The sequence below is a fragment of the Bradyrhizobium sp. F1.13.3 genome (genome assembly GCF_040548265.1).
GTDB lineage: Bacteria > Pseudomonadota > Alphaproteobacteria > Rhizobiales > Xanthobacteraceae > Bradyrhizobium.
On the sequence record NZ_JBEPRI010000005.1, the window covers coordinates 388002 to 443268 of the forward strand.

Annotated in this window: 57 protein-coding genes, 1 tRNA gene and 1 pseudogene (2 of these 59 only partly in view); 34 read left to right on the forward strand and 25 right to left on the reverse strand. The window is 64.3% G+C overall.

Annotated features, from left to right (window positions below; translation table 11 throughout):
* Both ABIB66_RS17080 and ABIB66_RS17085 read right to left on the reverse strand, forming a co-directional pair.
* Window positions 1-255: the 5' portion of a CBS domain-containing protein gene (locus tag ABIB66_RS17080; RefSeq protein WP_007611784.1), read on the reverse strand. The gene continues 174 nt to the left of window position 1, outside the view; the window shows 255 of its 429 coding nt (coding positions 1-255); the start codon lies at window positions 253-255; the stop codon falls past the left edge of the window.
* 189 nt (window positions 256-444) lie between these two features.
* On the reverse strand, window positions 445-1281 hold the full coding sequence (locus tag ABIB66_RS17085) for a rhomboid family intramembrane serine protease (RefSeq protein WP_502916881.1): 837 nt from the start codon (window positions 1279-1281) through the stop codon (window positions 445-447).
* A gap of 465 nt (window positions 1282-1746) precedes the next feature.
* Between ABIB66_RS17085 and ABIB66_RS17090 the strand changes: the two genes are divergently transcribed.
* Window positions 1747-2301: a PAS domain-containing protein gene (locus tag ABIB66_RS17090; RefSeq protein ID WP_354208608.1), complete on the forward strand. Its 555-nt coding sequence runs from the start codon at window positions 1747-1749 to the stop codon at window positions 2299-2301.
* Window positions 2302-2314: 13 nt separating this feature from the next.
* Here the strand turns inward: ABIB66_RS17090 and ABIB66_RS17095 are convergent, their stop codons facing one another.
* A complete protein-coding gene (locus tag ABIB66_RS17095) occupies window positions 2315-2701 on the reverse strand; it encodes a COG4315 family predicted lipoprotein (protein WP_275168393.1) in 387 nt (128 codons plus the stop codon).
* Window positions 2702-2846: 145 nt separating this feature from the next.
* Here ABIB66_RS17095 and ABIB66_RS17100 point away from each other — a divergent pair, with 145 nt between their 5' ends.
* Both ABIB66_RS17100 and ABIB66_RS17105 read left to right on the forward strand, forming a co-directional pair.
* On the forward strand, window positions 2847-3353 hold the full coding sequence (locus ABIB66_RS17100; protein ID WP_354208606.1) for a GNAT family N-acetyltransferase: 507 nt from the start codon (window positions 2847-2849) through the stop codon (window positions 3351-3353).
* A gap of 126 nt (window positions 3354-3479) precedes the next feature.
* Entirely contained in the window at window positions 3480-3776 is a 297-nt protein-coding gene (locus ABIB66_RS17105; RefSeq protein ID WP_354208605.1) for a hypothetical protein, read from the forward strand.
* A 76-nt stretch (window positions 3777-3852) separates the two neighbouring features.
* On the opposite strand, the gene ABIB66_RS17110 is transcribed toward ABIB66_RS17105, so the two are convergent.
* The 4 genes from ABIB66_RS17110 to ABIB66_RS17125 all read right to left on the reverse strand — a co-directional run bounded on the left by ABIB66_RS17110 (window position 3853) and on the right by ABIB66_RS17125 (window position 8455).
* A complete protein-coding gene (locus ABIB66_RS17110) occupies window positions 3853-5823 on the reverse strand; it encodes a DEAD/DEAH box helicase (RefSeq protein WP_354208676.1) in 1971 nt (656 codons plus the stop codon).
* A 311-nt stretch (window positions 5824-6134) separates the two neighbouring features.
* Window positions 6135-6647, reverse strand: a complete 513-nt coding sequence (locus tag ABIB66_RS17115) for a hypothetical protein (protein ID WP_354208604.1) — start codon at window positions 6645-6647, stop codon at window positions 6135-6137.
* 114 nt (window positions 6648-6761) lie between these two features.
* A complete protein-coding gene (locus tag ABIB66_RS17120) occupies window positions 6762-7202 on the reverse strand; it encodes a VOC family protein (RefSeq protein ID WP_354255060.1) in 441 nt (146 codons plus the stop codon).
* Window positions 7203-7303: 101 nt separating this feature from the next.
* Window positions 7304-8455, reverse strand: a complete 1152-nt coding sequence (locus tag ABIB66_RS17125) for a zinc-binding dehydrogenase (RefSeq protein ID WP_354208602.1) — start codon at window positions 8453-8455, stop codon at window positions 7304-7306.
* Window positions 8456-8870: 415 nt separating this feature from the next.
* On the opposite strand from ABIB66_RS17125, the gene ABIB66_RS17130 reads away from it, so the two are divergent.
* The 4 genes from ABIB66_RS17130 to ABIB66_RS17145 all read left to right on the forward strand — a co-directional run bounded on the left by ABIB66_RS17130 (window position 8871) and on the right by ABIB66_RS17145 (window position 12975).
* Entirely contained in the window at window positions 8871-10118 is a 1248-nt protein-coding gene (locus ABIB66_RS17130; protein ID WP_354208600.1) for an MFS transporter, read from the forward strand.
* Between the two features lie 52 nt (window positions 10119-10170).
* Window positions 10171-11337 carry an MFS transporter gene (locus tag ABIB66_RS17135; protein WP_354255061.1) on the forward strand — a complete coding sequence of 389 codons (1167 nt, stop codon included), beginning with the start codon at window positions 10171-10173 and terminating at the stop codon, window positions 11335-11337.
* Between the two features lie 68 nt (window positions 11338-11405).
* A complete protein-coding gene (locus tag ABIB66_RS17140; protein WP_007602573.1) occupies window positions 11406-12017 on the forward strand; it encodes a PilZ domain-containing protein in 612 nt (203 codons plus the stop codon).
* Between the two features lie 331 nt (window positions 12018-12348).
* Complete coding sequence (locus tag ABIB66_RS17145; protein ID WP_027518711.1) at window positions 12349-12975, forward strand: transglutaminase-like cysteine peptidase; 627 nt, start codon at window positions 12349-12351, stop codon at window positions 12973-12975.
* 120 nt (window positions 12976-13095) lie between these two features.
* On the opposite strand, the gene ABIB66_RS17150 is transcribed toward ABIB66_RS17145, so the two are convergent.
* A complete protein-coding gene (locus ABIB66_RS17150; protein ID WP_354255062.1) occupies window positions 13096-14865 on the reverse strand; it encodes a CYTH and CHAD domain-containing protein in 1770 nt (589 codons plus the stop codon).
* Window positions 14866-14997: 132 nt separating this feature from the next.
* Between ABIB66_RS17150 and ABIB66_RS17155 the strand changes: the two genes are divergently transcribed.
* Both ABIB66_RS17155 and ABIB66_RS17160 read left to right on the forward strand, forming a co-directional pair.
* A complete protein-coding gene (locus tag ABIB66_RS17155) occupies window positions 14998-16002 on the forward strand; it encodes a helix-turn-helix domain-containing protein (RefSeq protein ID WP_354255063.1) in 1005 nt (334 codons plus the stop codon).
* A gap of 163 nt (window positions 16003-16165) precedes the next feature.
* A complete protein-coding gene (locus tag ABIB66_RS17160) occupies window positions 16166-17095 on the forward strand; it encodes a Bug family tripartite tricarboxylate transporter substrate binding protein (RefSeq protein ID WP_354255064.1) in 930 nt (309 codons plus the stop codon).
* 40 nt (window positions 17096-17135) lie between these two features.
* Here the strand turns inward: ABIB66_RS17160 and ABIB66_RS17165 are convergent, their stop codons facing one another.
* Window positions 17136-17843 carry a GntR family transcriptional regulator gene (locus tag ABIB66_RS17165; protein WP_354208596.1) on the reverse strand — a complete coding sequence of 236 codons (708 nt, stop codon included), beginning with the start codon at window positions 17841-17843 and terminating at the stop codon, window positions 17136-17138.
* Between the two features lie 265 nt (window positions 17844-18108).
* Here ABIB66_RS17165 and ABIB66_RS17170 point away from each other — a divergent pair, with 265 nt between their 5' ends.
* The 6 genes from ABIB66_RS17170 to ABIB66_RS17195 all read left to right on the forward strand — a co-directional run bounded on the left by ABIB66_RS17170 (window position 18109) and on the right by ABIB66_RS17195 (window position 23680).
* Window positions 18109-19095: an ABC transporter ATP-binding protein gene (locus ABIB66_RS17170; RefSeq protein ID WP_275174674.1), complete on the forward strand. Its 987-nt coding sequence runs from the start codon at window positions 18109-18111 to the stop codon at window positions 19093-19095.
* Window positions 19096-19137: 42 nt separating this feature from the next.
* The gene (locus ABIB66_RS17175; protein WP_275174673.1) at window positions 19138-20427 is read left to right on the forward strand and encodes an ABC transporter substrate-binding protein; all 1290 of its coding nucleotides are present in this window, start codon (window positions 19138-19140) and stop codon (window positions 20425-20427) included.
* A gap of 4 nt (window positions 20428-20431) precedes the next feature.
* Window positions 20432-21391 (forward strand): ABC transporter permease, encoded by a 960-nt coding sequence (locus ABIB66_RS17180; protein WP_275174672.1) that lies wholly within the window; start codon window positions 20432-20434, stop codon window positions 21389-21391.
* Window positions 21392-21394: 3 nt separating this feature from the next.
* On the forward strand, window positions 21395-22273 hold the full coding sequence (locus ABIB66_RS17185) for an ABC transporter permease (RefSeq protein ID WP_354208594.1): 879 nt from the start codon (window positions 21395-21397) through the stop codon (window positions 22271-22273).
* A 4-nt stretch (window positions 22274-22277) separates the two neighbouring features.
* A complete protein-coding gene (locus ABIB66_RS17190; protein ID WP_354208675.1) occupies window positions 22278-23009 on the forward strand; it encodes an aspartate/glutamate racemase family protein in 732 nt (243 codons plus the stop codon).
* Between the two features lie 176 nt (window positions 23010-23185).
* The gene (locus tag ABIB66_RS17195; RefSeq protein WP_354208593.1) at window positions 23186-23680 is read left to right on the forward strand and encodes a hypothetical protein; all 495 of its coding nucleotides are present in this window, start codon (window positions 23186-23188) and stop codon (window positions 23678-23680) included.
* Window positions 23681-23859: 179 nt separating this feature from the next.
* On the opposite strand, the gene ABIB66_RS17200 is transcribed toward ABIB66_RS17195, so the two are convergent.
* The 5 genes from ABIB66_RS17200 to ABIB66_RS17220 form a co-directional block, all read right to left on the reverse strand.
* Window positions 23860-24222: a hypothetical protein gene (locus tag ABIB66_RS17200; protein WP_354255065.1), complete on the reverse strand. Its 363-nt coding sequence runs from the start codon at window positions 24220-24222 to the stop codon at window positions 23860-23862.
* A 102-nt stretch (window positions 24223-24324) separates the two neighbouring features.
* On the reverse strand, window positions 24325-24624 hold the full coding sequence (locus ABIB66_RS17205; RefSeq protein ID WP_354208592.1) for a hypothetical protein: 300 nt from the start codon (window positions 24622-24624) through the stop codon (window positions 24325-24327).
* A 64-nt stretch (window positions 24625-24688) separates the two neighbouring features.
* Complete coding sequence (locus ABIB66_RS17210; RefSeq protein WP_354255084.1) at window positions 24689-24862, reverse strand: hypothetical protein; 174 nt, start codon at window positions 24860-24862, stop codon at window positions 24689-24691.
* Window positions 24863-24933: 71 nt separating this feature from the next.
* On the reverse strand, window positions 24934-25464 hold the full coding sequence (locus ABIB66_RS17215; RefSeq protein WP_354208590.1) for a gamma carbonic anhydrase family protein: 531 nt from the start codon (window positions 25462-25464) through the stop codon (window positions 24934-24936).
* Window positions 25465-25552: 88 nt separating this feature from the next.
* Window positions 25553-25882 (reverse strand): DUF6949 family protein, encoded by a 330-nt coding sequence (locus ABIB66_RS17220; protein WP_007611845.1) that lies wholly within the window; start codon window positions 25880-25882, stop codon window positions 25553-25555.
* A gap of 221 nt (window positions 25883-26103) precedes the next feature.
* Between ABIB66_RS17220 and ABIB66_RS17225 the strand changes: the two genes are divergently transcribed.
* Window positions 26104-26811 (forward strand): hypothetical protein, encoded by a 708-nt coding sequence (locus ABIB66_RS17225; RefSeq protein WP_354208589.1) that lies wholly within the window; start codon window positions 26104-26106, stop codon window positions 26809-26811.
* A 15-nt stretch (window positions 26812-26826) separates the two neighbouring features.
* On the opposite strand, the gene ABIB66_RS17230 is transcribed toward ABIB66_RS17225, so the two are convergent.
* Both ABIB66_RS17230 and cysE read right to left on the reverse strand, forming a co-directional pair.
* Complete coding sequence (locus tag ABIB66_RS17230; protein WP_007602550.1) at window positions 26827-27045, reverse strand: DUF3126 family protein; 219 nt, start codon at window positions 27043-27045, stop codon at window positions 26827-26829.
* 150 nt (window positions 27046-27195) lie between these two features.
* Entirely contained in the window at window positions 27196-28020 is an 825-nt protein-coding gene (gene cysE, locus ABIB66_RS17235) for a serine O-acetyltransferase (RefSeq protein ID WP_007602549.1), read from the reverse strand.
* Between the two features lie 274 nt (window positions 28021-28294).
* Here cysE and ABIB66_RS17240 point away from each other — a divergent pair, with 274 nt between their 5' ends.
* Complete coding sequence (locus ABIB66_RS17240; protein WP_354255066.1) at window positions 28295-29668, forward strand: hypothetical protein; 1374 nt, start codon at window positions 28295-28297, stop codon at window positions 29666-29668.
* Here the strand turns inward: ABIB66_RS17240 and ABIB66_RS17245 are convergent.
* Window positions 29654-30409, reverse strand: coding sequence for an alpha/beta fold hydrolase (locus ABIB66_RS17245; protein ID WP_354208587.1), 756 nt, complete (start codon window positions 30407-30409; stop codon window positions 29654-29656). The genes ABIB66_RS17240 and ABIB66_RS17245 overlap by 15 nt on opposite strands.
* Before the next feature lie 35 nt (window positions 30410-30444).
* Window positions 30445-31581 (reverse strand): hypothetical protein, encoded by a 1137-nt coding sequence (locus ABIB66_RS17250; protein ID WP_354208586.1) that lies wholly within the window; start codon window positions 31579-31581, stop codon window positions 30445-30447.
* A 304-nt stretch (window positions 31582-31885) separates the two neighbouring features.
* Between ABIB66_RS17250 and ABIB66_RS17255 the strand changes: the two genes are divergently transcribed.
* Entirely contained in the window at window positions 31886-32131 is a 246-nt protein-coding gene (locus tag ABIB66_RS17255) for a zinc-finger domain-containing protein (RefSeq protein WP_007602543.1), read from the forward strand.
* Between the two features lie 19 nt (window positions 32132-32150).
* A complete protein-coding gene (locus tag ABIB66_RS17260; RefSeq protein ID WP_354255067.1) occupies window positions 32151-33353 on the forward strand; it encodes an FAD-dependent monooxygenase in 1203 nt (400 codons plus the stop codon).
* Window positions 33354-33368: 15 nt separating this feature from the next.
* Here the strand turns inward: ABIB66_RS17260 and ABIB66_RS17265 are convergent, their stop codons facing one another.
* Window positions 33369-33797 (reverse strand): twin-arginine translocation pathway signal, encoded by a 429-nt coding sequence (locus ABIB66_RS17265; RefSeq protein ID WP_354255068.1) that lies wholly within the window; start codon window positions 33795-33797, stop codon window positions 33369-33371.
* A 172-nt stretch (window positions 33798-33969) separates the two neighbouring features.
* Between ABIB66_RS17265 and ABIB66_RS17270 the strand changes: the two genes are divergently transcribed.
* The 3 genes from ABIB66_RS17270 to ABIB66_RS17280 all read left to right on the forward strand — a co-directional run bounded on the left by ABIB66_RS17270 (window position 33970) and on the right by ABIB66_RS17280 (window position 35665).
* Window positions 33970-34058: transfer RNA gene (locus ABIB66_RS17270), tRNA-Leu, on the forward strand.
* Between the two features lie 159 nt (window positions 34059-34217).
* On the forward strand, window positions 34218-35468 hold the full coding sequence (locus ABIB66_RS17275; protein ID WP_354208584.1) for a multidrug effflux MFS transporter: 1251 nt from the start codon (window positions 34218-34220) through the stop codon (window positions 35466-35468).
* A 20-nt stretch (window positions 35469-35488) separates the two neighbouring features.
* Window positions 35489-35665: a hypothetical protein gene (locus tag ABIB66_RS17280; RefSeq protein ID WP_354208583.1), complete on the forward strand. Its 177-nt coding sequence runs from the start codon at window positions 35489-35491 to the stop codon at window positions 35663-35665.
* Between the two features lie 88 nt (window positions 35666-35753).
* Here the strand turns inward: ABIB66_RS17280 and ABIB66_RS17285 are convergent, their stop codons facing one another.
* Window positions 35754-37361, reverse strand: a complete 1608-nt coding sequence (locus ABIB66_RS17285) for an ABC transporter substrate-binding protein (protein WP_354058451.1) — start codon at window positions 37359-37361, stop codon at window positions 35754-35756.
* A 268-nt stretch (window positions 37362-37629) separates the two neighbouring features.
* On the opposite strand from ABIB66_RS17285, the gene ABIB66_RS17290 reads away from it, so the two are divergent.
* The 8 genes and pseudogenes from ABIB66_RS17290 to ABIB66_RS17325 all read left to right on the forward strand — a co-directional run bounded on the left by ABIB66_RS17290 (window position 37630) and on the right by ABIB66_RS17325 (window position 47593).
* Window positions 37630-38760, forward strand: coding sequence for a M20/M25/M40 family metallo-hydrolase (locus tag ABIB66_RS17290; RefSeq protein WP_354208582.1), 1131 nt, complete (start codon window positions 37630-37632; stop codon window positions 38758-38760).
* Window positions 38761-38928: 168 nt separating this feature from the next.
* A complete protein-coding gene (locus tag ABIB66_RS17295) occupies window positions 38929-39870 on the forward strand; it encodes an ABC transporter permease (RefSeq protein WP_275170173.1) in 942 nt (313 codons plus the stop codon).
* A gap of 20 nt (window positions 39871-39890) precedes the next feature.
* Window positions 39891-40778 carry an ABC transporter permease gene (locus ABIB66_RS17300; protein ID WP_247497687.1) on the forward strand — a complete coding sequence of 296 codons (888 nt, stop codon included), beginning with the start codon at window positions 39891-39893 and terminating at the stop codon, window positions 40776-40778.
* Window positions 40779-40792: 14 nt separating this feature from the next.
* On the forward strand, window positions 40793-42442 hold the full coding sequence (locus ABIB66_RS17305; protein WP_354255083.1) for an ABC transporter ATP-binding protein: 1650 nt from the start codon (window positions 40793-40795) through the stop codon (window positions 42440-42442).
* Window positions 42443-42740: 298 nt separating this feature from the next.
* A pseudogene (locus ABIB66_RS17310) lies at window positions 42741-44004 on the forward strand (M81 family metallopeptidase).
* Window positions 44005-44017: 13 nt separating this feature from the next.
* Entirely contained in the window at window positions 44018-45190 is a 1173-nt protein-coding gene (locus ABIB66_RS17315; RefSeq protein WP_354208580.1) for a M20 aminoacylase family protein, read from the forward strand.
* On the forward strand, window positions 45183-46604 hold the full coding sequence (locus ABIB66_RS17320; protein WP_354208579.1) for an amidase: 1422 nt from the start codon (window positions 45183-45185) through the stop codon (window positions 46602-46604). The genes ABIB66_RS17315 and ABIB66_RS17320 overlap by 8 nt, the downstream gene beginning before the upstream one ends.
* 98 nt (window positions 46605-46702) lie before the next feature.
* Entirely contained in the window at window positions 46703-47593 is an 891-nt protein-coding gene (locus tag ABIB66_RS17325) for a crotonase/enoyl-CoA hydratase family protein (RefSeq protein ID WP_354255069.1), read from the forward strand.
* 99 nt (window positions 47594-47692) lie between these two features.
* Here the strand turns inward: ABIB66_RS17325 and ABIB66_RS17330 are convergent, their stop codons facing one another.
* Window positions 47693-48670, reverse strand: a complete 978-nt coding sequence (locus tag ABIB66_RS17330; RefSeq protein ID WP_354208577.1) for an NADPH:quinone oxidoreductase family protein — start codon at window positions 48668-48670, stop codon at window positions 47693-47695.
* Window positions 48670-49278: a 2-hydroxychromene-2-carboxylate isomerase gene (locus ABIB66_RS17335; protein ID WP_354208576.1), complete on the reverse strand. Its 609-nt coding sequence runs from the start codon at window positions 49276-49278 to the stop codon at window positions 48670-48672. Before ABIB66_RS17335 ends, ABIB66_RS17330 begins: the two co-directional genes overlap by 1 nt.
* A 109-nt stretch (window positions 49279-49387) precedes the next feature.
* Here ABIB66_RS17335 and ABIB66_RS17340 point away from each other — a divergent pair, with 109 nt between their 5' ends.
* Together ABIB66_RS17340 and ABIB66_RS17345 are read left to right on the forward strand one after the other, a co-directional pair.
* Window positions 49388-50410 (forward strand): methionine synthase, encoded by a 1023-nt coding sequence (locus tag ABIB66_RS17340; protein WP_354255070.1) that lies wholly within the window; start codon window positions 49388-49390, stop codon window positions 50408-50410.
* A gap of 76 nt (window positions 50411-50486) precedes the next feature.
* A complete protein-coding gene (locus ABIB66_RS17345; RefSeq protein ID WP_354237398.1) occupies window positions 50487-50642 on the forward strand; it encodes a hypothetical protein in 156 nt (51 codons plus the stop codon).
* Here the strand turns inward: ABIB66_RS17345 and ABIB66_RS17350 are convergent.
* The 3 genes from ABIB66_RS17350 to ABIB66_RS17360 all read right to left on the reverse strand — a co-directional run bounded on the left by ABIB66_RS17350 (window position 50639) and on the right by ABIB66_RS17360 (window position 52659).
* Window positions 50639-51256 carry a hypothetical protein gene (locus ABIB66_RS17350; protein WP_354208573.1) on the reverse strand — a complete coding sequence of 206 codons (618 nt, stop codon included), beginning with the start codon at window positions 51254-51256 and terminating at the stop codon, window positions 50639-50641. The genes ABIB66_RS17345 and ABIB66_RS17350 overlap by 4 nt on opposite strands.
* Before the next feature lie 101 nt (window positions 51257-51357).
* Window positions 51358-51885 carry a xanthine phosphoribosyltransferase gene (gpt, locus tag ABIB66_RS17355; protein ID WP_007602504.1) on the reverse strand — a complete coding sequence of 176 codons (528 nt, stop codon included), beginning with the start codon at window positions 51883-51885 and terminating at the stop codon, window positions 51358-51360.
* Window positions 51886-51921: 36 nt separating this feature from the next.
* The gene (locus ABIB66_RS17360) at window positions 51922-52659 is read right to left on the reverse strand and encodes a competence/damage-inducible protein A (protein ID WP_354255071.1); all 738 of its coding nucleotides are present in this window, start codon (window positions 52657-52659) and stop codon (window positions 51922-51924) included.
* A 277-nt stretch (window positions 52660-52936) separates the two neighbouring features.
* Here ABIB66_RS17360 and ABIB66_RS17365 point away from each other — a divergent pair, with 277 nt between their 5' ends.
* Both ABIB66_RS17365 and ABIB66_RS17370 read left to right on the forward strand, forming a co-directional pair.
* Window positions 52937-54355: a circularly permuted type 2 ATP-grasp protein gene (locus ABIB66_RS17365; RefSeq protein ID WP_275170162.1), complete on the forward strand. Its 1419-nt coding sequence runs from the start codon at window positions 52937-52939 to the stop codon at window positions 54353-54355.
* A 4-nt stretch (window positions 54356-54359) separates the two neighbouring features.
* A protein-coding gene (locus ABIB66_RS17370) for an alpha-E domain-containing protein (protein ID WP_007611898.1) crosses the window boundary here: on the forward strand, window positions 54360-55267 show its 5' portion. Its footprint extends 37 nt past the window's final position; only the first 908 of its 945 coding nucleotides appear in the window; it begins with the start codon at window positions 54360-54362; its stop codon lies beyond the right edge, outside the window.

Consider the following 55267-nt stretch of genomic DNA (forward strand, 5'->3'; position numbering starts at 1 on the left):
GGTCTCCTTGCAGGTGACGACCTTCCGGGTCATGACCTGAGAGACCGGCTCCTCCAGCGCGCCGGCGCCGCGTTCGCCGATCACTCGCACGATGTCGCGCTCCGACAGGATGCCTTCCAGCCGGCTCTGGTTCATCACCAGCACAGCGCCGATCTTCTTCTCACCGAGCAGTTTGACCGCGACCGCCAGCTTCGCGTCCGGCTCGACGCTCATGATCTGGTGGCCCTTGGTGTTGAGAATCGAACGTACCGTCATTGTCGCCTCCCTGAATCGGAACCGTCCGCTGTTCGCGGTCCGGACTTGTTCTTCGAGTCTTCAACTAACAGTTTCAGCGCCGGTTTCACGCTCGTGCGCTTTGCGAAGCATCGCCGCGAACGGCCTGTCGCTTCGGAACATTCTTCTCGGGAATGATGGATGAATTCGGGCGGCGCCGCAAGCGCCGCTTCAAATACGGTCTGAAATGTCCTGTGATGACGCATCCGCAGCATCGCTTCGCACGCGCGGCACGGGATCGAACAGCGTGAACAGCAAGAGGCCGGCAAGGAAGCCGCCGATATGCGCCTGCCAGGCAACGCTCGTGGTCTCGCTATCGACGCCGATCGCGCCGACGCCAAAGACGATGTTGACGCCAAACCAAACCGCGAGGAAGCCGAGCACTCGCCCGTCGCGCAACGCGCGCGACAGCGGCAGCGCCGGAACTCTTGCGGCGGTATCGGCATCCGATCGGCTGAACGACAGGAAGCTGCCGCGAACGAAGGCGAAGCGGATCGCCGCTGCCATCGCCCCAGACACCGACGCCGAGGCGCCGATCATCGGCGCCACCGCGTGCTCATGAGTGACGAGATGGGCGAGCGCGCCGGCCGCCGCCGTCACCGCGAGGAACAGGAAGAACCTGATGGCGCCAAAGCGCCGCGCCAGCGCGCTGCCGAACGGCAACAGCCACAGCACGTTGAAGCCGAGATGGGTGAGATTGGCGTGCAGCAGCGAATAGGTGACGAAGGTCCAGACCTTGGCGCCGGCACCGCCGGGAATCTCCAGATTGAGTAGCGAGGAATCGTAGCGCTTGGGGATGAAGCCGAAGACGTCGATGGTCCAGTTCTCGAGCTCCGGCGGCAGCAACACCCGCAGATGGATCACCGCGAGCAGGAGGATATAGGCGGTCAGCGCCACGGGCAGCGTCAGGATCGGCTCGCGCGGAGCCTCCTCAACGACGGCCGGCACCCCCAGCGAAGCATCTTGCGACGGAGGATCTTGCGGCGGAGAATTTGGCGGGGAATCCAAGGCGGCTTCGCTTTCAGGCGCGATCGGAGCGACAGTCCTAACGACAGGCCTTGGAGATAGTCGTCTTTGCCCGCCCTGCGCAAGTGCACAAAAGGAAAAGGCAGGGCCCTGGGAAAGCCCTGCCTATCCGTGTCGGACTTCCGGTACCCAGAGAGACGGGAGTATCCCCACCCCTCCCCGCGGCCGGTGACCAAACTGTTTGACGCCTGTGTACAGGCCTCGCCGAGAACCTGGAGAAAGGCGGCGAGGCTTGCGACCGCGGTCACCATAGCAGCGGGGCGGCGCACGGAAAGCGCATAGTTAATTTAACGTTAACGACGCAAAGGCAGCGCCAGAGGCGCCGAAAACGCCGCTGCGGCATGGACGCTGCAAAGCCCCTCCTGCACAACAACACAGGGATCGCGGCTGCACTGAAGCGGGACAGGTTTGTCCCGCGAGGTTGCGCCCCGGGGTAAGCGTTCAGTCATGAAACATCCGTCGAGCCGCGAGTTCTTCGCATATTGGGACGAGAAGCGCGGCACTGCGCGGGCGCCAGACCGGGCGGATATCGATCCGGCCGCCGTGCGCGGCCTGCTCGGTGACATCTTCGTGCTGTCCTGCGAGCCCAATCTCGGCTTCCCGTTCCGCGTCGCCGGCACGCGCGTCTGCGCGCTCGCAGGGTGCGACCTCAAGGATTCGAGCTTTGCGGCACTGTTCAACGAAGCCAGCCGCCGCGACATCGAGGAGATCACGACCATCGTCGCCGACGAGAGCCTCGGCGCAATCGCCGGCGTCACCGCCGCGCGCGAGGACGGCAGCAAGGCGTATCTCGAGCTGCTGCTCCTGCCGTTCAACGCCCGCCCGCATACACCGGTCAGCGTGACAGGCGTGCTCGCGCCGTTCGACGACGAATGCGGCGCGCTTGGTCCGTTCGCCCTCACCTCCTGGCGCTATCTGCACCAGCCGGAAAAACTGCTGCCGCGCGCGATCCGCAAGCTGCAGATCGCACGCGGGTTGATGGTCTATGAGGGGCTGCGCTAGCAGTGCACCCCGCTCACGGCATCGCCAGATGCCACGCGCCGTTCAGAAAGCCGTCGCCGGTGACGTCGCCGGGCTTGGTGTCCTTGGCGAAGGTGTAGAGCGGCTTGCCCTTGTAGGCCCATTGCTTCGAGCCGTCGTCGCGCGTGATCACGGTGTAGCCGTCGGCGGCGGCATCGCTCGCCTCGGCCTTCAGCACCGGCCAGTTGGTCGCGCACGGACCATTGCAGGCCGATTTGCCGTCCGCATCCTTGTCGAAAGTATAGAGCGACATGCCCTTGGCGTCGGTGAGCACATTACCCTTGTCGGTCTTGCCAGTCTTGGTCGGCGGCGCCGCGAAAGCAGCGGGAACCATCGCGAGCGATATTGCGAGCGTGAGCGCGAGGCGGATCGAGGACGTCATGGTATCTCCTGTCATGCAATGGGCTTGCATGGTAGGACGCCGCGCGAGACGCCGTATTCCTGAGATGTCGGCAAAGATATTTTTCGCTGCACGCATCGCCGCATCGGAATAAACTGGGATGATGGAAGCGGAACGACGGACCGACATGAGCAAGCCGCATTGGCGTCTCGCGCGCGCCTCCGATCTGCCGGCGATCAGCAAGATCGCAGCGCGGATTCATCCCGATCTGCCTGAAAGCCCTGAGGTGTTCGCGGAAAAGATGCGGCTCTATCCCGATGGCTGCCGCGTGCTTGTCGCGGACGACGGGATCGTCGGCTACGGTCTCGCGCATCCGTGGATGCAGCACCGGATTCCGCCGCTCGACGGCTTCCTCGAGCAACTGCCTGGCGATGCGGATTGCCTCTATTTGCACGACGCCGCGGTGCTGCCCGACTTTCGCGGCGGCGTTGCGCGCGACTATGTTGCCGTTATCGAAGCGCTGGCGCGCGCCTCCGGCATTGCGACCCTCGCACTGGTCTCGGTCTATGCCACGCAACCGCTGTGGCAAGGCCTCGGCTTTCGGCCCGTCAATGCGGATCCTGAACTACGCGCAAAGCTCGCGTCTTACGGTAACAGCGCGACGTACATGCGGCGCGACCTCACTGCGACGTAACATCCCTGCCCCCCGGCGCAGTTCACGCTGGCGTGAAGCCATTCCCTCGAACCGGGTTCGATCAGCTCTCGTCGAAGAACTGTGCGGGCCGATCTGGTCTCGCCGAAACGAGACTGGAGAATTTCCATGAAACTCACATTGCCGAAAGTTGCTTTGCTTGCATTGGCGGCGACGGCCGCGTTCAGCGCAACCAGCGCCAACGCGGCTCAATTCCGGACCTATGGCTGCGATTCCGCTTTCTTCGAGGGCTGCGGCATCGCGATCGAGCAGCCAACGCCGAGCGGCAGAAGCCGCGTCAGCGTCACTCACGACACCTCGCCCACCTACATGAAGCAGACCGATCCCCGCTACATCTCGTCGATGCGCGATGCCGGCGGTGGTGGCGGAGGTGGTGGTGGCGGCGGCGGTGGCGGTGGCCGCTGAGCCCATCTAACTTTTCAGATGATGTCGCCGGTGCAATCCGGCGGCATCATTGCTGTCCCTGCCGAAGAGCGCCCGTTCAACCGCGATGCTTTTTCTTCTTCGGCTTCTTGCTCGGCGCACCCTTTTCAGACCACGGCGTGACCGAAGGTTCGGAATGGCCCGGCTTGGTCTTATGCTTCTTTTTCTTCGCGAATGCCGGAGCGTCGTCGAATTTCGCAGGGCGATCGCCGTGCGGCTTGCCACGTGGCTTGAATTCGCTCTTGTCGCGCGGGCGTTCGCCCTGACGTTCACGATGATCGCTCTCGCCGCTGTCGCGCCGCGGCGCGTGGGACCGCTGTTCCGAAGGCGCCTGCCGCTGCGGCGCATCCGCCATCGGCTCGAGGCGGATATTGTCTTCCTTGTCCGGACGCTTGATCTTCACGGCGAAGGATTCCGCGACCCGCTCGGAAATTTCGAACTCGGTCGTGGTGTCCATGATCTTGATCGCGCCGATATCGCCCTTGTCGATGCCGCCACGGCGGCAGATCATCGGCAACAGCCAGCGCGCTTCCGCATTCTTTTTCCGTCCGATGTTGGCCCGGAACCAGACGCTGCCATCCGCCATGCCATGTTTCGACGACGATTTTCCCGATTTGGGCCGAGCCCTTTCGGGCCGATCGTCGCCACGCGAAGCGTCACGCGGCGTACGAAAATCGTCGCGCGGCGTGCGCGTATCGTTGCGACTGCGATCGTCGCGCGGCCGGCCAGCTCGCTCGCCGGGATCGAGGATGTCTTCGGGCGACGGCAGCCGCGCGCGATAGAGCCGTGCGAGTGACGCGGCGATCTCCTCGGCCGACCGCTCGGCCAAGAGCGCCTGCGCCAGAGCCAGATCGTCGGCGGTGGTCTCCTCCGTGAACAGCACGTCCTTCATGCGCTCGTGATCGAGCTTGCGGATCTCATCCGGCTGCGGCGCCGTCCCCCAGACCGCGTCGATCCCCGAGACGTTCAGCAGCATTTCCGCACGCCGCCGGCGCACGGGCGGCACCAGCATGACGCTGGTCCCCTTGCGGCCCGCGCGGCCGGTGCGGCCGGAGCGATGCTGCATGACCTCGGCGTCGTTGGGCAGGTCGGCATGAATGACGAGGTCGAGGCTCGGCAGGTCGATGCCGCGCGCGGCGACGTCGGTCGCCACGCAGACGCGCGAGCGTCCGTCCCGCAGCGACTGCAGCGCCGTGGTTCGCTCGTTCTGCGTCAATTCACCGGAGAGAGCGACGACGGAGAAGCCGCGCTCCAGCAGCGCCGCCTGCAAATGCCGGACGCCATCGCGCGTGCTGCAGAACACCAGCGCGCTCGGCGCCTCGTAGAAGCGCAGCACGTTGACGACGGCGTGCTCGGCATCGCCGGGCGCGATCCGGATCGCGCGGTACTCGATGTCGGCGTGACCGCCTTCGTCGCCGGCGACCTCGATCCGGAACGCCCGCTGCTGGTACTGCTTGGCCAGCGCGACGATGCCGCGCGGGAACGTCGCCGAGAACATCAGGGTGCGGCGCGTGTCCGGCGTGGTCTTGAGAATGAACTCCATGTCCTCGCGAAAGCCGAGATTGAGCATCTCGTCGGCCTCGTCGAGCACAACCACCTTCAATTCCGAAATGTCGAGACGGCCGCGGCGCAAATGATCGCACAACCGGCCAGGCGTGCCGACGACGATGTGAGCGCCGGCCGCAAGCTCGCGCTGCTCGCGCCTGGGATCCATGCCGCCGACGCAGGAGACGACGCGCCCGCTCGCATGCTCGTACAGCCACGCCAGCTCGCGATGGACCTGCAAGGCAAGCTCGCGGGTCGGCGCCACGATCAGAGCAAGCGGTGCACCCGCCCGCTCGAACCGCTCAGCGTCGCCCAACAGGTCCTTGGCCATGGCCAGGCCGTAGGCCAGCGTCTTGCCCGAGCCGGTCTGGGCCGAAACCAGCAGGTCGCGGTCAGCGGCCTCCTCCGTGAGCACGGCGAGCTGAACGGGGGTCGGACGGTCGTAGTTGCGCTCGGCCAAAGCTCGGGCGAGCGGCGGACTCATGGTCGGAAAAGACACGGGATAAACCTTGGTTGGTCCAGGCGCGGAACGTCGAGCCGCGCGACCTGAAGCTGCGTAGGCGGCAAATGGTTCGACCGCACGCGTGGTGATTTGATTTGGACGCTCTTTACGCCAAGTGCGGGCAAATCACCATGCCTATGACGCATGGCTTTGGTGATGCCGAGAACAAGCTTACCGGTCAGCTCGACCCACTACATCCAGCGTTTTCGGGCCGTTTTGCTGCATATAGCGGGATCTGACATCAAAGCCACCGCCCAGTTCGCAAGCTTGCAGGGAGGAGCCACGCGCAGGCCCTAATCCCTGGAGGTCACCAGCCTGCCGAATCCGCCGACCAGCCTGGCTCTGGCCCGCGCAACGGCGTCCTTCGCCGCGCGGCCTAGGGCGCGAACGGCACGCCAGGCTTCGGTTGCCTGTAGCCATGCCTTGACGTCTGTGAACTTGCCATAGACCCAGGCAAAAGCCGGAATCCGCATCAGCTTGTCACGCGTGAGCTGAAACAGGCGCTCGACCAGCACGAGCTTGAGCAGCTCGCCGACGATGAAAGTCACCGCCCCGCTCACGACTTGGCCGGTCGCAGCGAGATAGGCCGCGACGGGCTTGACCGGCTCCAGGATGATCACGGGTACGGAAAACAAGGCGAGCGAGCAATAAGGCGACAGCGATCTGATCCAGCCGCGCAATCGCTTTAATTGGAGATGCCGCCCGATCCAGCGCGAGATCGGCCTCGCCACGGCCATGAAGATCGCATCCACCAGGAAGTAGATGGCGGCCAGGATGTAAGTGACGGGTTTCAGGATTCGCTTCACGATGAACTCTCCCGTGAACTGAAAGCCGCAACCCGGGCCTAAGTTTCACCCCGGCGTGAATAACGCGCGGATTTTCGAGGGAACTTTTCGTGCACAGCCCACCGCTCCCGCGTTTCAGATCTCCGCATAGACCTCCAAGAGATTGCCGTCGGGGTCGCGGAAGAACAGCGTCCGATGCCCGAACGACTGGTTTGTCGGCGGTGAGAGCAGCGCCACGCCGTGGCGTGCGAGTTCGTCGGCACACGCATCGACTTCGACCGCGGACACCCTGAAAGCCAGTTGCAGCGAGGCGCTGCCGTGCGGCACCGGCGCATCGCCCGCGGTTCGGCCTGGCTTCGCCAGCGCCAGAGTATTGCTGCCGAAGCCGTACTCGATCCAGTTCGGGGACAGCTCCCGCAGCAGCGGAAACGCGAGAACCTCCTCGTACAACCGCCGCATCGCCGCCATGTCGCGCACGAAGACGACAGTGTAATCGATCGCACGGATGGCGCGGAAGGGCGAGCGGGTGCGATGGGTTGGTTCGGTTGTTTGTTCGTTTGTCATGTCGTCCTTCATTCCAAGCTCCGACTCGTAGCCCGCATGGAGCGCAGCGGAATGCGGGGAGCCACAGGCGAGAATCCCGGATTACGCTGCGCTCCATCCGGGCTACCAGTTTCTCACTCCACCAGCTCCGGCCATGGCACGATGGTCGACTTCACCGTCTTCATCGCCATCGCATCCCTGACCGCCTGTGCGACGCCGTCTTCCGTGAACGGATAGATCGTCTGCATTTTCAGCCAGGGATATTTGTCCGCCGTGCGATGGAGCATTTCGACGCCGAGCGGCAGATCGTTGCCGGTGAAACCCCAGGAGCCCAGCACATTGAGGTCCTTGGTGCAGATGCGGTGCCAGGAGGTCTCGATCGAGCCGGCGTCGGTGAACTGGCCCATCTCGACATAGGTGCCGCCGTCGCGCAGCATCTCGATGCCTTCGGGGCCGGCTGAGGGGTGGCCCGAGCAATCCATCACCAGATCGGCGCCGAAGCCGCCGACGATCTCGCGCACGCGGGCGATGCGGTCTTGCGGTGACTTCAGTTCGTCGATGTTCACCGTCGCCTCGGCGCCGAACTCGCGCGCGAGCTTGAGCCGCGGCTGCTCCGGCGCACCGACGCAGATCACGCGCCCTGCTCCCATCTCCTGCGCGGCGGCGACCGCGAGAATGCCGATTGGGCCCGAGCCCTGGATCACCACGGTGTCGCCCCAGGTGAAACCGCCGGCGCGGCTGGCGCGATTGAAGGCGCGGATACAGGAGGTCAGCGGCTCCGACAGCGCACCCAGCCGCAGCGACATGTCGTCAGGCAATTTGTAGATCTTGGTGCCCGGCAGCATGTCGAGATCGACATAGACATGTTCGGCCCAGCCTCCCCACATGTGAGGCGCTTTGTCGAAGCCGAGATAGCGGCCGTAATAGACCGGCGTCAGGCATTTGTTGGCGGTCAGCGGATAATGGATGCAGTAATAGCAGCGGCCGCAGGGCATCAGCGGCGGGATCATCACCTTCGAGCCGACCTTGAGCGACTTGCTCATGAAGTCCTCGGTGAATTCGTCACCGCATTCGGCGACGACGCCGCCGATCTCATGGCCGAGCGTGAACGGCCACGGCAGCGGCTTCGGCCAATGCCCCTTCAGAATGTGCAGGTCGGTGCCGCAGACGCCGCACGCGCCGACCTTGATCAGCGCGGCCTTTTTGCCGACCTTCGGCCACGGCACGGTGCGGATGACGGGGTCGCTGCCCGGCCCTGCGTGGGTGCAGACGCGGATTTGGTCCATGGCTGTTTCCTCGGTGCCCGTCTGTTATGATTGATTGGTGCGGGCTGAAGCGAAGCGTATGTGAGATGCGCGGTCGTGCCAAGCCGCGGTCTCGTAGCCCGCATGAGCGAAGCGACATGCGGGGCCAGCGTTCCCGGATATCGCTTCGCTCATCCGGGCTACAGTGCCTGCCACACTCACCACCGTCATCCTGAGGTGCGCGCTCTTGCGCGCCTCGAAGGATGGGCTGCGCCCGCCTGTAGCCCATCCTTCGAGGCTTCACCTTGCGATGCGAACACGCATCGCAAGGCTCGCACCTCAGGATGACGGTGGAGCTTGGGGCAGCAGCGCATGGCTGATGTCCAAGCACGCCCAAGTGTCTTGAGCGGCCGCCGGCGAACGTGTAACTCCCGACGAGTCCCACCCAGGTGCCCTCTTGAACCCCCTCCCCCAAAATCCCGTGGTCGCTTCCGGCTCGTTCGCAGCGATGAAGTCGGTGCCGTACCGGCTCCAGTTCATCGCCTACATACTGGCGATGATGGCCGATAATATCGAGCACGTGATCAGCTATTGGGTGGTGTTCCAGAAATTCCATTCGCCGGCGCTGGCGGGCTTTGCGGTGCTGTCGCACTGGCTGCCGTTCCTGCTGTTCTCGGTCGCGGTTGGCGGGCTCGCCGACCGGGTCGATCCGCGCCGCATCATTCAATGCGGCATGTTGCTGTTCATCGTTGCCTCGGCTGGATGGGGGTTCTTCTTCATCACCGACACGATCGAGATGTGGCACGCCATGCTGCTGCTGGTGATCCATGGTTCCGCCGGCGTGTTGTGGCAGACGCCGAACCAGCTGCTGCTCTATGATCTCGTCGGCCCCGCCGATCTTCCGAGCGCGGTGCGGCTGAATGCGATGGCGCGCTATCTCGGCATTCTGGTCGGACCCGCCGTCGGCGGCATCATCATGCTGACGCTCGGCACCTCGCATGGCATCATCTTCAACACGCTGTTCTACCTACCGATGCTGCTGTGGCTGTTCTGGGCGCCGGTGCGCGACAACAGCGTGGCCGTGCGGCGCTTCGCCGTGCGCGGCCTTGCCGACATCATGCTGACCATCCGCGCCATCGGCACCCAGCCGGTGCTGACAGCGATGACGTGGCTTGCCGGCCTCACCTCCTTCATGATCGGCAATGCCTATCACGCGCAGATGCCGGGCTTTGCCGGCGATCTCGGCCATGGCGATCCTGGAATCTCCTATAGCGTGCTGCTCGCGGCTGATGCCGCCGGCGCGCTGCTCGCCGGCATCGCGCTGGAATCCTGGGGACGGCTCAAGGGCACGCCGCGCACCGCGATCATGCTCGCCATGCTGTGGAGCGTGGCGCTGCTCGGCTTCGCCTCGGTGCGGATCTATCCGGTCGCGATCGTGCTGTTGTTCTTTGCAGGCTTCTTCGAGCTGTCGTTCAACACCATGGCGCAGGCGCTGGTGCAGTTGAACGCGCCGTCCGACATTCGCGGCCGCGTCGTCGGCCTCTACAACATGGCCGGGCTCGGGATGCGAGCGTTCAGCGGCATCACAGTCGGATTGTTCGGTGCGGCGATCGGCATTCACTGGTCGCTCGGGCTCTCGGCCGCAGTGCTGCTGGCGCTGCTATGTCTTCTCTATGGGCGCGCGACGAGGAAGACGGCCGGTTGACTCCGGCGTCTCCCCACCGCACGCTTGATACAGGGTTTGGGGAGATGAAGCGTTGCGCAATCGCTGGGGCATACTTGCGATCCTGTTCGTCGTTCGCCTCACCATCGCGTTCCAGTTCCAGAGCGTGGCCGCGGTCGCGCCGCTGCTGCAGCAGAGCTTCGGTGTCGGGCTCGCCGATATCGGCATCCTGATCGGCCTCTATTTCACACCGGGCATCGTGCTGGCGCTGCCGGGCGGCGCGATCGGCCGGACCCTCGGCGACAAGCCCACCACGATCCTGGCGCTGCTGCTGATGACGGCGGGCAGCCTCGTCATGGCCACTACCGACGTCTGGGGCTGGCAGATGACGGGCCGGCTCGCCTCCGGCGCCGGCGGCGTGCTGCTGACCGTTCAGCTCACCAAGATGGGCACCGACTGGTTTGCGGGGAAGGAGATCGCCACCGCGATGGCGATCTTCGTCAACTCCTGGCCGGCGGGCGTTGCGATCTCGCTGGTGGTGCTGCCGGCGATCGGCACCGCCTATGGCGCGGGCGCCGTGTTCCTCGTGGCCGGCGCGCTGACCGCGATCGGCATTGTGCTGATCACGTTCTACCAATCGCCGCCCGGAGCAAGCGCCAGCGCGGCCGGCTCCGGGCGGCTTGATCCGCTCGCGCTCCTGGCGGTGATCGTCGCGGGCGCGATCTGGGGCCTCTATAATGTCGGCTTCGCCATGATCTTCTCGTTCGGCCCCTCGCTGCTCGCCGAGCGCGGCTGGAGCATTGCCGCGGCGGGATCGGCGATCAGCGTCGTGATGTGGCTGTCGGTGATCTCGGTGCCGGCAGGCGGCTATCTCGCCGATCGCTTCAAGCGCCCCTTCGTGCTGGCGATCGCGGCCAGCCTGGTGGTGGCCGGGCTGCTGGCCTGGCTGACCCGATCCGACGCTGTGATCACGATCCTGGTCCTGATCGGCCTGATCGGCGGCCATCCGGCCGGGCCGATCATGAGCCTGACCGCCCGCGTGCTCGTGCCGGAAACCAGGGCGATCGGGATGGGCGTGTTCTACACTCTCTTCTATGCCGCGATGATGCTGGGGCCGGCGGTGGCGGGCCGGCTCGCCAAATCGGCCGGCACTGCCGCGGTCGCGCTCGACCTCGGCGCGCTGACGGTGCTGGCCTGCCCGCCACTGATGTGGCTTTTCGAACGCATTGTGTCTGTTCGTCTTCGCCGCGCCCGATCCTAACGGGGCATTAACCCTGTGCACCTTAGGGTCGTCCCGGACTCCGCCAGGCGGGGGGTCGGGTTGTGAAAATGGCGTTGGCGCACAAAAAATTTCTTCCGGCCGCCGAGGAACGTCGGCGTTTCCAGCGGGTGAAAGTTCACCTGCTCGGCCGCTACATGCTGCCGGACCGCCGTGAATTTCCCTGCCAGGTGATCAACATGTCGCCGGGCGGGCTGGCGCTGCTGGCCCCCGGCATCGGCAATGTCGGCGACCGCGTGGTCGCCTATCTCGACCATATCGGCCGCGTCGAGGGCAAGATCACCCGCATCATCGACAATGGCTTCGCCATGACGGTCGGCGCCACGCCGCGAAAGCGCGACAAGCTCGCGGCACAGCTGACCTGGCTCGCCAACCGCGACATCCTCAATTTGCCGGAAGACCGCCGCCACGATCGTATCGTGCCGCGCAACCCGATCGCGGTGCTGACGCTCGAGGACGGCACCAAGATGACCTGCCGCATCATCGACCTCTCGCTGTCGGGCGCGGCCATCGCCGCCGAGAACCGCCCCCCGCTGAAATCGACGGTTCTGCTCGGCCGGGTGCAGGGTCGCGTGGTCCGAAACCTCGAAGACGGCTTCGCGCTCGAGTTCATGCATTCGCAGCCGATTGAAACTCTCGAAGAGAGCGTTACCGCGCGGTAAAGCGCTAAGACACCAAAACCACTGCATTTCCAGCCCTGAAGGCGGCCTCCGCGATGCGGACGCCGCCTTTTTCATGGGTCGTGACCGGCCTCGCGCGGGTTAACGCGGAGGCTGCGGGTGCGTGCAAACAACGGTTCCGCCAACGTTTCCGCGTTAATCGATAAAATTTGAATCAATTGCAGTCATATCGAATTTTATTCAAGTTTGACTCAAGTATAGATCGAATTTGCCGCGTGTTTTACTTGCATTCGTCTCGACTTGACTTGGCTGACTTAGCGGCAACTCAAAAGCTCCCTGCGCAATGTGGTCCCAACAAGAAACGGGGGCCGCAATGTTTGATTTCAGGGGACAGGGGAAGGGAATGGCGCTGGCCGCCATGCTCTTCGGAATGAGCGCGGCAGCGCAGGCCGGCGAAGGCCGTCTGCTCTACGCAAGCCTCGGCGACACCACGCGTGCGCCGATCGGCTGGGTCGAGTTCTGTGCGGATAATGCCGCTCAGTGCCAGGGCGCACCGACGCAAGCGCGCGACATCGTGATGTCGCAGGCTGCATGGCGCGACCTCGTCAAGGTCAATCGCTGGGTCAACGAGACCGTCAAGCCTTTGACCGACCAGGAGCACTGGGGCGTGATCGAAAAGTGGTCGCTGCCGTCCGACGGTTACGGCGACTGTGAAGACTACGTGCTGTTGAAGCGCAAGATGCTGATCGATGCCGGATGGCCGCGCGAGGCCCTGCTCATCACCGTCGTGCGTGACAAGAAGGGCGAAGGACACGCGGTGCTGACGGTGAAGACCGACAAGGGCGAGTTCGTTCTCGACAATCAGAACGAGAACGTCGTTGCCTGGACGGAGACCGGCTATCGCTTCGTCAAGCGCCAGTCGCAGAGCGATCCCAACGTCTGGGTCTCGCTCGGCGACACCAAGCCGGCGGTCTCCACCGCCAGCGCGAGAGATCAGTAGAGACAAACGAAAGAGATACGCGACCCGGTCACATCCCCACCCCTCCCCGTCCCAGACCGGTTCGCGCGCGGCCAGCCATCCCCCAATGGCTGGCCGCAACTTTTCAAGGATGTACTTCGCTCAGTCCTGCGGCGTCTGCCGCGACCAGGGCACGCGCGCGGCGGTGAAATCGCGCCACGTGCTTTGCAAGGCAGGCTGCACTCCGATCGACGCCCGCGCCTGCCAGCCGGCGATCGCCGCCGCAGCGATGGCACCCTCGGGCTCGGCACCAAGCCGGTCCAGCAATGATGCAGTCACCGCCATGTCGTTGAAGGCGCCGAGCTGCTCCTGCAAACCGGCGAGCCTGCGCGAGAATTTTCGCGCGAATTTGCGGTCCACGAACAGCGGCAGCAGAAACTCGCTGAGATAGCGCAGCCGCTTGGTCGCCAGCCGCACGCGGTGCAGACCTTCGGCGGAAAGCGACTTGAAGCGGCGGCCGCGCCTGAGCACCTTCGCATATTGCTCCGACAGAATGCGCTGCGCGAAATTGACGGCGGGTTCGGCGAGTTGGCCGAGATCCTCAGCGGCGACGTCGTTGCGCCAGCCCCGCGTCTCGATCCAGCTGCCGAGGCCGAGCAGGAATATGGCGCAGCGGCGATCTTCGAGCGCGTCATGCGCCTTGCGATAGGCGTCGGACTGACGCCCGGCCGCGGCCCGGCCCAACGCATCGAAGCCCGCGACCGACGGACAGGCCTTTGCGATCGTCGGCAAGGTCTCGATCCGGAACACGTCCCAGTCGCGCGCGGCGGAGAGGTCTTGCGCCAGCCACCTGGCTTCCGACCGCAGCGCATCGAGATTGCTGAGCGCGCCGACCGACCGCATCAGGTCCAGCGCCGATCGAAGCCGGCGCAGCGAGACGCGAAGTTGATGCACGCCTTCCGGATTGCGACCGTCTTCGGCCGCCGGCAGCGACTGAAGCAGATGGAGGAAGCAGGAGCGCAGGATGGTCGCGAACGCCTCGTCCAGTGTCACTGACGGATCGAGACGAAGTTTTCGCGGACGTCGCGCGGCGGGCGGCCTGTCGGCGGCGAGGTCGAAGCCGCGTGCCGATTTGGAGCGGATGGAGGGCTTCACGAGGCCGTGCTCTGCAAGCCGCAACGCGATCTCGTAGATCGTGCTGCCGCTGCCGCTCTTGAGTTCCAACTCGATCTCGCTCACCGGCAGTGAACGATCGCCGGCCGTCAACTCGCCCCGGTCGAAGGCGATCTCGACCGTGCCTGACGGCAGGTCGATCAACCGCGCATGGCGATGGACATCGGCGGTGAAGACGGCTTCGAGCGGCTGCGCTTCCAGGTGGCCGCGAAGCTTCTCCGGAATGAAAGACATTGCCAAAGCGAGATCGGGCGCAAGCGAAGGTACGCTCGCCTCCCACTCACCGCGGCGGAGCGGATCGTCCACCACATCGGTCTTCACGGTTTGCACGAAGCGCGCACCGCTCCGACGAACGCGCAAGCTCAAGCCGTTGCGACGTAACGTCCGCTCCGGCGTGTCGTAATAGACGGACTTGAGATGTTTGCGCGTGCCCTTGTTGCGCGCGTTCGCCGCGATGACGGGGGCGGCATTGAAATGCGCCATGCGATCGGCATCGACGAGAAGCTTGAGTTCGATCTCGCCGGCGGCAGGCGCGGCGCCGCTCGACGGGAGTGGTTCCGTTGCCGGTTCCGCGTCCTGCGATGGCGTCTGATCAATCACAGCGCCCTCGACGATCACAGGTTCCGCGACGAGCTCGGCGGGTTCACGCTGCCTCAAAAAGCCGGCGATGACTTGCGTTCTCTTGTTGTCCTTCGCAACAGGATTCCCATCCCGCGCGCTCGGAAACTTGCGAACCGGCGTTGCGTCTGACTTCAGCATTTACAGGTTCATGACAGTTCGATGACGAAGCGTCCTCCTATAGCTGGTGCGGCTCGCGAGGACTAGTCACGTGACGCCGCAGCGCCCGACCGTCCACACGAGGCTGGGAGCGGCTTGACCACAGGAACTAAATTGCCGCCGGCGCAGCAAGCGATCGGTTTGACCGCGGATCCCGCCCTTCTCGAAACCGAGATGAACACGTCAGCGAGCTTGACTCATTCCAGCCTTCCCGCAATCGGTGAAGGCGTTGGCGTCGAACGCGCTGCCCTGTCTCTCCGGCGGTTGCTTCATGGCCAGCGGCACACGCAATCACAAGGAGCTGCCATGACGTCGTTCCGTCCCGTCATCGCGTTGTCCAGGGGCCTGGAAGTCCTGCGGGTGATCAACCAGGAACGGCAGTCGACCGTCGGCTCGCTGCACAAAGCGACGGGGCTGAACAAGTCAACGATCGTCCGCATGCTCGAGACGCTGGAGCACGAAGGCTATGTGGTACACCGTACCGAGCCGGCCAGCTACGCGCCGACCGGACGGGCTCTGCTGCTCAGCGCAGGCTATGACGAGCCGACCTGGATTGGCGGCATCGCCGAACCCATCCTCAACAAATTCCGCAAGCAGATCCACTGGCCGTCAGACATCGCGGTGCTCGACCAGGAATCCATGGTCATCGCCCACACGACGCGGGTGGATGGATCGCTGCTGTTCAGCCGGCCGCCGGGTTTTCGCTTTCCTGTCCTCGGCACCTCGATGGGGCGCGCCTACCTCGCCTTTTGCGAGCCCGCCGAGCAGGAGCGCATTGCCGCGCGGCTTGCCCTCGGTCCCGAGCCCTGGAACGATCTGGCCCGCAACCCCGGCAGGCTCGCCAAAGTGCTGCGCACGATCCGCGGCGCCGGCTTCGCGGTCATGGACGAGACCTACAGCCGCCGCGTCTTCGGCGGCGCGGTGTGGGCGATTGGCGTACCCGTGATTTTGCGGAATCGTCTGTTCGGCAGCATGAACGTGATGATGCTGCGCGAGGCGGTCGGCCTGGAGGACGGCGTCCGGCGCTTCGTACCTCCGATGAAGAAGGTCGCTTCCGCACTTGCCGAGGCGCTCGGCGCCAAGCTTGCTGCGCCGGGTTCTCCTGCAGGTCGGCGATGATCATTTCACACAGTGAAACGATATTTTGATTTCTTGACCCTCCTCCTCGCCCGTGTGACACCTCGTTGCGGTGGCTGCCGGCTGCCCAATGACACAGGGAAAAGGGGAGGCCGAAGTGCGGAGATCCGCGAGAATTTGGGCTGCCGCGATTGCATGCCTGACGATGGCCGCTTCTGAAACGGCTTGGGCCGAAGCCTGGCCGACCCGGGCAATCAGGATCGTCGTCTCCACACCGGCAGGCGGCATCACCGATGCCTTCGCCCGCGCCTATGGCGACTACATCTCGCAGAAGCTTGGCCAGCCGGTCATTGTCGAAAACAAAACCGGAGCCAGCGGTGCGCTGGCCGCACAGTCGGTGAAGGATTCTCCGGCGGACGGTTACACGCTGATGTACACGATCTCGTCCACCTTGCTCGGTAACCGGCTGCTGCTGAAATCGCTGGCCTATGATCCGGACAAGGATTTCACGATCGTCGCGGTGACGCCTTCGGGGCATCTGCCGCTGGTGGTCCATTCCGCCACGAATGCAAAGACGATCGAAGAGTTCGTCGCGTACGCCCGTGGCAACAAGGTCACGGCCGGCTCGTACGGGATCGGCTCGTTCGCGCACATTGCGATCGCCGAGCTCAACCGACAATTCGGTCTCGACATTTCCATCGTGCATTACCGCGGCGAAGCGCCGATGTGGCAGGATTTGGCCGCCGGGGTGATCCAGGCGGCGGTCGGCAGCTATCAGGCCGCGCTTCCGGTGCTCGACACCGGCGTCGGCCGCCCGATTGCGGTGCCGACACCGGTGCGCATGAAGAAGCTGCCCGAGACCAGGACGTTTACCGAACAAGGGGTCACCGGCAGTGTCTTCCAGCTCACCAGCTTTACCGCGCTGGTGGCGCCCGCTGCGATGCCGGCAGACCGGATCGACATGCTCGCCAAGCTGATGGTCGAAGGCGGCAAGACGGAGCGCGTGCAGAAGCTGCTCGATGCTTTCGGCGTCGACCAGCCGGCCATGGATCGCGCATCCTCGATTGCGCTCTACGAAAAGGAAGGGCCGGTCTGGCTCGAGTCGATCAAGACTCTCGGGTTGGAGCCGCAATAGCCGCGGCCGCGCCCAACGGGGCGCGGACGCCTCGTTGCGCTCACGCCCCGAGCACGTCCGCCAGCCGCAACTCGTCGGCGGCGGGATCCTTCAGGAACAGCTCGGCCTCGATCTCGTTCAGATGCGACAACATCTGCGCGCGCGCTGCTTCCCTGTCGCACTTGCGGATCGCGGCGACGATCCCGGCGTGATGATCGGTGCCGCAGGCCGGCGTGTCGTGCCGGCGGTAGAGCAGGATGATGAGCGAGGAGCGCGCGATCAGCTCCTTGAGAAAACCGAGATAGATGCTGTGGCCACTCATCTCGGCGACGAGTCGATGGAAGTCGCCGGAGAGGCGGACCGAAGCACGCGCATCGCCACGCAGCTCCGCCTCGCGTTCTTCGGCAAGATGCCGCTGCAGACGCCCGATCCAGGCCGGCGACACCGCGTCAACGGCGTGATCGACGATCGTCGGCTCGATCAGGCGGCGCGCCTCGAACACTTCCCGGGCGTCCGCAGGCGTCGGCCGCGCGACGAAGGCGCCGCGGTTCTTCTCGATGTTGACGATGCCTTCATGCGCGAGCTGTTGAAGCGCGGTGCGCACCAGCGTTCGGCTTGCGCCGTAGATCTCGCCGATCTCGTCCTCGCCGAGTTTCGTGCCGGGCAGCAGGCGATGTTCGAGGATCGCCGCAGTCACGCCTTCCCGGATGCGGCTGACGCGATCGCTCGCATCTGGCGCGTCGGATTTGGGTCGGGACTTGGCAGCCATGAATGTGAGGGCTCGATCGTCGAAGATGGCGTCGAATCCTAATCGACCAGCTGTATCCAATCACAGGCGAAACTTTATACAATCCGCGCCTGTTTTGTGTGCACGCAACTGCGAAGGCCACGAGCCGCCCACGCCCATGAGATTCGATCTAACGATCTGACTCCGCTGCACTGTTTTGGAATTCGGCCGGCCGAGAACGATTCAAGCGCGATTGGCATGGACCTTGCGGAGAGAGGCGCAGCATCGCCCTCGCCCCGGACACGCCATGGCCACTCCCGCCGCTCTCGAACTGGTCGCCGTCAGCAAGCGCTACGACACGACGCTGGCGGTCGACACCGTCAATTTGAAGATCCCGGCCGGCACCTATTGTTGCCTGCTCGGCCCCTCCGGCTGCGGCAAGACCTCGACCTTGCGCATGATCGCCGGCCACGAGGCCGTCAGCGAGGGCGACATCATCCTCGGTCCGCAGAACGTGACCGATCTCGAACCCGCCAAGCGCGGCACGGCGATGATGTTCCAGTCCTACGCGCTGTTCCCGCACCTCACCGTGATCGACAACGTGGCGTTTGCCCTGAAAATGCGCGGCATCGACCGGGCGACGCGGCACAAGCGCGCCGGCGAGTTGCTCGAGCTGGTGGCGATGACGCCCTACGCGGCCCGGCTCCCCGCACAGCTCTCCGGCGGCCAGCAGCAGCGCGTCGCGCTCGCCCGCGCGCTGATCACCGAGCCGCAGATCCTGTTACTCGACGAGCCGCTCTCGGCACTCGATCCGTTCCTGCGGGTGAAGATGCGGGGCGAATTGAAGCGGCTGCAGCGCGAACTCGGCATCAGCTTCGTTCAGGTCACGCACGGCCAGGAAGAGGCGATGGCGCTCGCCGACCACATCGTGGTGATGAACCAGGGCAGGATCGAACAGCAGGGAAGTGCCCGCGATATCTTCCATCATCCCCGCACCGAATTCGTGGCGCGCTTCATTGGCGGTCACAACGTCCTCAGCGACGCAGGCAAACTCATCGCCGTGCGCGCCGATCAGCTCGGCATCGTGCCGATCGCCGACGGCGCGGTCGGCGCGCCGGCGCTGCTGACCCAGACCGAGTACCAGGGCTCCTACATCGCCGTCTCGCTCACGCTCGAAGACGGGACCGCCCTGTTCTCCCACCTTCCAGAGGCCGCCTTCGACGTCCACCAGTTCCGGCCGGGCGATCGCGTGCTGGCCACCTGGGATCCCGCCAAGGCGCAACGTCTGCAATAGCGCCGATCAATCACCGGAATGCGCAACAGAGGAGTGACTGATATGACCGAAACGACCAGGAAGAAGGGCCTTAGCCGCCGCACGCTACTCAAGAGCACCGCAGGTCTCGCCGGACTTGCCGCCGGCTCCGGCGCCATCACCGGCTTTCCCTATGTCATGTCGGCCGAGCCGAAGGTGCTGCGCTATCTCGGCACCGCCGTGAACGAGGGCGACGACATCTCCAAGCAGTGCCTGAAGGACACCGGCATCAAGATCGAATACATCACCGCGACCACCGACGACGTCACCAAGCGCGTGATGACCCAGCCGAATTCCTTCGACGTGCTGGACACCGAATATTTTTCGCTGAAGAAGATCGTCCCGTCAGGCAACATCCTTGCCCTCGACGCCAGGAAGATCAAGGAATTCGACAACATCACGCCCGTCTTCACCAAGGGCCAGACGCCTGGCGGCAAGAAGATCGGCAGCCAGGGCACTGCGCCTTGGAAGGTGCTCTATCTCGAAGGCAAGGACTCCAAGAAGTTCGCGACGTCGGCGACCGAATTCGTCACCCTGATCCCGACCGTCTACAACGCCGACACGCTCGGCATCCGCCCCGATATCATCAAGCGTCCGATCAGTTCGTGGTCGGAGCTGCTCAATCCCGAATTCAAGGGCAAGGCCTCGATCCTCAACATCCCCTCGATCGGCATCATGGATGCCGCGATGGTCGTGGAAGCCTCCGGCAAGTACAAATATGCCGACAAGGGCAACATGACCAAGGAAGAGATCGATCTCACCATGAAGGTGATGACCGAGGCCAAGAAGGCCGGTCAGTTCCGCGCCTTCTGGAAAGACTTCAACGAGAGCGTCAACCTGATGGCCTCGGGCGAGACCGTCATCCAGTCGATGTGGTCGCCGGCGGTGACGAAGGTCCGCTCGATGGGGATTGCCTGCACCTTCCAGCCGCTCAAGGAAGGCTATCGCTCCTGGGCCTCGGGCTTCTGCGTCTCCAAGGGCGTCTCGGGTGCGAAGCTCGAATGGGCCTATGAGTTCGTCAACTGGTTCCTGTCCGGCTATGCCGGCGCCTATCTCAACCGCCAGGGTTACTACTCAGCCGTGCTCTCCACCGCGAAGGCGCATATGGAGCCTTACGAGTGGGCCTACTGGATGGAAGGCAAGGCGGCCGAGAAGGACATCAAGGCGCCCGACGGCTCGCTGCTCGAAAAGGCAGGCGCCGTGCGCGACGGCGGTTCCTACGAGGACCGCATGGGTGGCGTCGCGTGCTGGAACGCCGTGATGGACGAAAACGACTACATGGTCCGCAAGTGGAACGAGTTCATCGCGGCGTAATCTGATGGACACGTCGGAGGACATCCTGCAACAGGCATCCCCGGACCTGGTCCGGGGATCGGAGACGGCGCGCCGCAGCAAAGCGGCGCGGCTGTCACCCTCGTTCATCTCCTGGCTCCAGGCCGGGCCGATGATGCTGGTGTTCCTCGCCTTCTTCCTGATCCCGCTCGTCTTCGTCGTCATCGTCTCGTTCTGGGACTACAACGAATACCAGTTGCTGCCGGCCTTCTCGGGCCGCGGCTACACCGACACGTTTGAAGGCTGCATCGCGCAGCTCCCCGATCTCTGCACCATCGCCAAGACTTATCTGAAGACGCTGAAGCTCTGCTTCCTCGTGTGGATCATCACACTCTTCATCGGCTTCTGGGTCGCCTACTTCCTCGCCTTTCACGTCAAGTCGAAAACCTGGCAGATGGGACTATCGCTGCTCTGCACGATCCCGTTCTGGACCTCCAACGTGATCCGCATGATCGCCTGGATTCCGCTGCTCGGGCGCAATGGCCTGGTCAACTCAGGCTTGGTGAAGACGGGGCTGATCAACCATCCCGTTGAATGGCTGCTGTTCTCCGAATTCTCCGTGGTGCTGGCGCTGGTTCACCTCTTCACCTTCTTCATGGTAGTGCCGATCTTCAACTCGATGGTGCGCATCGACAAATCGCTGATCGAGGCCGCCTATGACGCCGGGGCGACCGGCTTCCAGACGCTGGTCAACGTCATCATCCCGCTTGCCAAGCCCGGTATCGTGATCGGCTCGATCTTCGTCATCACCATCGTGATGGGCGACTTCATCACCATCGGCGTGATGGGCGGGCAGCAGATCGCGGCCGCCGGCAAGATCATCGAGACGCGGGTGAACGCGTTGCAATTCCCGGCAGCGGCGGCCAACGCCGTGATCCTGCTCGTCATCACGTTCCTGATCATCACCATGATGTCGCGCATCGTCGACATCAAGAAGGAGCTCTAGAGCATGAAGGAAGGACGCCCGCGCTCTTTCTACGTGCTCGCGATCTTCTTCGCGGCCTATACGCTGTTTCTCTACGGCCCGATGATCGCGATCTACGTGCTATCGTTCCAGGGACCGCAGGGCGGCCTCACCTTCCCGATGAACGGTGTGTCGACTTTCTGGATCGCAAAACTGTTCCAGGGCACCGGCATCGTCGATCTCGGCGCGGCCTTTCGCCGTTCGCTGCTGCTTGGCATTATCGTGATGATCGTCACCGTCGTGCTGTCGGTCGCCGCCGGCATGGCGTTTCGCCGCAAGTTCAAAGCGCAAAGCATCCTGTTCTACTCGGCGATCGCGAGCCTCATCGTGCCCTCGATCATCACCTCGCTCGGCATCTCGCTTGAATTCCGCATCATCGACGATCTGATCAAGGGCACCATCAACGAGAATTTCGAGACCTCGATGGGCCTGCTCACCTCGGGCCTGGGTGCACATCTGACCTGGACGCTGCCGTTCGGCCTCCTCATCATGTTCGCGATCTTCAACCGGTTCGATCCCAGGCTCGAGGAAGCCGCGCGCGATCTCGGCGCAACGCCATGGCAGGCCTTCCGTCATGTCGTGCTGCCGATCATCCTGCCCTCCGTGATCGGCATTGGACTGTTCGGCTTCACGCTGTCATGGGACGAACTCGCCCGTTCCAGCCAGGCGATCGGGGCGGTGAACACGCTGCCGCTCGATCTCCAGGGCCTCACCACCACCGTGACGAACCCCGACATCTATGCGCTCGGCACCGTGATCTCGGCCGTCTCGTTCACGGTGATCGCGCTTGCGCTTGGCACCATCCACATGCTCAACAAGCGGCAGGCGGCCAAAGGCTCGGACGCCGGCAAAGGGCTTGTCTGATCTGATGCGGCTTCACGTCGTCAATCCCAACACCACTGCGGCCATGACGGTGAAGATCGCCGCTGCGGCGCGAAGCGTCGCCCTGCCCGACACCGTGATCGATGCGCGCCAGCCCACGATGGGCCCGGTCTCGATCGAGGGATTTTACGACGAGGCGTTCGCGGTGCCGGGCATGCTCGGCTGCATCCGCGAGGCCGATCGCGACGGCGCGGATGCGCATATCATCGCCTGCTTCGACGACACGGGCCTCGACGCCGCGCGCGCCGCGGCAAGGGCACCCGTGATCGGCATTGGCGAGGCCGGCTTCCACATGGCGAGCCTGATCGCCGCGCGCTTCGCCGTGGTGACGACGCTCGGTGTCTCCATCGTGCCTATCGAGCATAATTTGCGGAAATACGGCCTCGCCGAACGCTGCGCCCGCGTCCGCGCCGCCGAGGTGCCGGTGCTCGCGCTGGAGGAGCGCAACACCGATGCGCTCGCAAAAATCTCCACCGAAATCACAGTCGCGATCCGCGACGACCGTGCAGAGGCCGTGGTGCTCGGTTGCGCCGGCATGGCCGATCTCGCCAATGAACTCGCCGCCGTGCACGGCCTGCCCGTGATCGACGGCGTCGCCGCCGCAGTGACTTTGGCGGAATCACTGGTGCGACTGGGACTGAAGACCTCCCGGCTCGGACCCTATGCGGCGCCGCGCTCGAAAACCTATTCTGGTCCGTTTTCGCCGTTTCAGCCCTGATCTCTGCCTCTGACGGGCGCTCGGATGCCCTAAGGCATCCTGATTGCTGGTTTTTTTGCTCTTGGCCTCTTTTTGGTCCCATTCCTTGCCGAAACGTAACGCTTTCGGGACACCCGGCGGCCTCAGGGTTGCCGGTCTTCGCCACTCACCAAGTTTCAATTTGGGTTTTGTCAGCGATGATCGATCTCGCAGAGGACACACGGTCCCATCCCCTCCTTCGCCTTGGCGCCCAGCCCATCGCGCTGACCGCCGCCGCGCTCCTGCTGCTGATCGCCGGCGTGACCTCGATCGCGATCTGGCGCGCCTATACCGGCTCAGCCCCTGAGACCGACCGGGTGGTGGCGTCGCGGCAGCTTCAGGCTCGCACCGCACAAGCATCCGAGCAGCTGGTCGAGAAGACCAAGGGGCTGGAGGCAACCCAGCAGGAATCGATTGACCAGCTCCAGGTCGTGCAAGACCAGCTCCAGAGTGTGAAACGCTTGCTCGCATTCCAGCAGGCCGACACCAAGCGTCTGTCCGAGCAGGTCACGACACTCAACGAGTCCATCGACGGCCTGCGGCAATCCTTTGCCAGCGCCCGAGCAACCGAGGCGGAGACTCCCTCGGTTACCCGCAGGAAACCTGCACGGCATCGTGTCCATGCCAGTGCACGCAAGCGCTCGCGCAGCTGAGCAGCCGGCGCCGCCGCCTTAAATTTTTTGAACTTGTGAACTGGATCACATTCGCCCGTATGATTCCAAGCGATGCTCGCCGTTACCGGATGGCGTGAGCCGATTTCAATGTCCGGGGCTGGCAAGGTCGTTGACGGTATATTGCGTCAACGGCCTTGTTTTTTAACGGGCGCCGCCGCCTATTCGCAAACATCCACGGGGCGGATGCGCCAGCCCGACGGCGTCATGACGCGCTTGCGCACGACGTAGCAGCCGCCATAGCCGCCATCGTCGTAGCCGGTACCATAGTAATACGAATTGCCGTAATATGGTTGGCCGTAGCCGTAATAGCCGCCGTAATAACCCGCGCCGGCAATACCCGCCCCGATGGCGATCCCCGGCCAGAAGCCGCCGCCGCGCCAATGGCCGCCGTGACCCCAGCCCCCGCCGTGGCCCCAGCCGCCGCCCCCGTGGCCGAAACCGCCCCGCGCCTGGGCCGCCTGTGGGGCCGACAGCCCGATTGCCGCGACGGCCAGCGCCGCCATCATCATCCTGCGTAACATCACTCGATCCTCCGCGTGGACACGCTCCACGCTCAAAGCAGGACCAAGCTAGCGTCCGCTGGGCATTCGGGACAGCCACGCTGCCTCACTTCCGCGCGAGCATCAGCAGCCGCGGCAGATGCTCTTGAGCTTCTTGTCGAGGAGCCGGTTCTCGGCGTTGACGGCGGCATCACTGCTCCCGCCTGCACCGGTCCCGGTGGTGGCGCCGGGTGCATTCGCACCGGACGATTGGGCGGTACCCAGACTGTTGGTGCCAGGCGCGGGAGCCGGAGAATTGGCCACACCTCCGGCCGATCCCGCAGAGCCGCCGGTGGCTTGCGCGAACGATACGGCCGGCATCGCGGCAAGGGCGAAGCTCACGATCACGGTCTTGATTGAACGGGTTGTGGGCAATCTGGCCATTGAAATTCTCCTTCGCCGGTCAACCGCCGCAGCAATGACCGGTTCCGGAACAAATGCCGTCGCATCAGCTTGAAACCGGGAAGGCGGGCACGATCACGCGCAAGCTGATCTTCTGCTCCGGAAACAGAAAGGCGCAGTCACGATGAACGATCGCGATGCTTTTGCAGAAGGCGAACGCGCGGCGTGTAAGAACATTCCGGCGGAAGCCAATCCGTACCAAGACGGCAGCGACGAGCACGCCCTATGGTCCGCGGGGCACGAGAAGGTCGCAAGCGCACTAGAAGCGCGTGAGTCCGAAGGAAGCTGAGCTCACCCGATCCGCTTGAAGCCTTTCGTGAAGCGCGGGCCGTTCGCGACGTAGAACTTCGCCGCGCTGCCCATCTTCTGCACCTGGGCGTCGTCGAGCGTGCGGATCACCCGCGCCGGCGAACCGATGATCAGGGACCGTTCGGGGAACTCCTTGCCCTCGGTGATGACGGAGCCGGCGCCAACGATGCTGTTGCGGCCGATCCTGGCGCCGTTCATCACGATGGAGCCCATGCCGACGAGAGCGCCCTCCTCGATCGTGCAGCCGTGCAGGATGACGTTGTGGCCGACCGTACAGTTCCTGCCGATGTGAAGCGGAAAACCGAGATCGGTGTGGCAGGTCGAGCCGTCCTGCACGTTGGACCCCTCGCCGATCTCGATCCACTCATTGTCGCCGCGCAGCACCGCGCCGAACCAGACGCTCGCGCCTGGCTTCAAGCGCACGCGGCCGATCACGGTGGCGGTCTCCGCGATGAAGTAGTTGCCGTCGGCGGGAAGATCGGGCGCCTGCCCGTCGAGCTCGTAGATCGCCATGAGGGTCTCCTGTCGCGTCAACCCCAGCCATAGCGAAACGGCAGCCTCGACGCAAAGGGCCGCCGCGCAGGCAGCCCTACAGCGCGCATCAGACCAGAACGCCGGCCGCGCGGAGCGTCATCAGGAAGAAGGTGCCGCTCATCATGCTCCAGAAGCCGGCGATGACGGTCGCCATCATCACGAATTCGACGCGGCGGCTCTCCAGCTGCCTTCCGCGCAAGGTGTTGCGCATGATGATGAAGGGCGCCGCGAACACCAGAAACGGAACCGCCGCGAAGGTCTTCGGCGCCACGCCGTCCTGCAACAGACCGAAGCCGGCGGGCCGCTGTGCGACCGTCTGGTATCCGCTCACGAGCGCCCCCGCGAGCGCGAAACCGATGCCTATCGAGAAGAATGTATTGAGAGCTTCAGGTGTCATCGGAACGGTCCGCCCTTACGCAACGCCAGAACCTTCCTGTGACAAAGAGTGCCGGTTAACGCTACATTATCCTTAAGGGAAGGTTAACGCCGCCGGCCGTTCCACGCAGGCCCCTCTCCCTTCCCTGCAGCCGGTGAACGCTCCGCGAAATCACCGCCGCGTGGCATATTCGCCGCTGATTCGTCGGCCGTCGGCCGACTTCCGGCTCATTCGCGCGGGTCATGACACTGTTTTCGGCAATCTCCCCTCAATCCCCCCGGACGCGCACCCGGGCCCACGTGGTCCCGATCGTGCTCGGCGGCATTGCCGCGGTGTGCGCCGTCGCGCTCGTCGCCTATTTGTTGTGGCCAACTTGGGGCCCGAGCGGCGCGAGCGCCCCGGCCAAGCTGCCGGTGAGCGTCGGCGGCACGCTGTTCAACCTGCCGACCAACGCGATCCGCATGAAGATCCAGCGCCACTCCGGGCCGCAGGAGCGGATCGACCTCGACTTCCTGTACCCTTCGCTGCAGCCGCCGGGCGCGCCGAAGCACGTCACCGCCGATAGTGTGGATGCGGCGATGCAGCCGATCGACCGCATCTTCCTGTCGATCGCCGCGCATCGCGATGCGCTCTCGCCCGAGCAGCGCACGGCCACGATCTATCCGCGCTATCTCGACCAGGCCGCGGCAATGCCCCAGGACGGGCTGACGATGCGGACGTTCCGCGCCGACACGCCTTACGGCAGCGAGGATCTCTATTCTGCCGCAAGTCCGGCGCTGACCGCCCGCTGCACGCGCGATGGGGTGACGCCCGGCATGTGCCTCGCCGAACGCCGCGTCGGCGGCGCCGACCTCACCTTCCGCTTTCCGCGGAGCTGGCTGTCGCAATGGCGCGATGCGGCGGAAGCGATGGACCGGCTCACCGCGCAGTTGCGCGGGCCGCGAACTTAACACTCGTGGCGACGGTTATTCCTGATCGACGAGATCGTCCTCGAGGATCGCCATCTGGAACTGGAACGAGCGATCATCGTCCTCGTCGTCGACGAAGAGCACGCCGATGAATTCCTCGCCGATATAGACCTCGGCGGAATCATCCTTCTTCGGCCGCGGCACGACGCGAATCTTCGGATTGCCGAATACGCGCTTCAGATACGCGTCGAGCTTCCTAACTTCCTTGACGTCCACGGCAAGTCTCCAATCGAAATCTGGGTTGGCGCGGGTTTTAGGACGAGACGCGACCAACCGCCAGCATGAATTGCCAAAGAATTTCGGGGACGAAAGGGGCGAAAATCCGCCCCTTGCGACAAGCTCGAAGTCCCGCCTCAGAGTCCCATCTCAGAGTCCCATGGCGTTGATCATCTGATCCATGGTGCGCGACGGCTCGGCGCAGCCGGCTTCGCCGACGACCTTGGCGGGCACGCCTGCGACCGTCACGTTGTGCGGCACGGGTTTGACCACGACCGAGCCCGCCGCGATGCGCGCGCAATGACCGATCTCGATATTGCCGAGGATCTTCGCGCCGGCGCCGATCAGGACGCCGTGACGGATTTTCGGATGGCGGTCCTCGTTCTCCTTGCCGGTGCCGCCGAGCGTGACGCCATGCAGGATCGAGACGTCGTCCTCGATGAGCGCAGTCTCACCGCAGACGAAACCGGTGGCGTGGTCGAGGAAGATGCCGCGGCCGATGCGCGCGGCGGGATTGATGTCGGTCTGGAATACCGCAGACGCCCGGCTCTGCAGATAATACGCGAAATCCTTGCGGCCCTTCAGATAGAGCCAATGCGCGAGGCGGTGGGTCTGGATAGCGTGAAAGCCCTTGAAATAGAGCAAGGGGTCGATGAAGCGCGAGGTCGCGGGGTCGCGGTCGTAGACGGCGACGAGATCGGCGCGGAAGGCGTTGCCGAGATCGGGATCGTCGCGCAGCGCCTCGTCGTAGGTCTGGCGCACGAGATCGCCCGACAGCGCGGAGTGATCGAGCCGGTCGGCGACACGATGGATCACCGCATCTTCCAGGCGGCTGTGATGCAGCACCGTCGAATAGATGAAGGTCGCAAGCTCCGGCTCGCGATGGACGATGTCCTCCGCTTCGCCGCGGATCCGATCCCAGATCGGATCAAGCGTTGCGAGCTTTCCTCCCGGATTGACCTGATGCACTGCCATGAGATCTGCTCTTTCGAATTGGCTCGTTTCGCTGGTTCTATAACACAGTCTAGGCGACAAAGTCCTGACGGGCTTGCCTGAGAGTGAACAGTGCGTTGTCCCGCCAAGGCATGCCAACGCGTTGAATCAAAACAGTTTCTCCGACACCCCAGGCGGCGAGGTCGGCTCAAAATGGTCAGGGTTTCGCCAAATTCAAGCCGGGCGGCGTCAAACTATTGGTGAATTCCGCATCAACCGTTATTGCAGGCATGGTCCGAGTGAGGACGGAGCGGATTTGACCATCACCACCGATCATGCGCGCGCGGGCGCCGTGGGCTCACTTTGGCTGCGGCTCGCCGCGGTCGCCCTGCCGCTCCTGATGATCGCGCCGGCGTTCTGGAACGGCTATCCGCTGTTGCAATGGGATACCGGAGGCTATCTGGCGCGCTGGTACGAGGGCTATCTCGTCCCGAGCCGCTCCACCGTGTTCGGCATCTATCTGCACTATGGCGAGAATTCTGGTTTCTGGATCAACCTCGCGGTCCAGTCGCTGGCGACGCTGTGGCTGTTGCAGCTCACCTTGCGCGTGCTCTCGATGATGCAGACGTTCCGCTTCGTCGCGATCAGCCTGCTCCTGATCCTGTCGACCGCACTTCCCTGGCTTGCGAGCATGTTGCTCACCGACATTTTTGCAGGCCTGTCGGTGCTGTCGCTATTCCTGCTGGTCATCGGTGGGCAGCGGACCTCGGTGCTCGAAAAAATCTCGCTGTTCGTCTTCACCGCCTTTGCCGCCGCGACCCACAGCGCCACGCTCGGCGTGCTGCTCGGTCTCTGCGCCGTCGGCTGGATTGCGCGGCCGTTGCTGGGGCGCCGGCTTCTGATCGCCGGATTGGCTCAAGCGAGCCTCACCGTCGTCGCCGGTGGCCTGATGCTGGTGTCGGCGAATCATGCATTGTCGGGCAAATGGACATGGACGCCCGGCGGCACCGGCGTCGCCTTCGGCCGCATGATGCAGGACGGCATCGTTGCGCATTATCTCAATGACCATTGCCCGCGCGAAAAGCTCAAGCTCTGCCCCTATCGCGACCAATTGCCGGCGACCGCCGACGAATTCCTGTGGGGCAAGAGCATGTTCAACACGCTCGGCCGCTTCGAAGGCATGAACGACGAGATGGGCACCATCGTCGTGGGTTCGCTCGCCGACTATCCGGCCTGGCAGGCCGGCGCGGCGTTGCGAGCGATGGGCCAGCAATTCCTGCATGTGGCGACCGGCGAAGGCACCAATGGCTGGATCCCGCACACCCGCGGCATCATCGAACGCTATATCCCCTCACAGGCCGCGCCAATGCGCGCCGCGCGCCAGCAGCACTGGTGTGTCAATTTCGACTACGTCAACTGGCTGCACGTTCCCGTTGCACTGGCCTCGATGCTGGCCCTGGTCGTGCTGCTCGCGCATGCGCTCGCGAACCGCCGGCTTGACGGCCTGACGCTGCTGGCGGCGACGGTGACTCTGGCGCTGCTCGGCAACGCCTTCATCTGCGCCGTCATCTCCGGCCCCCATGATCGCTACGGCGCGCGAATGGTGTGGGTTGCGACCTTCACAGTCCTGATGGCGCTGTTTCGCTCGTTCGGCGATGAGGCCGCGGACGAGACCTCAGCCGCGGCGTGACAGGAAATCGAGCACGCCGGTCTTGTAGACCTTGTCGCCGACCGCCCGCATGTGATCGCGGTTCGGGATGTCGAGCACTTCCGAACCCGGGATGATGGCGCCGAGTGCGCTGGCCGAGCCCGCGACGTCGTCGCTGCTGCCGACCGCGATCAGCACGGGCACGTCGATGCGCGCGGCTTCGTCCGTCGTCATGAGATCGCGCGTGCCGCGCAGGCAGGCGGCCAGCGCCTTGCGGTCGGAACGGGTTTGGTCTGCAAAAGCACGAAAAGTTCGGCCGACGGGATCGGTGACGTCGTCGAGCGAGGGCGCTTCCAGCGCCTTCGCGACGTTCTCGCCGGGCCCGGTGCCCTCGATCAGGCCGCCGATGCCGATGCCGCCAAGGATTGCCGAACGCAGGCGCTGCGGCTCCTTGAGGGAGAGCCAGGCCGTCATCCGTCCGCCCATCGAATAGCCCATGAGATCGGCCTGCGGGATGGCGAGGTGATCCATCAGCGCGAGCACGTCGCCGGCCATGGTCGGGATCGAGTACTGCGCGGGCTCGTAGAGCTTGGCGCTTTCGCCATGGCCGCGATTGTCGAGCGCAATGACGCGGCGGCCGTTCTTGCGCAGCTCCGAGACCCAGGTCGGATAGACCCAGTTCACGTTCTTGCTGGAGGCAAAGCCGTGCACCAGGATGATCGGATCGCCCTCGCCTTCGTCGAGATAGGCAATTTCAACGGCGCCGTTGTGAAAGCTCGGCATCATCAGTTCCGCAAATCTTGAGGTGAAGAGGTACCTTAGGCCGAGAGGGCAGCGCTTGCCAGAACGGCTTCGGCGGAGATCCGGGCCTGGCGAAGTCGCCGCGCCCGTCTGCGATCGCACCAGGCCTGGGTCAGGCGCTCCGTGGTCGCCTTGATCGAAGACAACAGGCCGAACAGCGTCAGGGCTGCACCGAACAGCCAGAGTGCAAGATTGAACGCACCGCCGATCAGTAGCAACGCGCCGCGGCCGAGCAGCTTCAGGATCGCGCGCGTCTTGCCGCCCTGCGCTTCCGCGAGCCGCACCGCGCGTGCGACGTCCTTGGGACCTTCGGCGATGCGCAAGCTATCCATCGCGCCGCGCGTGCCGGTCTTCTCGACGACGCGCGTGACATCCTTGCCAAGCCGAACCAGCGCGCCAGCCTTCTCGGCGCGGAACGCTGCCTTGATTGCGCTCAAGGTCTGGCCCGGCCGCAGCACCGAGCCGGATGCAACCGCGTTCTGCAGCATCGGCGTATCGACGACCTCGCGCGCGGACCGGCCGGCCCAGGCCGCCAGTCCCTCGCCAAGCCGGCCCACCTTGCGCGCGTCCTTCACCAGCGTCAGCCCGGCGCGAACCGGCGCGGCACCGCCAACGGAGACGTAGGTCACGGCCGTGACCGCGAGACCCGCGGCGGCAAGGCCCAGCACCAGGCGATCGGTCTCCTCGCCCATGGCGAGGTGCTTGCCCTCGCGCACGATGTCCCTGATGTCGCCGATGACGAAGAGATCGCCGGCCACGGTTCCCGACAGGCTCGCAACATCGTCCACGCTGCCGGTGACGAGACCGGTGGCAAACCGTTTTGCGAAATGCGAGGTGGAGTTTTCGGCTTTGACTGCGTCGCTGACACGGCTCAGGAGGTCGTCAGGCAGCGCGATGTTGCGGTCGCGCGCCAACGCGACAAAACTGTCGGCGAGATCGGCATCGCCCGATGCGAGCGCGGCCTCGATGTTGTCCTGAATCAGGCGGTCGTTGTGCCGCAGCAGCGCGTCGAGCTTAATCTCGGACAGCGCGGCGGGATCGTCCCGGGCGGCCAGAATCGCGCCGGCCTCGCGGGCATGCGGTGCTACCTGCGCGAGCATGAAGCCGCAGGCCACGATACCGGTCAACGCTGTGCTGATTCGCAACCACTTCATGCGGAGAGCCTGGACGGTCCTAAGATCGTTGACGCCTGACGGTTCGTCTTTCGTCGCAATTACGCTCGTCCACAGACATAGTATGCCAAAATTGCGACACAACGTCCCCGACGAAAGAAGGGCTTCTCTCAGGCCGCAAGATTGTGTCGAATTTGCATGAGCAAATGAGCATGGGGCATTGCGGAGCTTTCGGTTCCGCTGGACTAGCAATCATCTGTACCCGCCAGTATGGTCCGCGGCGCCTTAATAATGCCGCGTCAGTCGTGATTGTGTCTGCCGCCATTGCCACTCCAGGATGAGTACGATGTCCGACCATGTCGTCCCGCACTTCCACAACGATGCCGGTGTCCCCGTCATCGAGATCGGCTCGCAAGAGTTCATGTGCGTGGGCGCCAACCCTCCGTTCGATCATCCGCACGTCTTCCTCGACCTCGGCAATGACAACGAGATCATCTGCCCCTACTGCTCGACGCTGTACCGTTTCGCCGCCGACCTGAAGGCGGGCGAAGCCCGTCCGCCGGAATGCGTCCTGAAGGACAAGGTGGCCTGACCGCTTCCATCGGCCAGGGGTGGCGCTCTCCCGAACGATTGTCATCGCCGGTGCCGGCATAGGTGGACTGACGGCTGCGCTTGCGCTCGCGGCCCGCGGCTTCCGCATCGTGGTACTGGAAAAGGCCGAGCGGCTCGAGGAAGTCGGCGCCGGTCTGCAACTCTCTCCCAATGCCAGCCGCGTGCTGGTCGAGCTCGGCCTCACCGAGCGCCTCAAGCTGCGCGCCGTGATCCCGGAGGCGGTCTCGATCATGAGCGCGCGGGCCGGCGGCGAGCTATTGCGCATGCCGCTGGGAGAAGCCGCCGCCGCGCGCGCCGGCGCCCCCTATTGGGTGGTGCACCGCGCCGATTTGCAATCCGCCCTCGCTGGCGCAGTCTCCGACCATCCCGATATCGACCTGAAACTTGGTGCGACCTTCGAAGACGTCGCGCCTCACGCCAAGGGGCTGACGGTCGTCCATCGCAGCGGCACGATCCGGCGCAGCGATCTCGCCAGTGCGCTGATCGGCGCCGACGGCATCTGGTCGACGGTGCGCCAGCATCTGTTTCCCGAGGTGCAGCCGCGCTTTTCCGGGCTGATCGCCTGGCGCGGCACGCTCGATGCGACGCAACTGCCGAAGGACTACACCGCGCGCCGGGTCCAGCTCTGGATGGGCCCGAATGCCCATCTCGTCGCCTACCCGATCGCGGGCGGACGCCAGATCAACGTGGTCGCGGTGCTGCCGGGCACCTGGAACAGACCGGGCTGGAGCACGCCCGGCGATCCCCGCGAGGTGATGGACGCCTTCGCCGCGCCGGGCTGGCCGCCAGCGGCGCGCATGATGCTCGCCACGGTCGATAGCTGGCGGAAATGGGCGCTGTTCGGCGTGCCTGACGACTGCCCCTGGAGCAAAGGGCCGGTCGCGCTGCTCGGCGACGCCGCGCATGCGATGCTGCCGTTTGCAGCCCAGGGCGCCGGCATGGCGATCGAGGACGCCGCGGTGCTCGCGCAGCATTTGAGTCTTGAGATCGCCGAGAGCACCGCGGGCATCACAGCTGCGCTGAAACAATACGGCCGTATGCGTCAGGCGCGCGTGCGGCGGGTGCAGCGGACCGCGCGGCAGCAGGGCCGCATCTATCATTTCACTGGGCCGCTGGCCTACGCACGCGATCTTGCGGTCCGCGCGCTCGGCCCGGAACGCATGCTGGCACGACAGGACTGGATCTACGGTTGGCGGCCCTGATGCGAGGCGCTGGTTTCAGCGCACTGCTCGTGTCGATTTCGGGCCAGGCTTGATCGGGCCAGGATTGGCTGCCGGCGCGGCGGCCGGCGTCGCCTCGGGCGGCGTTTCCCGGCACTTGTTGCGGCGCCAAGCGTCATCGGCCATCTGCGCCTGCCCGCGTACCGCGATGTATTCGTTGCGATAAGCAAGCTCCGACACGACGGCGCCGCCCGCGCCGGTCTGTGCCTTGTCCATCAGTCTCTGCAAATCACCGGTTCGGTTGGCGAGCGACTTGCGCTCGCCCTCGAGCTGCTTGCAATCGTACAATTCGTACCTGGCGGGATCGGCAAATGCCGGAGCGACGGTCTCGCTCATGCCTGCGCAGCCGGACAGCACGAAGCCGGCCGCGAGCAGCGCGACGGCCACGCAGCATGTACGCAGGCGATATTGGATCAAAGCAGCCATGTCGGATGAATAGTCCCCGTCGATTGAGAATGCCTAAAGCAACAACAGATGTCCGGATTGAGGCTTTGCCTTGTGCCGCCTGCTCGCCTAAGGAAGTACCGCCCCTCCGGCCTGCAAACGCCAATTCCAGACCGCCGGTAAGGGACTTAAGTGACTGATCTCGTTGGATCAAGCGGGCATGGCGGAATTGGTAGACGCAAGGGACTTAAAATCCCTCGGTGCGCAAGCACTGTGCCGGTTCGATTCCGGCTGCCCGCACCACGAGAGCTGCGCGGATGATCCCACCGAACGACGCGGCCGCGAGCGTTGATCCCTCATCAATTCTGCCTGCTCCTGCACCGCCTGCCAGCCATCCCGAAACATCGCTTGTGCAACGCAGCATTGGAGGTAGACAAGTCCCTCAAATCAGAGGTGAGCTTCTTGTCCGACGTCAATGCCGACGATTGGGTGTCCTCGGGACACCGACCGATGGGTTTCCCCGAATTCGTTATCGTGATCGCGTCAATCATGGCGCTGAATCCGCTTGCGATGGATATGATGCTCCCGGCGCTGCCCAATATCGGGTCGGCCTTCAATATCCCCGTCGCCAACCATCTTCAGCTGGTGCTGTCGACCTTCCTGATCGGCTTTGGCGCGGGGCAGTTCGTCATGGGTCCGCTGTCGGATCGCTTCGGCCGCCGCCCGGTGCTGCTTGGCGGGATGGCGGTCTATGCGGTGGCGAGCGTGCTGGCGATTGCCGCGCCGTCGTTCGAAACGCTGCTGCTGGCACGCGCACTGCAGGGCTTCGGCACCTCGGCCACGCGCGTGATCGCGACCTCGATCGTGCGCGACTGTTACGTCGGCCGCCGCATGGCGAGCGTGATGTCGCTTGCGATGATGATTTTCATCGCCGTGCCCGTGATCGCCCCCTCGTTCGGACAGGCGGTGCTGCTGGTGACGCAATGGCGCGGCATCTTCGTCGTGCTGATGCTCTACGGTCTGCTCGCGCTTGCATGGTCCGTGCTGCGGCTTCCGGAGACCTTGCCTGAGAGCGAACGCAGGTCACTTGCGCCGGCCGACGTGCTCACGGCCTATTGGCAGACCGTGACCCATCGCCAAACCCTCGGCTACGCGCTCGCCGCCGGTAGCGTCATGGGCGCGCTGTTCGCCTACGTGTTTTCGGCTCAGCAAGTTTTTGTCGGCATCTATCATCTCGGCCATTATTTTCCGCTCGCCTTCGCCGCGATCGCGGCCGGCACCGCCATTGCCGGCTTCCTCAATGCAAGATTCGTCGGGACCCTCGGCATGCGCGTGATCTCGCACGGCGCGCTGACACTCTACACCGCGGTGGCGGGCGTGATGCTGCTGACCGAAAGCCTCGGCGCGTTGCCGCTTCCCCTGTTCATGGTGCTCTCGGCACTCATGATGTTCTCGTTCGGCATGATGGTTGCCAACTTCACCGCACTCGCCATGGAGCCGCAGGGCCACATCGCCGGCACTGCGTCCTCGCTCTACGGCTCGATCACCACGCTGATCGGCATCGCCGTCGGCATGGCGATCGGACAAAGCTTCGACGGCACGCTGCTGCCGTTCTCGGTCGGCTTCTTCGTGTCGTCACTCGCCGCGCTCGCGATCGTGCTGGTGGTGGAGAGGGGACGGCTGTTCAAGCCGCATCATCGCGCCATCGGCTGAGGAACTTGGCGGCGCTCTCGATGTTGTACCGCAACATTCGAGAGGAAGGCGAGATGGAACAAGAGAGCAGATTCGATCAGCCCGCGCGCGAGATCGAGCGGCCCGCCCCGCGGCAACCGGTTTCTGAGCAGCAGCCGGACAGAAGCCTGCCGTTCGCAGGTGAAGGGCTCGAGCAGCTGCGTGACAGCCACTGCTAGAAGAGGTCGAGCCAGTACCGCCTCATGGAAACGACGCCGTGGAGAGATCCACGGCGCCGTTTCTCTTTTCAGACCAGGAGCCTTTGCGCTACTCCGACTTGTCGACGTTCCAGAACAACGGGGTCGCGGGACCGTCGAGCACGCCGGTCAGCGATTTGCGCCAGCCGCTCGGCAGGAGATACTGCCCCAGCGGGATGTAGATCACCTGCTCATAGGCTTCCTTCTGGATGTCAGCAGCGATCTTCTTCTGATCGTCGAGCGAGGCGGCGCGAACGAAGTCGTCCTTGAGCTTTTCGATCTTGGCGTTCTCGGCCCAGCCGAACCAGCCCTTCTTGCCCTGGCCGCCGATCGAGAGATTGGCGATCGGGTTGGAGACGTCGGCTGCGACCCAGTTCGTGAAGAACATGTTCCAGCCGCCCTCCTTCGGAGGCTTCTGGCTGGCGCGGCGGCTCACCACCGTCTGCCAATCGGTCGCTTGCAGGTCGACTTTGAAGCCTGCCTCACGCAGCAACTGAGCCGCAACGATCGGCTGCGCCTTCAGCGTGGTGACATCGCCGGGGGCCATGATCACGATCGGGGTGCCGTCATAGCCGGACTCGGCGAGCGCCTTCTTGGCTTCGGCCATGCCGTTGCCCTTCACCAGCGTCTCCCCGCCGACTTCGGTCGCGAACGGCGTATCGCACACGAAGAAGGCACCACAAATCTTCTGATATTTGGCGTTGCCGACGAGCGCGTCGAGAACGTCCTTCTGGTTTATCGCCAGAAAGGCAGCACGGCGCACTTTGACATTATCGAACGGGGGATGAAGGAAGTTCATCCGGCCGAGCGTCTGGAAACCGAACTTGTTGGAGACCTCGATGGTGATTTCCTTGTTCGCCTCAAGCAACGGCAGCATGTCGTAGGGCAGATTTTCCATGAAGTCGATGTCGCCCGACTGCAACGCGTTCACCGCGGTCTGCGAGTCCGGCATGGTGATCCACTCGACGCGGTCGACCTTCACCACCTTGCCGCCGGAGGTCCAGCTCGACGGCTCCTTGCGCGGCATGTAGTCGGTGTTCTTGACGTAGACCGCCTTCACGCCCGGCTGGAATTCCGACTGCACGAACTTGAAAGGACCCGAGCCGATCTGCTCGGGGATCTGCTTGTCCGGCGGCGTCTCGGCGAGGCGCTTCGGCATCATGAAGGCAACGCGGGAGGACGGCTTGCCGATCGAGTCGAGCACGAGGCCGTAGGGCTCCTTCAGCTTCAGCGTGATGGTCTTGGCATCGGTCGCTTCGATGCTCGCAGTGAAGTCGAGCAGTTTCTGCCCCATGCCGTCGACTGCGGCCCAGCGCTTGAGTGAGGCAACGCAGTCCTCCGCCGTCACCGGCGCACCGTCATGCCACTTCAGGCCGTCGCGTAGCGTGAACGTGTAGGTGAGCTTGTCGTCGGAGATCTTCCAGTCCGCCATCTGCGGCTGGATCTTGAAGTTCGAATCGGGCGCCACCAGCGTGTCGTAGATCATGTAGCCATGGTCGCGCGTGATGTAGGCCGTGGTGAAGATCGGATCGATGATGCGCAGATCCGAATGCATCACCGCCGTGATGGTCTTGCCGGCCGCAAGCACCGGCGAGGCCAGTGCGGTCGAAAGCGCGACGACCGACAGCGCAAGTTTGGAGGCGAACGCGCGAGGCCCCCGGCGCATCAACTTAAACATAAAAAGTTCTCCTGACGTGAAACTGTTCAAAGGCAGGTTATCGATTGAGCATCCGGTTCGTTCTTTAGGCGAACTAACCTCATGCAATGCCTTTATCTTTCGAGACTTGCAGACAGTGCCGAGCGCGTCAATCCGGTTTCGCTGCAAGCCCAAGCGGCGCGCGCACGGGCTCCACAAGGATCGGTTTGGCTCTACAACGCTCTCCGCCTGTCCTGCTCCACGGCAATGCAATCCGCGTTCCATGTTCCGAAGCCCGAGAGACATTGAGATGAATCCAGCCAATCTTCCTTTCGATTCCGAAGCGATGCTCCAGGGCCTGCGCGGCTGGGTGGAATGCGAAAGCCCGACCTGGGACGCCAGCGCCGTGAACCGCATGCTCGATATCGCGGCGCGGGAGATGGCGATCATGGGTGCGACGATCGAGCGCATCGCCGGTCGCCAGGGTTTTGGCGGCGTGATCCGGGCACGCTTTCCGCATCCGAAGCAAGGCGAGCCCGGCATCCTGATTGCCGGACATATGGATACCGTCCACCCCACGGGCACCATCGAGAAGCTGAAATGGCGGCGCGAGGGCAGCAAGTGCTACGGACCCGGCATCTACGATATGAAGGGCGGCAATTATCTTTCGCTGGAAGCGATCCGCCAACTGGCCCGCGCCTCGTTCACGACGCCGCTGCCGATCACCGTGCTGTTCACGCCCGACGAGGAAGTCGGCACCCCCTCGACGCGCGACATCATCGAGGCGGAAGCCGCGCGCAACAAATATGTGCTGGTGCCCGAGCCCGGCCGCGCTGACAACGGCGTCACCACCGGACGTTACGCCATCGCGCGGTTCAATCTCGAGGCGACCGGCAGGCCCAGCCACGCCGGCGCGACCTTGTCGGCGGGCCGCTCGGCGATTCGCGAGATGGCGCGGCAAATCCTCGCCATCGACGCGATGACGGGCGAGGACTGCACGTTTTCGGTCGGCGTCGTGCACGGGGGGCAATGGGTCAATTGCGTTGCCACGACCGCCACCGGCGAAGCGCTTTCGATGGCAAAGCGCCAAGCCGACCTCGATCGTGGCGTCGAGAGGATGCTGGCGCTCTCCGGGACAACCAATGACGTCACCTTCAAGGTGACGCGCGGCGTGACACGTCCGGTCTGGGAGCCCGATGCCGGCACCATGGCGCTTTATGAAAAGGCGCGCGGGATCGCCAGGTCGCTCGGCGCGGAACTGCCGCATGCGAGCGCCGGCGGCGGCTCCGACGGCAATTTCACCGGCGCAATGGGCATCCCGACTCTCGACGGCCTGGGCGTGCGTGGCGGCAACGGCCACACGCTCGAAGAGTATATCGAGGTCGAAAGTCTAGCCGAACGCGGCCGGCTCATGGCGGGGCTGCTCGCGACTCTCGAGTAATGGGGCAAGCCACGTCACCCAAACCGGGCCAGGTCACCAAAACCAGGTGACCGCACTGCAAAAACCGTGGCCCGGATGGCATGGGAATTGCTGAAATGTTAGGCTGATGGCAGAACCCCAGGCTCCAGCCGCTGTCTCTGATTTGACTCTAATCTGACGGGATCCAACTTGCTCGGATATCTCCTTCGCCGAATTCTCGCCGCCGTGCCTGTGATGGGCGTGGTGGCGCTGTTCGTCTTCCTCCTGCTCCGCCTCACCCCGGGCGATCCCGCCGCCATTCTTGCCGGCGACAACGCCACGCCGGAGCGGCTCGAGCGGATCCGCACCTCGCTCGGTCTCAACGAGCCGCTGATCGTGCAGTTCATCACGTGGCTGAACAAGCTGCTGCATGGCGATCTCGGAACGTCACTCATCTCCAACCTTCCGGTGATGAAGATGATCGGCCAGCGGGTCGAGCCGTCGATCTCGATCGCGCTGTCGACCATCATCCTCGCCGTCATCGTCGCTGTTCCCCTGGGCGTGATCGCGGCGTGGAAGCACGGCACCTGGATCGATCGCTTCGTGATGGGCCTGTCGGTGCTCGGCTTCTCGGTGCCGGTGTTCGTGGTCGGCTATGTCCTGATCGAGGTCTTCGCGATCGACCTGCGCTGGGTGCCTGTGCAGGGCTTCCGCAGCATCTCGAACGGTTTTGGGCCGTTCTTCGAGCGCATCATCCTGCCCACCTGCGCGCTGTCCTTTATCTACATCGCATTGATCGCGCGCATGACGCGCGCGGCGATGCTCGACGTGCTCGGCGAGGACTACGTCCGCACCGCGCGTGCGAAAGGCATCAACGAAGTCGCCGTGATGATGCGTCATGCGCTACGCAACGCCGCGGTGCCCGTGATCACGGTGATCGGTACCGGCTTTGCGCTTTTGATCTCCGGCGTGGTCGTCACCGAGAGCGTGTTCAACATCCCCGGCATCGGGCGCCTTACGGTGGATGCGGTGCTGGCACGCGACTATCCGGTGATCCAGGCGATGATCCTGCTGACGTCGCTGATCTATGTCGTCGTCAATCTCCTGATCGATGTCGCCTACACGCTGCTCGATCCCCGGATCCGGTACTAGGGCTAAGGATAACAACAAGAATGTCGGTCGATACCCTTCCCCAGTCGTCCATCCCGATCACGTCGCCGCTGCGGCCGCGCCTCGGATTCCTGACCTCGACGCCGATCATCGCGGCAGCGACCATCTGCCTGGCGTTGGTCGTGCTGATTTCGATCCTGGCGCCGTTGATCGCGCCGTATGATCCGATCCAGCTTGCGCCCTCGCAGCGACTGAAGCCCTCTTCCGCGCAATTCCTGCTCGGCACCGACGCCTATGGCCGCGACCTGCTGTCGCGCGTCATGTATGGCGGACGCATCTCGCTTCTGATCGGCATCGGCTCAGCGATCATGTCGATCGTCATTGGGTTGGCGATCGGCCTGGTCTCCGGCTTCTTCAAGCTGGTCGATTCCGTCATGATGCGAATCATGGACGGCCTGATGGCGATGCCGAGCATCCTGCTGGCAATCGCCGTGGTGTCGCTGTCCGGCGCCAGCCTCTGGACCGTGCTGATCGCGATTACGATCCCCGAAGTTCCGCGCGTGGCACGCCTGGTGCGTTCGGTCGTGCTATCGGCGCGCGAAGAGCCCTATGTTGAAGCGGCGATCTCGGTCGGCTCATCCCTGCCGAAGATCATGTGGCGGCATTTGATGCCGAACACGATCGCACCGCTGATCGTCCAGGGCAGTTACGTCTGCGCGTCCGCGATCCTCACCGAGGCCATCCTCTCCTTCCTCGGCGCCGGCATCTCGCCGGAAACGCCGACCTGGGGCAACATCATGGCCGAGGGCCGTCAGTACTTCCAGCTCAAGCCGACGCTGATCTTCTGGCCGGGCCTGCTGCTCTCGATCGCCATCCTCAGCATCAATTTGATCGGCGACGCCGCCCGCGACGCACTCGATCCGCGCATGAAGCAGCGGGAAGGCAAATGATGACCGATCAAGTGATGACCAGCCCGATCCTCGACATCAACAACCTCGTCGTCTCCGTCGGCAAGAAGCCGAATGCCGCAAACATCATCGACGGCATCTTGATCCAGGTGCACGAGCGCGAGACGCTGTGCCTCGTCGGCGAAAGCGGCTCGGGCAAGTCGGTGACCTCGCTGACCACGATGGGTCTGCTGCCGAAGGGCACGCTGATTCCGACCGGCGGCAGCGTCAAGCTGGTCGGCGAGGAGATTCTCACCGCGACCGACCGCCGCCTGCGGCAACTCCGCGCGACCCGGATGGCGATGATCTTCCAGGAGCCGATGACGGCACTCAATCCGGTGATGCCGGTCGGCCGCCAGATCGACGAAGTCCTGCGCGCGCACACCAAACTCGATGCGAAGGCGCGCAAGAAGCGCATCCTCGACATGATGGAGCAGGTGCGCCTGCCCCAGGTCGAGCGCATCTTCGCCTCCTACCCTCACCGACTCTCCGGCGGTCAGCGCCAGCGCATCATGATCGCGATGGCACTCGTGCTCGAACCGAAGCTGCTCATTGCGGACGAACCGACCACCGCGCTCGACGTCACAACGCAGAAGCAGATTTTGACCCTGATCCGCGACCTCCAGCGCGATCACGGCACCGCCGTGCTGTTCATCACCCACGACATGGGCGTGGTCGCCGAAATCGCCGACCGCGTTGCGGTGATGCGGCAGGGCCGATTGGTCGAGACCGGAACGCTGGATTCCATCCTGCGCAATCCGACCATGGAGTACACCCGCAACCTGCTCTCCGCAGTGCCGAGCCTGGTGCCGCGCGCGGCGCGGCCTGAGACCAAGGAACCGGTGGTGCTGGAAGCCAACGAGCTTGGGAAGGTCTACCGCGAGCGCGCGTTCTTCGGTAAAGGCCGCGAAGTCGTCGCCGCCGACAAGGTCACGCTGACGCTGCGCAAGGGCCGTACGCTCGGCATCGTCGGCGAGAGCGGCTCGGGCAAATCGACCGTGGCGCGCTGCATCGTCCGCCTGATCGACCCGACCTCCGGCGGCGTGCGCCTTTCCGGCCGCGAGATCTCGGACATCTCGCGGCGGCTGTTGCAGCCGCATCGGAAGAAGATCCAGATCGTGTTCCAGGACCCCTACCGCTCGCTCAACCCGCGTGTCACCGTCGGCGAAAGCATCGCGGAAGGCCCGATCAATTACGGCATGTCGCATGCCGACGCAATGAAGCGTGCCCGCGAGTTGCTCGAGCTGGTCGGCCTGCCCGCCGATGCGGTCGGGCGCTATCCACACCAGTTCTCCGGCGGCCAGCGTCAGCGCATTGCGATCGCCCGCGCGCTCGCGCTCGATCCCGACGTGCTGGTCGCGGACGAGGCGGTCTCCGCCCTCGACGTCTCCGTGCAGGCGCAGGTGCTGGAACTGTTCGACGAGATCCAGAAGCGGCTCGGCATCGCCATCCTGTTCATCACTCACGATCTGCGCGTCGCAGCGCAGATCTGCGACGAGGTCGTGGTGATGCAGCACGGCCGCGTCGTCGAGCAGGGCCCGGCCGCCGAAGTGCTGACGCATCCGAAGGAGGCGTACACCAGAGCCCTGCTCGAGGCAGCGCCGGGCCGCGGCTGGGATTTTGCGAACTTCCGGCCGGTGTCGGAGGGCGTGGCGGCCACGGCATAGCAGCATGCTCCGGCGTCGTCCCGGCGAAGGCCGGGACCCATACCGCGTGATCTATCTATCGCGTGTGGCGCTTATCCCAAACATCCAATCTTCGCCAAACTGCTCCCTGGGGTTATGGGTCCCGGCCTTCGCCGGGACGACCCCGAGAACTTGGTGACGTCTTTGGCTCCAACTAACACCCCATCCGCAGCATTCCCAAAACGATCTGACCCTATGCATGGCGCGATTGCTTCCCGGCTTGCTCTCGCCGCAAGCACAGGGCTAACGTCGCGCACTTTCAATTGCTGGGCTTGAGTTGATGATACGTATCGCCGTCGGCGGCTTCCTGCACGAGACCAACACCTTCGCTCCGACGAAGGCGACCTTCGCGGACTTCCAGCACGGCGGCGGCTGGCCGGCGATGACGCAAGGTCCCGACGTGCTGAAGGTGATGCGCCGAATCAATGTCGGCCTCGCCGGTTTCGTCGACAGGGCCGAGACCCACGGCTGGGAACTCGTTCCGACGATTGCCTGCGGCGCGAGCCCCTCAGCGCATGTCACCCGGGATGCCTTCGAGCGCATCGTGAAGGTCATGGTTGATGGCATTGCAGCCGCCGGCCCGATCGACGCCGTCTATCTCGATCTGCACGGCGCGATGGTCACGGAACATCTCGACGACGGCGAAGGCGAGATTCTCGCGCGCGTGCGCCGCGTCATCGGCAAGGACATTCCGCTTGTCGCGAGCCTCGACCTGCACGCCAACGTCACGCCCGAGATGATGGAGCATGCGGACGCGCTGATCGCCTACCGCACCTATCCCCATGTCGACATGGCCGAGACCGGCCGCGCCTGCGCGCAACATCTCACATTGCTTCTGAAGACAAAGCAGCGTTTCGCAAAGGCCTTCCGGCAATTGCCGTTCTTGATCCCGATCAGCTGGCAATGCACCAACGATCAGCCCACCAAGGGCATCTATGAAAAGCTTGCGGCGCTGGAGAGCGACGCGGTTCCGACGCTGTCCTTCGCGCCCGGCTTCCCCGCCGCCGACTTCCGCGATTGCGGGCCGAGCGTGTTCGCCTATGGCAAGACGCAAGCCGATGCCGACCGCACGGCGGATGCGATCGTGAAGCTGATCGAAAGCCACGAGGACGATTTCGACGGCAAGATCTGGTCACCCGACGACGGCGTGCGCCACGCGATGGAACTCTCGAAGGGCGCAAGCAAGCCGATCATCATCGCCGACACCCAGGACAATCCCGGCGCGGGCGGCGGTTCCGACACCACCGGCATGCTGCGCGCGCTGGTCCGCAACAAGGCCAGCGCCGCGACCGGCGCGATCTATGATCCGGAATCGGCCAAGGCCGTATCGCTATGTCGGCATCGAGCCGACCGAAGAGAAGATTTTGGTCAACAAGAGCTCGGTGCATTTCCGCGCCGATTTCGAGCCGATCGCGGAAAAGCTGATGATCCGCGCTGCCCCCGGCGCGATGCCCGCGGACACGGCTACGCTGCCGTGGACGCGCCTGCGGCCGGGCATCCGCATCAAGCCGAACGGCCCGGTTTTCACTCCTTCCTCACGCTAACTGGACAGAACACATGCCCACAATCGAGCGCATCGACGGCTATGCCGACGAACTCACTGCTATCAGGCGCGACCTGCACGCCCATCCGGAAATCGGCTTCGAGGAAGTGCGCACCTCCGGCATCGTCGCGGACAAGCTGAAGAGCTGGGGCATCGAGGTGCATCGTGGTCTCGGCGGCACCGGCGTGATCGGCGTCATCAAAGGCAAGGGTTCGAGCGGCAAGCGTATCGGGCTTCGTGCCGACATGGACGCGCTGCCAATGGAGGAGAACACCAATCTAAAATGGAGTTCGAAAATCCCCGGCCGCTTCCACGGCTGTGGCCATGACGGCCACACCACCATGCTGCTCGGCACCGCGCGCTACCTCGCCGAAACCAAGAATTTCGACGGCACAGTGCACCTGATCTTCCAGCCGGCCGAGGAAGGCCTCGGCGGCGCCCGCGCGATGATCAAGGACGGGCTGTTCGAGAAATTTCCCTGCGACGAGCTCTACGGCCTGCACAACGCGCCCGACCTCAACCACGGCGAGATCGCGATCCTGCCCGGCCCCGCGATGGCCAGCGCCGACTTCTTCGATCTCCGCATCACCGGCTACGGCGCGCATGGCGCGATGCCGGAGCGCTCCAAGGACGCCGTGATCATCGCGACCACGCTGGCGCAGGCGATCCAGACCATCGTCAGCCGCAATGTCGAGCCGCTGCAGGCCGCAGTGGTCTCGATCACGCAGATTCATGCCGGTTCGGCGTACAACGTCATCCCCGGCGACGCGCATCTTTGCGGCACCATCCGCACTTTCTCGAAAGAAGTCCGCACCCTGATCAGCGAACGCATCCGCACGATCTGCGCCGGCATCGCGAGCGCCTATCAGTGCGCGATCGACGTCGACATCCGCGACACCTTCGATGTGCTGGTCAACCAGGTCGAGCAGTCCAAGGTGGTCGAAGACGTTGCGCGCACCGTCGTCGATCCTTCCAAGGTGATTACCCGTGCCCAGCCGAAGATGGGCAGCGAGGATTTTGCCGACATGCTGCAAACCATTCCCGGCGCCTATTTCTGGGTCGGCCACGACGGCTCGGTGCCCGTGCACAATCCCGGCTTCGTGCTCGACGACAAGATCCTGCCGATCGGTGCCAGCATGTTCGCCCGGATCATCGAGACCCGTATGCCGGTGGGTGCCCATGCATAAAAAGAGCGTCGAAGAGGAAGTCACCTCGCTGCACGATCTCTCCGCGGTCGATCTGATCGCGGGCTATCGCGCCAAGCAGTTCTCGCCGAGCGAGGTGCTGGAAGACGTGCTCGCGCACGTCGCAGCTTGGGAGCCGCACCTCAAGGCGCTCTATGCATTCGATCCGGACGGCGCGCGCGAGGCCGCGAAGGCCTCGACCGCGCGCTGGTCCGGAGGCGAGCCCTCCGGCGCGCTCGACGGCGTGCCGGTGACGGTGAAGGACAACATCGCGACCAAAGGCGTGCCGGTGCCGCTGGGCGCGGCGAGCGTCAAGCTCGTGCCGGCCGAAAAGGACGCACCACCCGCCGCGCGGCTGCGCGAGGCCGGTGCGATCATCTTCGCCAAGACAACCATGCCCGACTACGGCATGCTGTCCTCGGGGCTGTCCTCTTTCCATGCGCTCGCGCGCAATCCCTGGGACCTCTCCAAGAACCCCGGCGGCTCCAGCGCCGGCGCGGGCGCCGCTGCGGCGGCTGGCTATGGGCCGCTGCATCTCGGGACCGATATCGGCGGCTCGGTCCGCCTGCCCGCGGGCTGGTGCGGTCTCGTCGGATTGAAGCCGAGCTTCGGCCGCGTGCCGATCGATCCCGCCTATGTCGGCCGCGTCGCTGGTCCCATGACCCGTACCGTCGACGATTGCGCGCTGATGATGAGCGCGATCGCAAAACCCGACCGGCGCGACGGCACGAGCCTGCCCGCGGAGCCCCTCAACTGGAAGGGGCTGGAGAAATCCCCGCGCAAACTCCGCATCGGATTGATGCTCGATCCCGGCGTTGGCCTGGCGCTGGAGAAACCGGTGCGCGAGGTCGCGGTGAAGGCGGCCAAGGCATTCGAGTCCGCCGGTGCGGTCGTCACCGAAGTTGACGGCATCCTCACGCGCGAGATGCTCGACGGCCTCGACAACTTTTGGCGCGCGCGGATGTGGGACGATCTGTCGAAGCTGACGCCCGCCGAACAGGCAAAGGTGCTGCCCTACATTTTCAAGTGGGGCGAGTCTGGCGCGAAACTGTCTGGCGTCGATGTCATCCGTGGCTTCAACCAGACCATGGCCATCCGGGCAGCGGCATCAAAGCTGTTCTGCGAGCTCGACTATGTGATCTCGCCGACCGCGCCGAACGTGAACTATCCGGCCGAGTGGGCCTCGCCGACCAACGATCCCATGAAGCCGTTCGAACACATCGCCTATACCGTACCGTGGAATATGTCTGAGAATCCGGCGATCTCCATCAACGGCGGCTTCGACGCCAAGGGTTTTCCCATCGGCGTGCAGATCGTCGGCCGCCGCTTCGACGATATCGGCGTGCTTGGCATGGCCAAGGCTTTTGAGAGCCTGCGCGGGCCGCAGAAGCCCTGGCCCGGCCCGCCGGCGAAGTAGAGCTTGGCCACCACATGCCCAGTCCGCGCAAGACGGACGTTGGCGTCCGTGCATGACGTCTTTTTGAGACGGAATTCAGGAGAGGGAAGGAAACCACCATGGCGTATGAGACGATCAAATACGAGATCGCCGAGCAGATCCTGACCATCACGCTGAACCGCCCCGACAAGCTCAACGCCTTCAACGCGCAAATGCAGGGAGAGCTGATCGACGCGTTCGACGCCGCCGACAAGGACGACGACGTCCGCGCCATCATCGTTACAGGCGCCGGCCGAGGTTTTTGCGCGGGCGCAGACCTTTCGTCGGGCGCCGACACCTTCGATCGCGACGCACGGCGCGGGCCGGTGAAGCGCCTCGCCGACGGCAAGGTCGACTACAGCGACTCCCAGGTGCGCGACGGCGGCGGTCAGGTGACACTGCGCATCTTCAAATGCCTGAAGCCGGTGATTGCCGCGGTGAACGGTCCCGCGGTCGGCATCGGCGTCACGATGCAGCTCGCGATGGACATCCGCATCGCATCCGACGCCGCGCGCTTCGGCTTCGTGTTCTCCCAGCGCGGCGTCGTGCCGGAGGCCGCCTCGAGCTGGTTCCTACCGCGCATCGTCGGCATCTCGCAGGCGCTGGAATGGTGCTATTCCGGCCGCGTCTTCCCGGCGCAGGAAGCCCTCGCCGGTCGTCTCGTCAGCAAGGTTGTAGCTCCCGATGATCTGCTGCCCACCGCCCGCGCGCTCGCCAAGGAATTTGCGGCGAAGACGGCGCCGGTGTCGGTGGCGCTGATCCGCCAGATGATGTGGCGCATGATGGGCGCCGACGATCCGATGGAAGCCCACAAGGTCGACAGCCGCGGCATCTACGCCCGCGGCCGCTCGGATGATGTGAAGGAAGGCGTTGTGTCGTTCCTGGAAAAGCGCCCTGCGCAGTTCAAGAACAAGGTATCGAGCGATATGCCGGACTATTTCCCGTGGTGGACGGAACGGGAATACAAGTAGCTTCGTAGGGTGGGTTAGCGAAGCGTAACCCACCACTTTCTGATCCGCGGTCACCGAGGTGGTGGATTACGCCTTCGGCTAATCCACCCTACGGCACGGTCACTGCATCACCAACGCCACGCGCCCGATCGCCTTGCGATCGATCAGCAGCCGCATGGCCTTCGCATAGTCCTCCAGCGGCAGGCGGTGCGAGACGTTGGGGCGCAGCTTGCCCTCCTCCGCCCATTGGAGCAACGCCTTCAGGCGCACCTCGCCGAGCGCGGGATTTTTCCGTACCGCCTCACCGGCGCGCACGCCGAGCACGCTGGCGCCCTTGATCAGCAAGAGATTGGTTTTCGCCGAGCCGATGCCGCCGGTGAAGCCGATCACCAGCAGCCGCGCGCCCCAGGCGATGCAACGCATCGAGCTCTCGAACACTTCGCCGCCAACGGGATCGAACACCACGTCGGCACCGCGACCGTCGGTGATACGTTTGACGGCATCACGAAACGGCTCGCGGTCGTAGCGCACGAGATGATCGGCGCCGCGCGCCTTGGCGATTGCGAGCTTTTCGTCGCTGGACGCGGTCGCGATCACGGTCGCCCCCAGCATCTTGCCGATCTCGACGGCAGCAAGGCCCACGCCGCCGCCGGCGCCATGCACAAGCAGCACCTCGCCCGGCGCAACCCGGCCGCGATCGATCAGCGCGTGATAGGCGGTGCCGTGCCCGGCGAGATAGGTCGCAGCTTCCGCATAGTCGAACGTCGATGGCATCGGCGTGAGCTGCGACGGGATCACCACCGCTTCATCCGTGAAGGCGCCGTGCCGCATCTTGACGATGACCTTGTCGCCGACGGCGACACCGCCCGCCTCTGCGCCGACCTCGGTCACGTCGCCGGCCGCCTCCATCCCCGGCGTGAACGGCAACTCGGGCTTGAGCTGGTATTCGCCGGCCGCCATCAGCACGTCGGGGAAATTCAGGCCCGCGGCACGGACCGCGACGCGCACTTCGCCCGGCTTCAGGTCGCGCGACGGAAACTCTTCGAGCTGCAACGCTTCGGGCGCGCCGAGCGTGCGGCAGACGACAGCCCGCACCATCAGGCCGCGCTCGCCTTGCCGCGCAGCAGCGCCTCGCGGATCAACGGCAGGCGGTCATTGCCGAAATACATGTCGGTCTTGCCGACGAAGATCGTCGGCGAGCCAAAGCCGCCGCGGGCGACGACCTCTTCGGTGTTGGCCTTGAGCTGGTCCTTGATCCCCTGCCCGGAAATGCCGGCGAAGAATTTCTGCTCGTCGACGCCGACCTTCCTGCAGATCTCGGCGAGCACTGCGTCCTGCGAGATGTCCTTGTCCTCGCCCCAATAGGCCTCGAATACCGCCGTGGCGAAAGGCACCGTTTCCTGTCCGAGCCAGACGCAGCCGCGCATCGCTTTCACGCTGTTCACCGGAAACACCGTCGGCGGCATCTTGATCGCGAGACCGGCCGAACGGGACCAGTCGGAAAGATCCTTTTTCATGTAGCGCGCCTTCAGCGGCACCGGTGTCTCACGCTGCGCATAGACACTTGGGTTGACCGTATTGAAGATGCCGCCCACCAGGATCGGCCGCCAGATGATCTCCACGCCAACCTCCCTGGCCAGCGGCTGGATGTTGTGGAAGGCAAGATAGGTCCAGGGGCTGGAACAGTCGAAGAAGAATTCGATCATGGCGTTTCCGGTCCGGCGCCGCCGGTTTCAGGCGACTTTTGTTGTTCTGTACCTCGACGTTAAGACATGGCAGGAAGGGGCGCAATCATAACCCGCCGAGAGGGCCGCCATGCTGTTTCCAACCACGATCGCCGGCTCCTTGCCGAAGCCGGAATGGCTCGCCGAACCCAACATGCTCTGGGCGCCCTGGAAGTCGCAAGGCGACGAGCTCGTCCGTGCCAAGCGCGATGCGACGATGCTTGCCGTCAAGGTCCAGGAGGACGCCGGCATCGACATCGTTACCGAGGGCGAGCAGGCCCGGCAGCATTTCGTCCACGGTTTCCTGGAGAAGATCGAGGGCATCGACTTCGCCCACAAGGTCGAGATGGGCATCCGCAAGGATCGCTACAAGGCGATGGTGCCGCAGGTCGTGGCCCCGCTCCGGCTGAAGAGCCGCGTCCACGCAGACGAGGCGCGCGTTGCGCGGACGCATACCAAGAAGAAGCTCAAGTTCACCCTGCCCGGCCCGATGACGATCATCGACACCATTGCCGATCGCTACTATGGCGATCGCGTCAAGATGGCCTTTGCATTCGCCGAACTCCTGAACGAGGAAGCCAAGGCGCTCCAGGCCGACGGCGTCGATCTCGTGCAGTTCGACGAGCCCGCCTTCAACGTCTACATGGACGAGGTCAACGACTGGGGCATCAAGGCGCTCGAGCGCGCCGCGCAGGGCCTGACCTGCGCCACCGCCGTGCACATCTGCTACGGCTACGGCATCAAGGCCAACACCGACTGGAAGGAAACGCTCGGCGCGCAATGGAGGCAATACGAGCAGATCTTTCCCGCGATCGACGCCAGCCCGATCCAGCAGGTCGCGATCGAGTGCCGCAACTCGAAGGTGCCGCTCGACCTGCTTGCCCTGCTCAAGAGCAAGATCGTGCAGGCCGGCGTGATCGACGTCGCCAGCGACACGGTCGAGACCGCCGAGGACGTCGTGCAGGTGATCGACGCGGTGTCGAAATTCGTACCCAAGAGCAACATCATCGCCACCACCAATTGCGGCATGGCGCCGATGCGGCGCGAGATCGCCGAAGCCAAGCTGATGGCGCTCGGCGCCGGTGCCGCGCTGGCCCGCGAGAAGCTGGGTTAAGGCGGTGATCCGTCTGGCGTTCACCATTGCAGCGCTTGCAGCATTCGCGCTGCCTGCGCGTGCAGAGGATCGTTCCGTGCTTCTCAATTGCAAAGCAGTCGTGGAGCGTACGTCGAAGGATGCGAATGCTGCGAGCGAAGCCGAGCTGACACGGTGCCGCCAGGTGATCCGCGAATGGGCGTTGCGCGATGCACGGACGACGGTGGATGAAGACGGCAAGCCGATGCGCTAGCCGCGCGCGCTTGGATGCAGTAGGAGCTGATATCCAGCGATGATCGCGCGCAGCGTCGAAGGCGGCGTCAACAGCATCGGGTGATCGAGGGCGCTCGTATGCGGGACGTAGCCCGCGGGTGACCACAGCAGCGCCTTGCGCTGCGCGACGAGGAAGCAGTCATCGCCCTGTTGCACCATCGCGCCGTCGGGCAATTCCGCGAGCGGCATCGGCAGCGCGTGCAGCCGCTTCTTGCCACGATCGAGCCGTTCCCGATGCAGCACTGCATCCATCGCTTTGGCGCTGATGCTGCTTACATCATTGCCCGTCTCCCACGCAACGCGAAAGCGCTTGGCGTCATCGCGGCGGCAGAAGAAGCAGGGACGGTGGCCTGCGGCAAAGGCCGTGGCCTCGTCGAGAAAGAACAGCTCGGTCCAGCTCCGCCGCGCCATCACGGGCCGCCGCCAGCCGCGGAATTCACACAGGCAAACGATCCAGGCCGGCGACGACCAGCGCTTCTTCAGCAGCGTCTTCGTTGCGGGGTCATGGATGATGCCGCGGTTGCCGGTGAACATCCCGCGATGTGGTGTCGCGATGATCTCGCCGGTCGGCGTGACGCGGTTTTGCAGCGGCATGCCGGCCTCCGCCCGTCATTGCGAGCGCAGCAAAGCAATCCAGACTGTTTCCGCGGACACATTTCTGGATTGCTTCGCTGCGCTCGCAATGGCGGCGATAATCACGCCGCCCCGTCGCGAAGCGGCGGGTGATAGGACAGCGCGGTGTCCCAGGGGAAGAAGATCCAGGTGTCCTGCGAGACTTCCGTGATGAAGGTGTCGACCAGGGGACGCCCCTTCGGCTTGGCGTAGACGGTGGCGAAATGCGCGTCGGGCAGCATCGCGCGCACCAGCTTGCCGGTCTTGCCGGTGTCGACGAGATCGTCGACGATCAGGAGCCCCTTGCCGGTGCCGCCGCCGAGCTTCATCACGTCTTCGGAGATGCCCTTCAGCACTTTGAGGTCGCCCTGCTTGTCGTGGTCGTAGCTGGCGATGCAGACCGTATCGATCACGCGCACACCCAACTCGCGCGCCACGATCGCGGCCGGCACCAGGCCGCCGCGGGTGATCGCGATCACCGCATGAAACGGACCAACCTCGTTGAGCCGCCAGGTCAGTGCCCGGCAATCCCGGTGGAACTGGTCCCACGACACCGGAAAGGGGCGGCCCGCCCGTTCTTCCGCACTTAGTTCCGGTGCTTCACCAGCCATTGTCGTCTCCTGCTTCGCCTGCCGGCAGCTAGGTTGCTAGCGGGTGATGTTCAATCCCGCCAGCATTTCCTTCACGGCCGCCATTGCGGCTGCGAGCTTGTCCGCATCGCGCGAGCGCACCACCAGATTGGTGTTCGGCTTCTGCTCTTCATCCATGAAGGGATAGCTGCCGATGATGGTGTCGGGATGTTCGGCGGCAATCGCCCGCAGCGGGCCGCCGATGTCGCCTTCCCGCGCATTGGCGCGGATCGATTCGGAGAGCATGCGCACGCCCGATTTCAGCTTGGGCGAGACGATGTCCATCATCGCCTGCATGATCGAGGGCACGCCCGCCATCACGATGACATTGCCGATCTTGAAGCCGGGAGCGAGGATGGTCGCGCTCTGGATCAATTCGGCACCGTCAGGGATGCGGGCCATGCGCAGGCGGGCCTCGTTGAGGTCCTGCTCGCTCCAGCGCTCGCGGAAACGGGCGACCACCTCCGGGTGATGGTCGATGCCGACGCCGAACGCCTTGGCGACGCTATCAGCGGTGATGTCGTCATGGGTCGGCCCGATGCCGCCTGTGGTGAAGACATAGGTGTATCGATGCCGCAGTGCATCCAACGCGGCAATGATGTCGGGCTCGTCGTCGGAGACGACCCGGACCTCCTTCAGGTCGATGCCGATATTGGTCAGGTATTCGGCGATGAAGCCGATGTTCTTGTCCTCGGTCCGGCCGGACAGGATTTCGTCCCCAATGACCAGAATACCCGCCGTGACGATCTCGCTCATACCTCAAGTCCCTCACCTATCGGCCCGACTTTGCCGAGGTAACGCGTTGAAGTCACGCGGTTTTGCTGCCGAAATAAGCAGTCCTCAGCCATTTTTTCAGGCAAGCCGCCGGCCATCCCCGGCAAATGTCCTCTCCCCATGCTTATCGCGCTGGCCCGGCCCTTGCTACCGCATGAAAGTCATGCACTCTTGCCGCATGGCCAGGACGTTGCGGTCTTCACCAAGGCTTGGCGACCTGTCGAATGGCGCAACGCCTTGCGGAGACAAGTCGGGATCTATGGCAGTCGCGTTTGATGAAATGAACATTCCCGGTGGGGACCTTCGCCCCGCCTATCAGGAGCTGGCGCGCTGGCTCAAGGAGACGCCTCCCGAGGCGCTCGAATATCGCCGCCAAGAGGCCGAGCTCCTCTTCCGCCGCATCGGCATTACCTTCGCGGTCTATGGGGACTCCGAGTCCACGGAGCGCTTGATCCCGTTCGACGTGATCCCGCGGATCATGTCCGGCAAGGAATGGTCGCTGCTGGAGAAGGGCCTGAAGCAGCGCGTGCGCGCACTCAACATGTTCCTGCGCGATATCTATCACGGCCGCGATATCCTCCGCGCCGAGATCGTGCCCGACGATCTCATCTTTCAGAACCCGGTCTTCCGTCCCGAGATGAACGGACAGCAGGTGCCGCACGACGTCTACGTGCACATCGCCGGCATCGACATCGTCCGGGTCGATTCCGAGGACTTCATCGTGCTGGAGGACAATGCGCGTACGCCCTCGGGAGTGTCCTACATGCTGGAAAACCGCGAGATCATGATGCGGCTGTTTCCGGACCTGTTCGCCCGTCACAGGGTGGCGCCGGTCGAACGCTATCCGGACGAGCTGCTCTCCGCCTTGCGCTCGGTGGCGCCGCAAAGCGCCTCCGGCGAGCCGACCGTCGCGTTGCTCACGCCGGGCGTCTACAACTCGGCCTATTACGAGCACTCCTTCCTCGCCGACAAGCTCGGTATCGAGCTGGTCGAGGGCCGCGACCTCATCGTCAAGAACAACGAAGTGTTCATGCGGACGACCGAGGGCGTGAAACGGGTCGACGTGATCTACCGCCGGGTCGACGACGACTACCTCGATCCTCTCACCTTCCGCCCCGACTCCGCGCTCGGCGTGCCCGGACTGATGTCGGCCTATGCAGCCGGCAACATCACGCTCGCCAACGCCGTCGGCACCGGCATCGCCGACGACAAGGCGATCTACTCCTACATGCCGGACATCGTAAAATTCTACCTCGGCGAGGAGCCGATTCTGAAGAACGTACAGACCTGGCGCTGCCGCGAGCCGAAGGACCTCGCCTATGTGCTGGATAACTTGAGCGAACTCGTCGTGAAGGAGGTGCACGGCTCCGGCGGCTACGGCATGCTGATCGGACCTGCGGCGACCAAGGCGACGATCGAAGCCTTCCGCGAAAAGCTCAAGCGCGAGCCCGAGGGCTTCATTGCGCAGCCGACGCTGGCGCTCTCGACGTGCCCGACCTGCACGGCATCCGGCCTTGCGCCGCGCCACGTGGACCTGCGGCCGTTCGTGCTCACCGGCAGCAAGAGCACCACGATCGTGCCCGGCGGGTTGACACGCGTTGCCCTGAAGGAAGGCTCCCTGGTGGTGAATTCGAGCCAGGGCGGCGGCACCAAAGATACCTGGATCCTGGACGAGTAGAGAGATGCTGTCGCGTACCGCCGAAAACCTCTATTGGCTCGCCCGCTACGTCGAACGGGCCGAGTATCTCGCGCGCACCATCGATGCGACGCTGCGCGTCACCGCGCTTCCCGCCGCCTATATTGGCAAGACCAACGAATGGGACTCGGCGCTTTTGACCGCCGGCGTCGCCGCGAGCTTCTATCAGCAGTATGAAGAAGCAAACGAGCGCAACGTCGTCGATTATCTCTCGTTCTCGGCGGACAACCCGTCCTCGATCAGGAATTGCATCGAGGCGGCGCGGCTGAATTCGCGCTCGGTGCGCACAGCGCTGACGAGCGAGATGTGGGACACCATCAACTCGGCCTGGATCGAATTACAGGAGGTCTGGAGCAGAGGGACCTCGACGCGCGAGGATCTCGCGAAGTTCCTGCGCTTCGTGCAGGAGACTTCGCTGCGTTTCGACGGCTCGGCCTACCGGACCATGCTGCGCAACGACGCCTACTGGTTCTCGCGGATGGGCTTGCATCTCGAACGCGCCGACAACACCGCGCGCATTCTCGACGTGAAATACCATGTGCTGCTGCCCGAGGAGGAGCATGTCGGCGGCCCGCTCGATTTCTACCAGTGGACCTCGATCCTGCGCTCGGTTTCGGCGCTGACGGCCTATCACTGGGTCTATCGCGAGACACTGAAACCCTGGCTGATCGCGGATTTGCTCATCCTCAACGATTCGCTGCCGCGTTCGCTCGCAAGCTGCTACGGCAATCTCGTGCGCAATCTCGATCAGATCGGGGTCGCCTATGGCCGCCAGGGCCCGGCCCAGCGCCATGCCCGCGGCATCCGCAACCGGCTGGAACACAGCAATATGAACGACATTTTCCAGCATGGCGTGCATGAATTCATTCAGGAATTCATCTCGGACAATTCCAG

What these genes read in the sequence shown, in the direction of transcription:
- ABIB66_RS17090 (WP_354208608.1), top strand. Translation starts at nt 1,747, where the DNA reads ATGAAACATCCGTCGAGCCGCGAGTTCTTCGCATATTGGGACGAGAAG.
- ABIB66_RS17095 (WP_275168393.1), bottom strand. Translation starts at nt 2,701, where the DNA reads ATGACGTCCTCGATCCGCCTCGCGCTCACGCTCGCAATATCGCTCGCG.
- ABIB66_RS17100 (WP_354208606.1), top strand. Translation starts at nt 2,847, where the DNA reads ATGAGCAAGCCGCATTGGCGTCTCGCGCGCGCCTCCGATCTGCCGGCG.
- ABIB66_RS17105 (WP_354208605.1), top strand. Translation starts at nt 3,480, where the DNA reads ATGAAACTCACATTGCCGAAAGTTGCTTTGCTTGCATTGGCGGCGACG.
- ABIB66_RS17110 (WP_354208676.1), bottom strand. Translation starts at nt 5,823, where the DNA reads ATGAGTCCGCCGCTCGCCCGAGCTTTGGCCGAGCGCAACTACGACCGT.
- ABIB66_RS17120 (WP_354255060.1), bottom strand. Translation starts at nt 7,202, where the DNA reads ATGAAGGACGACATGACAAACGAACAAACAACCGAACCAACCCATCGC.
- ABIB66_RS17125 (WP_354208602.1), bottom strand. Translation starts at nt 8,455, where the DNA reads ATGGACCAAATCCGCGTCTGCACCCACGCAGGGCCGGGCAGCGACCCC.
- ABIB66_RS17140 (WP_007602573.1), top strand. Translation starts at nt 11,406, where the DNA reads ATGGCGTTGGCGCACAAAAAATTTCTTCCGGCCGCCGAGGAACGTCGG.
- ABIB66_RS17145 (WP_027518711.1), top strand. Translation starts at nt 12,349, where the DNA reads ATGTTTGATTTCAGGGGACAGGGGAAGGGAATGGCGCTGGCCGCCATG.
- ABIB66_RS17150 (WP_354255062.1), bottom strand. Translation starts at nt 14,865, where the DNA reads ATGCTGAAGTCAGACGCAACGCCGGTTCGCAAGTTTCCGAGCGCGCGG.
- ABIB66_RS17160 (WP_354255064.1), top strand. Translation starts at nt 16,166, where the DNA reads ATGGCCGCTTCTGAAACGGCTTGGGCCGAAGCCTGGCCGACCCGGGCA.
- ABIB66_RS17165 (WP_354208596.1), bottom strand. Translation starts at nt 17,843, where the DNA reads ATGGCTGCCAAGTCCCGACCCAAATCCGACGCGCCAGATGCGAGCGAT.
- ABIB66_RS17170 (WP_275174674.1), top strand. Translation starts at nt 18,109, where the DNA reads ATGGCCACTCCCGCCGCTCTCGAACTGGTCGCCGTCAGCAAGCGCTAC.
- ABIB66_RS17175 (WP_275174673.1), top strand. Translation starts at nt 19,138, where the DNA reads ATGACCGAAACGACCAGGAAGAAGGGCCTTAGCCGCCGCACGCTACTC.
- ABIB66_RS17180 (WP_275174672.1), top strand. Translation starts at nt 20,432, where the DNA reads ATGGACACGTCGGAGGACATCCTGCAACAGGCATCCCCGGACCTGGTC.
- ABIB66_RS17185 (WP_354208594.1), top strand. Translation starts at nt 21,395, where the DNA reads ATGAAGGAAGGACGCCCGCGCTCTTTCTACGTGCTCGCGATCTTCTTC.
- ABIB66_RS17190 (WP_354208675.1), top strand. Translation starts at nt 22,278, where the DNA reads ATGCGGCTTCACGTCGTCAATCCCAACACCACTGCGGCCATGACGGTG.
- ABIB66_RS17195 (WP_354208593.1), top strand. Translation starts at nt 23,186, where the DNA reads ATGATCGATCTCGCAGAGGACACACGGTCCCATCCCCTCCTTCGCCTT.
- ABIB66_RS17200 (WP_354255065.1), bottom strand. Translation starts at nt 24,222, where the DNA reads ATGTTACGCAGGATGATGATGGCGGCGCTGGCCGTCGCGGCAATCGGG.
- ABIB66_RS17205 (WP_354208592.1), bottom strand. Translation starts at nt 24,624, where the DNA reads ATGGCCAGATTGCCCACAACCCGTTCAATCAAGACCGTGATCGTGAGC.
- ABIB66_RS17215 (WP_354208590.1), bottom strand. Translation starts at nt 25,464, where the DNA reads ATGGCGATCTACGAGCTCGACGGGCAGGCGCCCGATCTTCCCGCCGAC.
- ABIB66_RS17220 (WP_007611845.1), bottom strand. Translation starts at nt 25,882, where the DNA reads ATGACACCTGAAGCTCTCAATACATTCTTCTCGATAGGCATCGGTTTC.
- ABIB66_RS17225 (WP_354208589.1), top strand. Translation starts at nt 26,104, where the DNA reads ATGACACTGTTTTCGGCAATCTCCCCTCAATCCCCCCGGACGCGCACC.
- cysE (WP_007602549.1), bottom strand. Translation starts at nt 28,020, where the DNA reads ATGGCAGTGCATCAGGTCAATCCGGGAGGAAAGCTCGCAACGCTTGAT.
- ABIB66_RS17245 (WP_354208587.1), bottom strand. Translation starts at nt 30,409, where the DNA reads ATGCCGAGCTTTCACAACGGCGCCGTTGAAATTGCCTATCTCGACGAA.
- ABIB66_RS17250 (WP_354208586.1), bottom strand. Translation starts at nt 31,581, where the DNA reads ATGAAGTGGTTGCGAATCAGCACAGCGTTGACCGGTATCGTGGCCTGC.
- ABIB66_RS17255 (WP_007602543.1), top strand. Translation starts at nt 31,886, where the DNA reads ATGTCCGACCATGTCGTCCCGCACTTCCACAACGATGCCGGTGTCCCC.
- ABIB66_RS17265 (WP_354255068.1), bottom strand. Translation starts at nt 33,797, where the DNA reads ATGGCTGCTTTGATCCAATATCGCCTGCGTACATGCTGCGTGGCCGTC.
- ABIB66_RS17280 (WP_354208583.1), top strand. Translation starts at nt 35,489, where the DNA reads ATGTTGTACCGCAACATTCGAGAGGAAGGCGAGATGGAACAAGAGAGC.
- ABIB66_RS17285 (WP_354058451.1), bottom strand. Translation starts at nt 37,361, where the DNA reads ATGTTTAAGTTGATGCGCCGGGGGCCTCGCGCGTTCGCCTCCAAACTT.
- ABIB66_RS17290 (WP_354208582.1), top strand. Translation starts at nt 37,630, where the DNA reads ATGAATCCAGCCAATCTTCCTTTCGATTCCGAAGCGATGCTCCAGGGC.
- ABIB66_RS17300 (WP_247497687.1), top strand. Translation starts at nt 39,891, where the DNA reads ATGTCGGTCGATACCCTTCCCCAGTCGTCCATCCCGATCACGTCGCCG.
- ABIB66_RS17305 (WP_354255083.1), top strand. Translation starts at nt 40,793, where the DNA reads ATGACCAGCCCGATCCTCGACATCAACAACCTCGTCGTCTCCGTCGGC.
- ABIB66_RS17315 (WP_354208580.1), top strand. Translation starts at nt 44,018, where the DNA reads ATGCCCACAATCGAGCGCATCGACGGCTATGCCGACGAACTCACTGCT.
- ABIB66_RS17320 (WP_354208579.1), top strand. Translation starts at nt 45,183, where the DNA reads ATGCATAAAAAGAGCGTCGAAGAGGAAGTCACCTCGCTGCACGATCTC.
- ABIB66_RS17325 (WP_354255069.1), top strand. Translation starts at nt 46,703, where the DNA reads ATGGCGTATGAGACGATCAAATACGAGATCGCCGAGCAGATCCTGACC.
- ABIB66_RS17330 (WP_354208577.1), bottom strand. Translation starts at nt 48,670, where the DNA reads ATGGTGCGGGCTGTCGTCTGCCGCACGCTCGGCGCGCCCGAAGCGTTG.
- ABIB66_RS17335 (WP_354208576.1), bottom strand. Translation starts at nt 49,278, where the DNA reads ATGATCGAATTCTTCTTCGACTGTTCCAGCCCCTGGACCTATCTTGCC.
- ABIB66_RS17340 (WP_354255070.1), top strand. Translation starts at nt 49,388, where the DNA reads ATGCTGTTTCCAACCACGATCGCCGGCTCCTTGCCGAAGCCGGAATGG.
- ABIB66_RS17350 (WP_354208573.1), bottom strand. Translation starts at nt 51,256, where the DNA reads ATGCCGCTGCAAAACCGCGTCACGCCGACCGGCGAGATCATCGCGACA.
- gpt (WP_007602504.1), bottom strand. Translation starts at nt 51,885, where the DNA reads ATGGCTGGTGAAGCACCGGAACTAAGTGCGGAAGAACGGGCGGGCCGC.
- ABIB66_RS17360 (WP_354255071.1), bottom strand. Translation starts at nt 52,659, where the DNA reads ATGAGCGAGATCGTCACGGCGGGTATTCTGGTCATTGGGGACGAAATC.
- ABIB66_RS17365 (WP_275170162.1), top strand. Translation starts at nt 52,937, where the DNA reads ATGGCAGTCGCGTTTGATGAAATGAACATTCCCGGTGGGGACCTTCGC.